Here is a 48,309-nt window from a genome sequence, read left to right as displayed (position 1 = left end):
CCACCCCAGCCGCCGCCCCAGCCACCGCGGCGGCCCCAGTCCTGCCCCATGCCATAGCCGCCGAGCCCGCCCAGGCCGCCGGCGATCACGTCGCGGCCGCGCCGGGTGGTGACGATCTGCGGGCCGCGCCGGCGCAGCATGGCGCTGAGGAAGAAGAACACGATGATCGCCAGCGGCAGCAGCGCCGGCAGCCACTCGCCCAGCGCGGAGGCCTGCTTTACCTTGCGCGCCTGCGGCCCGGGCAGGCCTTCCTTGTCGATGGTGGCCTGGATCGCCGAGATGCCCGCCGCCAGCCCGCCGTAGAAATCGTTCTGGCGGAAATGCGGCGCCATCACATCTTGCAGGATGCGCTTGGACATGGCATCGGTCAGCGATCCCTGCACGCCGCGCCCGACCTCCAGCCGCATCTTGCGCAGCCCGGGCGGGTTGTCCTTGGCGATCAGCACGATCACGCCGTCGTCGATGCCCTTGCGACCGGCGCGCCAGGCGTCGGCCACGCGGATGCTGTAGGCATCGATGGGCTCGGGGTCGGTGGTGGGCAGCATCAGCACGAAGATCTGGCTGCCGCGCTGCCGCTCGTATTCCGCCAGCACGTTCTCCAGCGCGCCGCGCTGCTGCGGCGTCAGCGTGCCGGTCAGGTCGGTGACGCGCTGCGTCAGCGGCGGCACCGCGACGAAGCCGTCGGCCGCCAGCGCGGGGACGCAGCAGACCGCCGCCAGCCACAGCAGGGCAACGGCCAGGCAGCGCGGCGAGCGCGGCCAGAGCGGCCCCATGCGCGATCGCAGGGTTGGGCCCATCCGTATCCGCCTCAGAACTTGACCGCGGGCGGCGTGGAGATGGCCTTCTCGTTATCCACGGTGAACGACGGCTTGACCGGATACTTGAAGATCATCGCCGTCAGGTTGGTCGGGAAGCTGCGCGCCAGGATGTTGAAGTCCTGCACCGCGGCGATATAGCGCTGGCGCGCCACGGTGATGCGGTTCTCGGTGCCTTCGAGCTGCGACTGCAGGTCGCGGAACGAGGCGTCGGCCTTGAGCTGCGGGTAGTTCTCGGACACGGCCAGCAGGCGCGACAGCGCGCCGGACAGCTCGCCCTGCGCCTGCTGGAAGCGCTTGAACGCTTCCGGATCGTTCAGGGTCTCGGGCGAGACCTGGATGCTGGTGGCGGCGGCGCGGGCCTTGGTCACCGCTTCAAGGGTTTCGCGCTCGTGCGAGGCGTAGCCCTTGACGGTGTTGACCAGGTTGGGGATCAGGTCGGCGCGGCGCTGGTACTGGTTGATGACTTCGCTCCAGGCCGCCTTGACCGCCTCGTCCTTGGTCTGGAAGTCGTTATAGCCGCATGCCGACAGCAGGCTGGCCATCGCTGCGAGCAGCAGCCAGCGCAGCACGGATACCGGTGAACGGTTGGACAAGGAAGCCGACAGGGAAGCGCGCATCGGGAAACTCCGCGGGTTGGAGGATATTCATGAATCCCAAGTGTAGCGCACCGCCCATGTGGCTGGCGGCGCACCGGGGCGCCGCCAGGCTGACGCGGATCAGCCCGCCGCGAAGGCCTTGCGCGCGGCGTCGAGCGTGGCGGCCAGGATGGCGTCGTCGTGCTGCGCCGAGACAAAGCCGGCCTCGAACGCCGACGGCGCCAGGTAGACGCCCTGGTCCAGCATGGCGTGGAAGAAACGGTTAAAGCGCGCGGTGTCGCTCTGCGTCACTTCGGCGAAGCTGCCCGGCACGCCATCGCGGAAATAGATGCCGAACATGCCGCCGACCGAATCCGCCGCAAACGGCACACCGGCGGCGCTGGCTGCCTCGGCCAGGCCGTCGGCCAGCTTGCGCGTCTGCGCCGCGAGGCGGTCGTGGAAGCCGGGCGCCTGGATCAGCTTCAGCGTGGTCAGGCCAGCGGCCACCGCCAGCGGGTTGCCCGACAGCGTGCCGGCCTGGTAGACCCCGCCCAGCGGCGCCAGTTTGGCCATGATGTCGCGCCGGCCGCCGAAGGCCGCCGCCGGCATGCCGCCGCCGATCACCTTGCCCAGGCAGGTCAGGTCCGGCCGGATGCCGTAGTGCGCCTGCGCGCCGCCCAGTGCCACGCGGAAGCCGGTCATCACCTCGTCGAAGATCAGCACGGCGCCGTCGCGCGTGCACAGCTCGCGCATGGCCTTGAGGAAGGCGTCGGTGGCGCGCACCAGGTTCATGTTGCCGGCCACCGGCTCGACGATCACCGCGGCGATCTCGCCGGCATGCCGGGCAAAGGCCTGCTCGAGCTGCTCGACGTTGTTGTACTCCAGCACCATGGTGTGGCGCGTCACGTCGGCCGGCACGCCGGCCGAGGAGGGCGCGTTCTGGGTGGTATCGGCAAAGGTCAGCAGGCCGGAGCCGGCCTTGACCAGCAGGCTGTCGGCATGGCCGTGGTAGCAGCCTTCGAACTTGATGATCAGGTCGCGGCCGGTAAAGCCGCGCGCCAGCCGCAGCGCGCTCATGGTGGCCTCGGTGCCGGAGGAGACCAGGCGCACCTGCTCGATCGACGGCACCAGCTTGCAGATTTCCTCGGCCATCACGATCTCGGCCTCGGTGGGGGCGCCGAACGAGAAGCTTTGCGCGGCGGTTTCCTGGACCGCGCGCACCACGTCCGGGTGGGCGTGGCCGACGATCATCGGGCCCCACGAGCCGATGTAGTCGATATAGCGCTGGCCGTCGGCGTCCCACATATAGGCTCCCTCGGCGCGCGTGATAAAGCGCGGCGTGCCGCCTACCGAGCGGAAGGCGCGCACGGGGGAGTTGACGCCGCCGGGAATGGTCTGCTGGGCGCGGTCAAAGAGCTGCTGATTACGGGACATGGCGTTGAGGTGGGGTCAGGAACTGCGGGATCGTGTCCGGCGGGCCGGCGTCCTGCGTTGACATGCGCCAAAATTAGCGGAATGTCGCTGTAGTGGCTGTCAATCGGTAGCTAACACGGCGCCAACAGGCGCGAACACGGCGGAACTGGCACGATTCTGGCGGTCGCCGGCTGGCGTCGGCGTCACGGTTTCGGTACCATCTGCGCTGGATTTTAATGGAGAGTGGCCAGAGCCTGTTATGGAATACAAGACTTGGATGTGCCTGATCTGCGGCTGGATCTACGACGAAGCCGCAGGCGCGCCGGAAGACGGCATCGCCCCGGGGACCCGGTGGGAAGACGTGCCCATCAACTGGACTTGTCCGGAATGCGGCGCGCGCAAAGAAGATTTTGAAATGGTTGCCATCTGAGGCTGCACGCCATCAGGGCTTCATAGAAAGCCCGCAGACTGGCCGCGCGCGTCGCGCCAATGCGACAGAACGCCGGCAGGGGGCCGCCAGACCGGATTGACGGCCCCCCGGCGTCTTGTCACACTCTGTTGCAAAATGACTGGCCGTCTATCCGCCTTTGGTGGGGAGGGACGGCAGGCAGGTGCGGGTTCCACGCACCGCCACTGCCGGGCAAGGGCCCGGCCTTGATGGGAAACGAAAATTTTTCGGGGGTCCGTCGGGGCGCGCATGGGTCGCGTTGCTCCGCACGGGTGTTCTCAAGTGATAGCCGGCACTCCGCCTGGGGCCGCCGGTCGCGGGAACAACAATGCGGGTCGCTCAAACAGAAGAAAACCAGCGGGTCAATGCCGCCGGCGTCCACGCGACGCCTGGCGTTTCCATCTCAGACGGTTCGATGACGGCAGGCACGGCGCCACCGCGCCGCAAGGTCCTGGTCATCGACGATTCCAGCACCATCCGCCGCACGGCGGAGATCTTCCTGTCGCAGGCGGGATACCAGGTGACGCTGGCCGAGGACGGTTTCGAGGCGCTCGCCAAGATTAGCGAGCTGCGCCCGGACCTGGTCTTCTGCGACATCCTGATGCCCCGCCTCGACGGCTACCAGACCTGCTCCCTGATCAAGAAGAGCGCCCGGTTCCACGCCATCCCCGTGATCATGCTGTCCTCGCGCGACGGCGTGTTCGACCGCTCGCGCGGCCGCCTGGTCGGCGCGCACGACCACCTCGCCAAGCCGTTTACCCGTGAAGCCTTGCTGCAAGCTGTGCAGGGCTGCCTGCCATGCCAGGCCGCGGGCGACGTGCTGCCGGCCTGAATGCATTGAAGGAAAACCTCATGACTGCCATCAACAAGATCCTGATCGTCGACGATTCCCCGACCGAAGCCCTGTTCATGTCCGATTTGCTCGGCAAGCGCGGCTTCAAGGTCTCGGTCGCCGGCAACAGCGACCAGGCCTTCGCGCGCCTGGAGGCCGAGAACTTCGACCTGATCCTCATGGACGTGGTGATGCCCGGCCAGAACGGCTACCAGGCCACGCGCGCGATCAAGCGCGACGAGCGCTTCAAGGACATCCCCGTGATCATGTGCACCAGCAAGGGCCTGGACACCGACCGCATCTGGGGCATGCGCCAGGGCGCGTCCGACTACATCGTCAAGCCCGTGGACGGCGACGAGCTGCTCAACAAGATCGCCGCGCTGTCGCACTGAGCTGACGGCGCAGGCCGCAGTTGCCACTGCCATTCGCTTCGATTCGTTCCGGGGACCGCCAGATGAACGCGCCACGCCAAGACCTCCGCGCCCGCCAGACCCGCCTGCAGGACTACCAGGCCATGCTGGCCCGGCGCCTGCGCGAGGCGCGCAGCCTGCCCGCGGCCGACAGCTACCTGGCGCTGCAAGTGGGCCCGCGCAACTGGCTGCTGCCGCTGGCCGATACCGGCGAGGTGCTCGACATGCGCCCGCCCAGCCGCGTGCCGCTGACGCAGCCGTGGTACAGCGGCCTGGTCAATGCGCGCGGCAGCCTGCTGGGCGTGATCGACTTCAGCCTGTTCTGCGGCGGGCCGCCCACGCCGGTGCAGCCGGGCAGCAAGATCGTGGTGCTGTCGCGCCAGGTGGAGCGCGCCTGCGCCATCCTGGCCACGCGCGTGGCGGGTTTGCGCCATGCCGCCGACCTGAGCCTGCCGCATGTCGACGCGCCGCCGCCGTCGGGCGCGGCACCGGACTGGGAGGGACAACGCTTTGCCGACCGCGACGGGCGCGACTGGCAGGTGCTGAACGTGCGCGCGCTGCTGGACGCGCCGGCCTTCCTGCAGGCTGGACGGGGCGCGGGCTGACGCCGCGGGACCCATAACGATCAATAACGATCAATAACGATCAATAGCGATCAATAACGATAAATAACGACGCGCAGGCCACCGCCTGCCGCACCCGGCACGAGCCGCCGGGCACGACAACGAATCAACGGAAGAGGGTGCCATGGGTTTCAAGAAATTCAGCCTGGGCCGGCGCACGCCGGCAGCCGACGCGGCCGCCGGCCTGGTGACGGAGCCGGGCATGCCCTATGCCGGCCCGGCGCCTGCACCCGCGCCGCCCGGCGCCGCCTTGGGGCTGGGTGCCACGCCCGTGGAGCATGTCACGGCCTGGCTCGGACGCATGCCGTTCTCCTCCCAGCAGCGTGTGCTGACGGTGGGCGTGGTGGTGTCGCTGGTGGCGCTGCTGGGCTCGGTGTACCTGGATAACCGCATCGCCAACAACGCCGCGGCGCAGATCGAGATCGCCGGCGACATGCTGATGCACTCGCAGCGCCTGGGCAAGGCGGTGCCGGTGGCGCTGCTGGGCAATGGCCAGGCGTTCACGCAGCTGCGCCAGTCCAGGGATGCGCTGGCGGGCGACCTGAAGGCGCTGCAGGAAGGCAGCGACGCGAAGCGCGTGCGCGCCACCACCGGCGCGGCCGCGCCGCTGCTGGAAACCGCGATGCAGTCGTGGAAGCGCTCCGAGAAGAGCGCCGCCGACGTGCTGGCGCAGCAGGCGGTGCTGACCACCGTGGGCCAGACGCTGCAGATCTTCAACGCGTCCAACCCTGAACTGCTGGAATCCGCCGAGCAGGTGGCCGCGATCAAGCTGCAGTCCGGCGCCAATGCGCGCGAGGTGGCCGCGTCCGCGCAGCTGGTGATGCTGACGCAGCGCCTGGGCAAGAACCTGAACGAGTTCCTGGCCGGCGAAGGCGTCAACCCCGAGACCGCGTTCCTGCTGGGCAAGGACACCAACACCTTCCGCGAGACGCTCGACGGCCTGCTCAACGGCAGCGAGGCGCTGCGCTTGTCCGCGGCCGCCGACGAAGAGACGCGCGGCTACCTGCAGCAGCTTTCGCAGCGCTTCGAGGCGGTGCAGAAGACCACGCAGACCATCCTGCAGAACCTGCCCGGCCTGATCGCCGCCAAACGCGCGCAGCAGCAGATCTTCAACGACAACGAGGCGCTGCGCGCCGAACTGTCCGCGCTGCAGCGCGCCTATGCCGATTCGGCGCGCTTCCGCCCGGTGACGCTGGGCGCGACCGTGGTGTCGGCGCTGCTGACGCTGCTGTGCCTGGTTGGCCTGGCGGCGCTGTACCTGCGCGATTCGCGCATGCGGGCACTGGAGGCGGAGGCGCGCGAACGCGAGGCCGAATCCCGTCGTCTGGAGGAAAAGCGCAATAACGACAACACCCAGAAGGCCATTCTGCAGCTGATGAACGAGCTGCAGGACATCGCTGACGGCGACCTGACGCGCCAGGCCACCGTGACCGAGGACATCACCGGCGCCATCGCCGACTCGGTCAACTACACCGTGGAAGAACTGCGCGAGCTGGTCGGCCGGGTGCAGCAGACCGCCGGCGAGGTGACGCAGGCCTCGGGCCAGGTGCAGTCGACCTCGACCCAACTGGTGTCGACCACCGAGGAGCAGTCGCGCCAGATCCGCCAGACCGGCGAATCGGTAGTGGAGATGGCCGACCGCATCACGCAGGTGTCGCGCGGCGCGGCCGAGTCGGCCAACGTGGCGCGCGCCTCGCTGGCCGCCGCCGAGCAGGGCCAGCATGCGGTGCAGAACGCCATCACCGGCATGAACGACATCCGCGAGCAGATCCAGGAAACCTCCAAGCGGATCAAGCGGCTGGGCGAGTCGTCGCAGGAGATCGGTGAAATCGTCGAGCTGATCTCTGACATTACCGAGCAGACCAACGTGCTGGCACTGAACGCCGCCATCCAGGCGGCGTCGGCCGGTGAAGCCGGGCGCGGCTTCTCGGTGGTGGCCGAGGAAGTGCAGCGGCTGGCCGAACGCTCCGGCGAGGCCACCAAGCAGATCGGCGCGCTGATCCGCACCATCCAGACCGACACCCAGGACGCCGTGCATGCCATGGAGCGCAGCACGCAGGGCGTGGTGGAAGGCGCGCGGCTGTCGGACAACGCCGGCGCGGCGCTGGTGGAGATCGGGCGCGTGTCGCGCCAGCTTGCCGAGCTGATCGAGCAGATTTCGCAATCGACCTCGCATGAGGCCGACCTGGCGACCACCGTGGCCCGCCATATCGAGCGCATCCTGCAGGTCACCGAGCAGACCACCAGCGGCACGCGCCAGACCGCGCAGTCGGTGCGCCAGCTCACGCTGCTGACCGAGGAGCTGCGCAACTCCGTATCGCGATTCAAGATCGCCTGAGTGGCCGGATGACGCCTGCGACCGCTTCCGCGCACGGCGGCACCGTGCCCCACGCCATCAACGAGCCCGCGGCCCGCCGCGGCGAGCCGCAGGCGGCCGCCGTCCAGGCGCTGCAATGGAAGCCGTCATGTCCCTGAATTTCCCTGTCCCGCGCGATGCCGCCGAAGGCGCATCGGCAGAATCCCATGGCGCGCCATCGCCGCAACCGGAGCCGGCGCCGCATCCGCCCGCTGCGGCTGCGCCGGCTGATGCCGCGCCCGACATCATGCACGATGCCATGCCCGACACCGGCGCCGGCCGCGACCTGTCCGGCCTCGCCTGGCTGGCCCCCAGCCTGCGCAGCGCGCTGGAAGACGCCGCCACCGAATTCGGCCACTATGTCGACGAGGTACGCCAGGCGCCCGAGGCGCTGGGCGCGCGCGATACCACCTCGCTGCGGCTGGCGGGCCAGCACCTGCACCAGGCCGCCGGCGCGGTGCATATCGTCGGCCTGCGCGGCACCGATCCCTATGCCCAGGCGCTGCGCCGGCTGCTGGAAGCCATCGACGCGGGCACGGTCGCCCCCGGCCCGGAAGCGCTGGCGGTGTTTCGCGCCGGCGTACAGGCGCTGGCCGAATATGTCGACGACCTGATGGCCGGCGACGACGAAGCGCCGCTGCGGCTGTTCCAGCCCTACGCGGGCGTGCTCGGGCTGCTGCGCGAGGACCGCGTGCATCCGGCCGACCTGTGGCTGGACGAACTGCAGATGCTGCCCGGCATGCTGCTGCCGGCCCGGACCCCGACCGCGGTCACGCGTGCGCGCCAGCACTTCGAAGCGGCGCTGCTCAAGGCGCTGCGCCTGTCCGCGGCATGCCCCGACGCCGCGCTGCTGCGCGAGGCCTGGCTGCCGCTGCACGCGGCGCTGGCCGAGGTGCGCGCCAACGAGCAGGAAGCGCGCCGCGCCGCCGACGATCCCCTGCGCGACGTCTGGCATGTGCTGGGGCTGGTGTTCCGCGCGCTGGCCCACGGCCTGCTGCCGTCCGACCTGCTGGCCAAGCGCTTTGCCGGCCGCGCCAACCTGCTGCTGCGCCAGTACCAGCAGGGGCATGTGCGCGTGCCGCAGGCGCTGCTGAACGATGCCGTGTTCCTGCTGGTCTGCACCGGCCTGGCGGACAGCCGCGCCGACGACGCGGACGTGGCCGCGTTGCGTGCCGATATCGCGCGCACGCTGGCGTCCTTCCGCCTTGATGCCGCGCACGCCGTCGCCCATGCCGATTTCCGCGGTCGCTACTACGGCTGGCTCGATCCGATCGATACGCGCAACCTGCAGCAGGCCGCAGCGGGCCTCGAGCGCGCCGCCGCCGGCGACCACGCGGGCTGGGAGCTCGCGCTGGCCGCGCTGGCCGAGGCCGCGCAGCCGCTGGCGCAGCCCGCCTTGCAGCGCTGCCTGGCGCAGGCCGCTACCCAGGGATGGGAACGCGCGCGCGGCGAGGCGCTCGGCGCCGCCGGCATCGCGCTGTTCCTGTCGCGCGCGCTGGCATTGCCGTGGCGCGCGCACGGCCAGTCCGCGCATCCTGCCGCGGCACGCTTTGCCGCGCAGTGCGAGGCGCTGGCCGATTGCCTGGCCGACCCCGCCGCGAGCGCGCCGGCGTGGCTCGCGCGCATGGTCGACGACGCGCGCGCGCAGGCGCTGCGCGCCGAGGCCGTGGCGCAGTTGCGCGCGCAGCTCGACAGTGGCGAATCCTGGCTCGACAGCTACGACCGCAATGCCGCGCGTGCCGATGGCGCAGGGCACCTGCGCGATGCGCGCCAGGCCTTCGCCGCGCTCGGCGCCACGCTGGCGCAACTGCAAGATTCCGTGGCGCTGCCCGAAGCGCTGGCTGGCGATGCCGCACAGGCCGCCGCGGCGGTGCAGGCCGTCAATGCGCGTGTGGCCGACCCGGGCGATCTCACCGACGCCGGCGCGCGCGCCGCGCTGCTGGGTGCGGTGGCGGCCGAACTCGGCGTGGTCCATGCCTTTGCCGATGCGCTGGAATTCGGCCGCTCACGCCGCGCCGATGCGCTGGCGGAAGCCGGCGATATCGATGAGGCGCAGGCACCGCAGCATCCGCTCGCAGCCGCACGCGCCGCAGCCGACGACGCCCTGCGCGCCGGCGCCATGCCCGATGCGCCGCCGGTACAGCGCTTGCGTGCCGCGCTGCACGCGCTGGCCGACCAGGCCGCCATCGATGACGACGCCGCACTGCGCCGCCAGGCCGCCGACGCAACCACGCAGTTCAATGCCTGGCTGGCCGGCAGCGACGACGCCGGCGCGCGGCTGGTGGTGGCGCTTGCGGCCACATTGCCGGAGCCGGCGCCCGCACCGGCAGGCGCGGCTACGCCAGCCATGCCCGCCGCCGGCGACAGCGCGGCCATCGATGCCGAGCTGCTCGACATCTTCCTGAACGAGGCCGACGAAGTGCTGGGCGGCATTGCCGGCGACCTCGGCTCGGGCCTCGACGCGCTGCGCGAAGCCGATACGCTCAGCCGCCTGCGCCGCGCCTTCCATACGCTCAAGGGGTCGAGCCGCATGGTCGGCCTGCATCGCTATGGCGAAGCCGCGTGGGCGGTGGAGCAGGTGATGAACCTGTGGATCGCCGAAGCGCGCGAGCCGGTGCCGGCGCTGCTGTCGCTGCTGCGACGCGCGCATGCCGAGCTGTCGGCGTGGGTCGCGCAGCTCCATCGCGATGCGGGCACGTGGCATGACATCGCACCGCTGGTGGCCGCTGCCGCGGCGGTGCGCGATCCGGCGGAGCCGCAGGCTGAAGATACGGGGCTGGGCTTGTCTGAATCGGAACTGGCGGAACTGGCGGAACCGGTGGACCCGGCGGTACCGGTGGAAGCTGCGGAGCCTCTTGCCGAGGCGCCTGCGCAGGATGCTGCAGTCGATACGGCGCCTGCCGTGCCGGGCCTTGAGGTCGGCGACGACAACGTGATCCCGTTCCGCCTGTCCGGCGCGCTGTCGAACGACGACGACCACTACAAGGTGATCGGGCCGGTGCGCATCGGCCTGGCGCTGTACAACGTCTACCTGCAGGAGGCCGACGGCCTGCTGCGCCAGTTCGCCACCGACCTGTCCGAATGGCGCCACGAAGGGCATCCGTGCCCGAGCGAGCTGGCGCTGCGCGTCGCGCATACGCTGCAAGGCAGCGCATCGACCGTGGGGCTGGAGCCGGTACGCGAGATCGCCGAGGCGCTGGAGGGGCTGCTGTTGCAGCTCGGCGCCCACCCGGTGGCGATGCATCCGGGCGACTTCCGCTTGCTGGAGCAGGCGGTCGAGCGGCTGCGCGGCATGCTGCACCAGTTTGCCGCGGGCGTGTGGCCGGAAGCCGATGCCGGGCTGCGCCGCGGCCTGGTGGAGTTCGGTCAGCGCGCGCAGCTGCGCCCGCGCGTCGCGCTGCCGGTGCCGCCGGCGGTGGCCGAGCCCGATGGCCCGGTGGCGCAGTTGTTTGGCCAGGCTCCGGTACGGCAGGAAGAACCTGAGCAACCGGCGCCACAGCCGCTCGCCGCACCGGCACCGTCCGCTGCGCCCGACGCCGTGGTGCTCGCGCTGCGCACCTCGCCGCGCGCAAGCGCCGCGCCGGCGCAGGACGAAGGCGCGCCCGATCCGGTACTGGTGCAGATTTTCCTGGAAGAGGCGCAGGGCACGCTGCCCGAGCTTGGCAAGCTGGTGCGCACGTGGGAGGCCGCCCCCGAAGAAGCCAGCCACGGCGGCCTGGTGCTGCGCGCGCTGCATACGCTCAAGGGCAGTGCGCGCATGGCCGGCGCGATGGCGCTGGGGCAGGCCGCGCACGAGATGGAAACGCTGCTTGACGCCAGCCTGCGCGCGCAGGGGGTGGGGCGGAAGCTGTTCGAACGGCTCTATGCCTGGTATGACTGCATCCTGGCGCATGTCGAGGCATTGCAGGCGGGCCGCCTGCTGCCGGCGGACGATCCCGACGTGGTCAACGGGCTGGCCGAGGCGCAGCAGGACGCCGGGCCTGACGCTGCCGCGGTGCAAGCCGAGTCCGTGGGCGAATCCACCGGCGCATCCGCAGCCGACAGCGCCGCCCCCGCCGCCAACCTGCCCGCCGTGCCGGGACCGGCCGACGTGATGGTCTCGCTGCCGACAACGGCGCTGGCTCCCGCCGAACCCCAGCGCGCGCTGGTGCGGGTGCAGGCGCGCGCGCTCGACACGCTGATCAACGAGGCCGGCGAAGTCGGCGCCACGCGTGCGCGGCTCGACAGCGAGCTGGAAGCAATGCGCACTTACCTGGGCGAACTGAACGACAACGTCGCGCGCCTGCGCGGCCAGTTGCGCGAGATCGAGATCCAGGCCGAGTCGCAGATGGCCTCGCGCATCGCGGATGCGCAGCACAAGCAGGAATTCGATCCGCTTGAATTCGACCGCTTCACCCGCTTCCAGGAACTGACGCGGATGATGGCCGAGTCGGTCAATGACGTGGCCACCGTCGAGCAGAACCTGCAGCGCGGCTTCGACCGCGCCGCCGGCGACCTGGCCGCGCAGGCGCGGCTCACGCGCGGGCTGCAGCGCGGCCTGATGCAGGCGCGCATGGTGCAGTTCGACGCGCTGGCCGAGCGGCTCTACCGTGTGGCGCGCCAGGCCGCGGCCGAGACCGGCAAGGAAGTGCGGCTGCTGATCAAGGGCGGCACGGTGGAAATCGACCGCTCGGTGCTGGACCGCATGGCGGGCCCGATCGAACACCTGATCCGCAACGCGGTGGTGCACGGCATCGAATCGGCCGAGCGCCGCCGCGCCGCGGGCAAGCCGGTTACCGGCGCGCTGACGCTGGAGGTGCAGCAGGAAGGCAACGAGGTGGTGCTGCATTTCGTCGACGATGGCGGCGGGCTGGACCTCGCGCGCATCCGCCATCGCGCGGTCGAGCGGCGCCTGCTGGCGGCCGACGACGACGCCAGCGAAGCGCGCCTGACGGAAATGATCTTCACGCCGGGCTTTTCCACGGCCGACGGGGTGTCGGAACTCGCCGGCCGCGGCGTCGGCATGGACGTGGTGCGCGCCGAGACCGTGGCGCTGGGCGGGCGCATCACGCTGGAGTCGAAGGCCGGGCAGGGCACCACGTTCACCGTGCACCTGCCGCTGACCACCGCGATCACGCAGGTGCTGGTGATCTCGCTGGGGGCGCGGCTCTATGCGGTGCCCAGCGGCATGATCGACCAGGTGCAGCAACTGCGCGGTCAGGCGCTGCTGGAGGCTTATAACGCCGGCCGCCTGTCGGTGGCTGGCGTCGAGGTCCCGTTCTTCTACTTCGGCGCGCTGCTGGACGAAGGCAATGCCCTGACAGCGGGGCGCAAGTATTCGCCGGTGGTGGTGGTGCGCAGCGGCGCGGAACGCGTGGCGGTGCATGTGGACGACGTGGTGGGCAACCGCGAAGTGGTGGTCAAGCACATCGGCCCGCACCTGGCGCGGCTCGAAGGCATCGCCGGCGCGACCACGCTGGGCGATGGCGAGATCGTGCTGATCTACAACCCGGTGGTGCTGGCGCAGCGCTTCGTGCGCGAACGCGGCCAGCCGGCGCCCCAGTCCATGCTGGCTGCGCCAGAGCAGCCGCCCGCGCAGCTCGGCGCGGTAGCGGAGCTGGCCCGCGACGGCTCCACCGAGCCGGTGCGCGGCCTCGCCATGCAGCCGACCGTGATGGTGGTGGACGACTCGCTGACCGTGCGCAAGGCCACCCAGCGCCTGCTGAGCCGTGCCGGCTACCAGGTGGTGCTGGCGCGCGACGGCGTCGATGCGCTCAAGCAACTGCAGGACGTGATGCCGGATGCGATGCTGGTCGATATCGAGATGCCGAACATGGACGGCTTCGACCTGACCCGCAACGTCCGTTCCGACTCGCGCACCGCGCATATGCCGCTGGTGATGATCACCTCGCGCACGGCGGACAAGCATCGCCGGTATGCGGAGGAGATCGGCGTCAATGTGTACCTGGGCAAGCCTTATAACGAGGATGAGCTGCTGGGCACGTTGCATCGGCTGATCGGCGAGCGGGCGGTGGGGACGGCGGGGTCGGTGGCGCAGATGTTGGGGGATGCGCCGTCGGCGTGATTGGCTTTATGTCATCGCGAGCGCCTCGGCCGCAGCATGTTTGCTCCCCTCTCCCGCTTGCGGGAAAGTGGCCGGGGGAGAGGGCAGGCGCTGGCATACCGACAGGCATGACTTCGTCGACACGCCCGGCCCTCACCCCAGCCCTCTCCCGCAAGCGGGAGAGGGAGCACACAATGCGCAAGGCGGAGGCACGTGGTTTTTGCTGCCGCCTCCAATACAAAAGGCGCGACATCCTCCGATGCCGCGCCTTCCTCCTCCTCCACTGGCGGCCTTATCGACGCGCCATTCCAAACGCGTTACCAGCGCATCTGCGCATTCTTGCTGTTGGTGCTCACCGTGGCCGTCTTGGTCCGGCCCTGGTAGGTCGCGCGCACGCTATACGTGCCCTGCGGCGCCTTCACCAGGCAGCGCGGGCCGTCGGCGACAAAGCTGGCGACTTCCTTGCTGCCGCGCATCAGCTTGACGTCGACATCGGACAGATACTCGCCACGTGCGCCCTGCGTGAACAGCAGGCTCATGTTGTAGTTGCGCGCCTGCGATTGCAGCGCGACCTGTTCGTCCTCGGCGACACCGCCGCAAATATAGGTCACCGGCCCGGCCGTGCGCTGCACCATCGCGTCACGCGGCGGAGGAGGCGGCGGCACGGTCAGCGGCGGGCTTGGCGGCGACGGTGACGCGGTCGGCGGAGGCGCCGGTACGGTGGGCGGCGTGCCGCCCGGTGCCGGCAACGGTGAGGCCGTGGGCGGTGGGGTGGTCGGCGGCGCCACGGTGCCCGGTGCGGTTATGCCCGGTGCGGGCTGGGGTTGCGCAGTAGGGGGCGGCATGGTCGCACCCGGCGTCGGTACTACGGTCGCACCCGGGGTCGGTGGTACGGTAGCGCCCGGTGTGGGCGGAACGGTTGTAGCCGGGGTGGCCGGCACAGGCGTAGGCGTGGCTTCCACCACGGGTGCCTGCGCATGGCTGGCGGCAGGCACGAAGGCGAGCAGCGCCAATATGCCGGCACTGAGTGCGATCACCAGGCGCTTCACGCGCGTGCGCCGCGCCAGCCGCGCTTCGACGCGCTCCAGCGATCGGGTAGGGGCAAACGGGGGACGTTGCGGCATCGTGGCCTCCTTGGCAAGCTTCGGAATCAGATGCCCCGGAGGACCCCGTCGGGATCACTCCGGGTGTCTCCTTTCCATGCTAGGGCGCAAGGATGGGCGACACTGCCCGGCTTGGTCCTACATCCGCGTCAGCGGACCACGCTTTGTGACGTGCAAGCGGCGCGCGAGAGACTTGCCATGTGCCCGGTGAAAGACCGGCCGCCTACTTGCGGCTCACCACTCGCGCCGGCACCGACAACGTCAGTGCCGCACCCACTACCAGGCATGCCGCCAGCAGGTACATGCCGGAATCGGTGCTGCGCGTCAGGTCCTTCAGCCATCCCACCGCATAGGGGCTCAGGAAGCCGGCGAGGTTGCCCAGCGAATTGATCAGCGCGATGCCAGCGGCCGCGCCGGTGCCCGCCAGGAACGCGGTGGGAAGGCTCCAGAACAGCGGCAGCGTGGTCAGGATACCGATCGTCGCCAGCGTCAGCGCCACCATCGCCAGCATGGTGTCGTTGTGCCAGTGCACCGTCAGCAGCAGCCCCAGCGACCCGAGCAGCGCGGGGATCGCGATATGCCAGCGGCGCTCGCCGCTGCGGTCGGCGCTATAGGCCACCAGCACCATGCCGGCCACCGCGCAGCCATAAGGGATCGCGGTCAGCAGGCCGATATCGAGCGCGCTCTTGACGCCCGTCTGCCTGATGATGGTCGGCAGCCAGAAGCTGACGCCATACAGGCCCATCACGAAACAGAAGTAGATCGCGCTCATCAGCCATACGCGCGGGCTCGACATCACGGTGCGGATCGGCGGGTCCTCCTTGTGCGCGTTTTCGTTGGCGATATTGCGCTCGAGCAGCGCCTTTTCTTCGGCGCTCAGCCACTTGGCGTGCCCGATGCGGTCGTCGAGATAGGCCAGCACCCACAGCCCCACCAGGATCGACGGCAACCCTTCGAGCAGGAACATCCACTGCCAGCCGGCCCAGCCGTTGTGGCCGTCAAACGCCTGCATCACCCAGCCCGACAGCGGCCCGCCGATCACGCCCGACAGCGCGATCGCGGTCATGAAAAAGGTGGTGGTGCGCCCGCGCCGGTTGGCCGGGTACCAGTAGGTCAGGTACAGGATGATGCCGGGGAAGAAGCCGGCTTCGGCGATGCCGAGCAGGAAGCGCAGCACGTAGAACATGGTCGGCGTGGTGACGAACATCATCGCCGCCGAGATCGCGCCCCAGGTGATCATGATGCGCGCGATCCAGACCCGCGCGCCGACCTTGTGCAGGATCACGTTGCTGGGCACTTCGAACAGGAAGTAGCCGATAAAGAAGATGCCCGCGCCGAGGCCGTAGACCGTCTCGCTGAACTGCAGGTCGTTGAGCATCTGCAGCTTGGCGAAGCCCACGTTGACGCGGTCCAGGTAGGCCACCACGTAGCACAGCAAGAGGAAGGGCACCAGGCGCCAGCTCACCTTGCGGTAGGTGGCGTCTTCAAACGCGGCGTCGCTGACGCCGGGGTTTACTGCGGTCGTTGTCATGCTGTCTCCTGAGGATGTTTTGCGCTTCTGCGACGCGGTACCGCTGGCTTACAACAAAAAAGGGGCGCGCCTTACACGCAGCGCCCGCCGTCCACTTCGATGCAGGTGCCGGTGATAAAGGCCGCTTCGTCCGATGCCAGGTACAGGCAGGCGTTGGCCACGTCCTGCGGCGTGGACATGCGGCCCATCGGGATGGTGGCGAGGAATTTCGCGCGGTTCTCGGGCGTGTCAGGCATGCCCATGAATTCTTCGAGCAGCGCGGTCGCGCCGATCACGGGGTTGACGCAGTTGACGCGGATATTGTCCTTGCCGAGTTCGGCCGCCATTGCCTTGCTGGCCGTGATCACCGCGCCCTTGCTGCCGTTGTACCAGACCAGACCGGGACGCGGCCGGATGCCGGCGGTGGAGGCGATATTGACGAACACGCCGCCACCGCGCTGGCGGAAGTGCGGGATAAACGCGCGCGCCGACCAGTAGAGGCTCTTGACGTTGACGGCGTAGACGCGGTCGAACTCGTCCTCGGTGACTTCCAGGATGGGCTTGTTGCGATGGGTGGTGCCGGCGTTGTTGACGACGATATGCACATCGCCGAAGGCGGCCAGCGCGGCCTCGCGCATGGCCTCCATGTCATCGCCGCGCGAGACGTCGGCCCGCACCGCGCGCGCCTGGCCGCCGGCATCGCGGATCGCCGCGGCGACGCGTTCGGCGGCGTCTTCGCGCAGGTCTGCCACCAGCACGCTGGCGCCTTCGCGCGCGAAGGTGTGGGCGATGCCTTCGCCGAAGCCGGAACCGCCGCCGGTGACGATGGCAATCTTGTTGGCCAGTCTCATTGGTTGTCTCCTTGGGTTGTGGTTGTTCTACGACGATCTCATCGCCTGCTTGTTTGCTCCCTCTCCCGCTGGCGGGAGAGGGGACCGTACGCCAGCGGCGGCAGACCCGTTCACGCGCCGTCAGTCACCCGCCGCCCGCATGAATCACTGCGAAAACGGCCCCCGCCCCCGCAGTGCATTCGCCACCATCATCAACGCCAGCAAAAACGGCAGCGCGACATACAGGCACCAATGCACGCGATCGCCGACTACATCGCCCCACTTGCGCTTGAACACCTGCAGCCGCGGCATGCCCGAGGGATTGGTGGCGCGCTTGTTCCGGACATGCCATGCCATCCAGAAAAAGAAAATGGCAAAGGCGACGGACAGGAAATTGATCTTACCCATGTTGAATGGCGATGGTTTTCAGTGTGGTGAATCCGTACAGGGCCTCGAAACCCTTCTCGCGGCCATAGCCGGACTGGCCGGTGCCGCCGAAGGGCAGCTCCACGCCGCCGCCGGCACCGTAGTTGTTGATAAAGACCTGGCCCGCGCGCAGCTTGTGCGCCAGGCGTAGCTGGCGGCCGCCGTCGCGCGTCCAGACGCCGGCGACCAGTCCGTAGGGCGTGCCGTTGGCCAGCGCGATGGCCTCGGCCTCGGTGTCGAACGGCATCGCCGCCAGCAGCGGACCGAACACTTCCTCCTGCGCCAGCCGGTGCGACGGCGGCACGTCACGGAACAGCATCGGCACCTGGTAATAGCCTGACTCGGGCGCCTCGGCCACGATCTGGCCCTGCGCCATCACCGCGACGCCGGCATGCTGCGCATCGGACACGAAGTCCCACACGCGCTGCTGCTGCTTGCGGCTGATCAGCGGCCCGCATTCCAGGTCGAGTTCGGACGGGCCTACGCGCAGCGACTCGAACACCGACGCCAGCCGGTCGAGCAGCGCGTCGTAGACAGGCCGCTCCACCAGCAGGCGGCTGCCGGCCGAGCAGGTCTGGCCGGCGTTCTGCACGATGCCGTTGACCACCACCGGCACCAGCGCGTCGATGTCGGCATCGGCAAAGACGATCTGCGGCGACTTGCCGCCCAGCTCCAGCGTGACCGGCACATGGTTTTCGGCGGCGAGCTGCGACACCTGCTTGCCGGTCTGCGGCGAACCGGTGAACGAAATATGGTTGATGCCCGGGTGGCGCGCCAGCGCGGCGCCGGCTTCATGGCCATAGCCGGTGATGATATTGAGCGCGCCTTCGGGCAGGCCGGCTTCGGCGGCCAGCTCGGCGACGCGCAGCAGCGACAGGCAGGCGTCCTCGGCCGGCTTGACCACGCAGGCATTGCCGGTGGCCAGTGCCGCGCCCACGCTGCGCCCGAAGATCTGCAGCGGGTAGTTCCACGGGATGATGTGGCCGGTCACGCCGTGCGGCTCGCGCACGGTCAGCACGGTGTAGCCGGGGTTGTAGGGGATGGTCTGGCCGTGCAGCTTGTCGACCGCGCCGGCGTAGAACTCGAAGTAGCGTGCCACGGCGCGGGCGTCGGCACGGGCCTGGCGCAGCGGCTTGCCGGTGTCACGGGCCTCGAGCGCGGCCAGTTCCTCTTCATGGGCGATCAGCGCCACCGCGACGCGGTTAAGCAGCCGCACGCGCGCGGCCGGCGCCATCTGGCCCCAGGCGCCTTCGGCGGCGTGCCGCGCCGCGTGAACGGCGACGTTGATATCGGTGGCGTTGCCGCGCGCGATCTCGGCGAACGGCTCGCCATTGGACGGATCGAAAACCTTGATGCGCAGGCCGTTGTCCGGCGCGATCAGGCGGTTGGCGACGAAGTGCTGGGCATGCATGGGTAGGGCTCCGAGGCAGCTAGAGGGGGCTAGAGGGCAGCACGGGGCGCTGCGCTATTCAGTGACGGCTGAAGAATGCGCCATTATCGCCCACGCCGGGCGGCCTGCAATGCAGTGTGGCGGTGCAGGCTGTCAGCCTCCGGTCAGGCATGAGCCGCTATAATGCCCGCCATCCAACAACACAGTGCAGGCATCTGGAGAACCGCATGAGCTTCAACCTCGTATCCCCAGGCAAGGACATCCCCAACGATTTCAACGTCATCATCGAGATCTCGGCCCAGAGCGATCCGGTGAAGTACGAGGCCGACAAGGAAACCGGCCTGCTGTTCGTGGACCGCTTTATCGGTACCGGCATGCGCTATCCGGCCAACTACGGCTATATCCCGCAGACGCTGTCGGGCGATGGCGACCCGGTGGACGTGCTGGTGCTGTCGCCGTTCCCGATCCTGGCCGGCGCCGTGGTGCGCTGCCGTGCACTCGGCATGCTGAAGATGACCGACGAGTCGGGCGTCGACGCCAAGCTGGTCGCCGTGCCGCTGGACAAGCTGTCGCCGGCCACTGCGTACATGAAGGGCCTGTCGGACGTGCCGCAGAACACGCTGGATCAGATCAAGCACTTCTTTGAGAACTACAAGGCACTGGAAGCCGGCAAGTGGGTCAAGGTCGAGGGCTGGGCCGGCATCGAGGAAGCCCACCAGGAAATCACGGACGGCGTGGCGAACTACACGAAGTAAGCGGAACCCCGTCTGAACAACCCCGCTGCGGCGGGGTTTTTTGTTGGCCGTCGCTTGACGGTGGTTACACCGTGGCGAGTGGCCTGCGCTACGCTCGGCCGGTGTTGATCGATAGGAGAGCCCACATGACCCACACCTCCGAGCTCCGGTCGCTGCCCGACGTGTTGCCGCCGTCGCGCCGCTATGGCCGGCTGGCGGTGTTCTTCCACTGGACAGTGTTCGTGCTGATTGCGATGGCGTATGCCGCGGTCGAGCTGAAGGGCAACTTCGCCAGGGGCACGCCGCCGCGCGCGCTGGCGATGGCGGTGCACGAGTGGGCCGGGGTGCTGGTGCTGGGACTGGCGGTGCCGCGGCTGCTATGGCGGCTGGTGCGCGGCGCGCCCGCGCCGGAGCCCGGCCGGCGCCTGATGCAGCTTGCCGGCGAGGCCATGCACTGGGTGCTGTACCTGTTTATCCTGGCGCAGCCGCTGCTGGGGCTGCTGGCGATCAATGCCGGCGGACACCTGCTGGCGCTGCCGCAATTCGGCATCGAGATTCCGGCGCTGGTGGCGGCCGATCCGGCGCTGAAGGACACCGTCAAGGCAATCCACGAGACGTTGGGTACCGCGTTCTACCTGGTGATCGGACTGCATGCGATGGCGGCGCTGTTTCACCACTACATGCTGGGTGACAACACGCTGCGGCGGATGTGGCGCTGAGCTTCGATCCCTCTTACCTTCGCGCCGATCAGCCACGCGCGAACGGATTGCGATCGCCCAGCTCGTCCAGGTAGGCGTCGATGCCCTGGCGCTCGCGCACCAGGAAGCGCTCGACCGCATCGGCAAAATCCGGATGCGCCAGCCAGTGCGCCGAACGCGTCGCCACCGGCAGGAAGCCGCGCGCCATCTTGTGCTCGCCCTGCGCGCCGCCCTCGAAGGTGCGGATGCCGTGGGCGATGCAGAACTCCAGCGGCTGGTAATACGCCGTCTCGAAATGCAGGCACGGGTGGTATTCCAGCGCGCCCCAGTAGCGGCCGTACAGCGTGCTGACCTGCGGCGCATCGTCGTACACCAGCAGCGATGATGCGATCCGCTGGCCGTCGCGCTCGGCCACCACCAGCAGCAGGTGCTGCGGCATTGCCGCGCCGATGCGCCGGAAGAAATCCAGGTTCAGGTAGGGCGTGGAGTGGTGCTCGCGGTAGGTCTGGCGATAGCAGCGGTTGAAGAAGCGCCAGGCCTCGTCATCGATCCCGGCACCGCGCAGGTGGCGGAAGGTGATGCCGGCCTGTGCCACCTGGCGGCGCTCGGCGCGGATATTCTTGCGCTTCTTCTGCGACAGCGTCGCGAGGAAGTCCTCAAAGCTGGCATAGCGCGGGCTGTCGGCACCCGCGCCGTCTCCGCCATTGGTCCAGTGGAACTGCACCCCGTGCCGCATCAGCATGCCGGCCTGCTGCATCAGGTCAGCCTCGGCATCGTCGGGAAACAGGATATGCAGCGACGACATCTTGCTTTCCGCGGCCAGCGCCAGCGCCATCTGCAGCAGCAGCCGGCGCGACGGTTCGTCTTCCGCCAGCAGCCGCGCGCCGCGCACCGGCGTGAACGGGATCGCGGACAGCCACTTGGGGTAGTACTCGATGTCATGGCGCGCATAGGCATCGGCCCAGGCCCAGTCGAACACATACTCGCCATACGAATGCGCCTTGGCATAGAGCGGCATCGCCGCGGCCAGCCGTTTGCCCGCCCATAGTGTCAGGTAGCGCGGATGCCAGCCGGTTTCGGCGCAGGCGCTGCCGCTGGCATGCAGCGCATGCAGGAACGCGTGGCGCAGGAAGGGCGTGGCTTCGGGCTGGCGCGACAGCAGCGCATCCCAGGCGGCCGGGTCGATCTCGGCCAGGTCGGAAACGATCTGCGTGCGATAGCCCGGGGTGTCCGGTTGGCTGGTGTTCTGGCTGTCTGCGGCCGCGGTATTGCCGGAATCCGACTGCATTGGCAAGGGTCCGTGAGCGTGGGTGACGGGGGGTAGCGGGGCCCGGCAGCGCAGGGCGGCGGCCGGCCCGGTCGAGTCTACCGGAAACGGCTCACAGGCGCTGCGCAATGCGGCGGCGGCAGCGCGGGGATTGGCGACGTAGAATGGCGAGTATGCGTCACGCCACAACTGCCTGCTGAATTTCCCGCTGAATCTCCTGTTGCACCGCACCCGGGCGTACCCGCGCCGGTGCCGCACCCCAGGGCCCCGACCATGAAGCCATCCTTCTTCAACCTCTATTCCCACGGTTTTGCGCGCGTGGCGGTCGGCGTGCCGGTCTGCCGCGTTGCCGATCCGGTCTTCAACGCGCGCGAAACGCTGTCGCTGGCCACGCAGGCCGCGCAGCAGGGCGCGGTCCTCGCCGCCTTCCCCGAGCTGGGCCTGTCGGCCTACACCTGCGACGACCTGTTCCACCAGCGCACGTTGCTCGATGCCTGCGAAACGGCGCTGGGCACCATCGTCGAAGCCTCGCGCAAGCTGCCGCTGGCGATGGTGGTGGGCATGCCGCTGCGCGTGCAGCACCAGCTCTTCAACTGCGCCGTGGTGGTGGCCGGTGGGCGCGTGCAGGGCGTGGTGCCCAAGTCCTTCCTGCCAAACTACTGGGAATTCTATGAAGGGCGGCAGTTCAGCGCCGCCGACTGCGCCACCGTCGACAGCGTGCGGTTGCTGGGCCAGGACGTGCCGTTCGGCGCCGCGCTGCTGTTCGATATCGAAGGGCTGCCGAGCTTGCGCTTCCACGTCGAGATCTGCGAGGACGTGTGGGTGCCGGTCCCGCCGTCGTCGTTCGCCGCGCTGGCCGGCGCCACGGTGCTGGTCAACCTGTCGGCCTCGAATATCGTGATCGGCAAATCCGGCTACCGGCACCAGCTCGTATCGCAACAGTCGGCGCGTTGCCTGGCGGCCTACCTGTACACGTCCGCCGGCAAGGGCGAATCGTCGACCGACCTGGCCTGGGACGGCCAGGCATTGATCTGCGAGAACGGCGAGCTGCTGGCCGAGTCCGAGCGCTTCTCCGACGACTCGCACCTGCTGCTGGCCGATGTCGATGTGGAACGTCTGTCGCGCGAGCGCATGCACCAGGTGACCTTCGGCCATTCGGTGCGCCGGCACCAGCAAGAGGCCGCGCGCTTTCGCGTTATCAGCTTCGCGCTCGACCTGCCGCGCGACAAGACCCTGCCGCTGTCGCGCGACGTGGCGCGCTTCCCTTACGTGCCGGCCGATCCGCGCCAGCGCGACGAGCGCTGCATGGAGGTCTACAACATCCAGGTGCAGGCGCTGGTGCAGCGGCTGTCGGCCAGCAAGATCAGCAAGGTGGTGATTGGCGTGTCCGGCGGGCTCGACTCCACGCACGCGCTGCTGGTGTGCGCCAAGGCGATGGACCGGCTGGGCCTGCCGCGCGCCAATATCCTGGCCTACACCATGCCCGGCTTCGCCACCAGCGGCCGCACGCTTCAGCAGGCGCGCCAGCTGATGGAGGTAGTGGGCTGCACCGCCACCGAGATCGATATCCGCCCGAGCTGCATGGCGATGCTGAAGGACCTGGGCCACCCCTATGCCGCGGGCGAGAAGGTCTATGACGTGACCTTCGAGAACGTGCAGGCGGGCGAGCGCACCAACCACCTGTTCCGGCTCGCCAACTTTAACCACGCCATCGTGATCGGCACCGGCGACCTGAGCGAGCTGGCGCTGGGCTGGTGCACCTATGGCGTGGGCGACCACATGTCGCACTACAACGTCAACGCCAGCGTGCCCAAGACGCTGATCTCGCACCTGGTGCGCTGGGTCGCGGAGACGGGGCAGATCGGCGAGGGCGGGTCGGACGTGCTGCTGGCGGTGCTCGATACCGATATCAGCCCCGAGCTGGTGCCGGGCGATACCAACCACGGCCCCGAGCAGAAGACCGAAAGCACCATCGGTCCGTACGAACTGCAGGACTTCAACCTCTACTACACGCTGCGCTTCGGCTTCACGCCGTCGAAGATCGCCTTCCTGGCGCAGCACGCGTGGGGCGACCGCGAACGCGGCAGGTGGCCCTACGGGCCGGAGGTCACACGCAACCAGTACGGGCTGCCGGAGATCAAGCGCAACCTGGCGATCTTCCTCGACCGCTTCTTCCGCACCAGCCAGTTCAAGCGCTCGTGCGTGCCGAACGCGCCCAAGGTAGGGTCGGGCGGGTCGTTGTCGCCGCGGGGGGATTGGCGCGCGCCTAGTGATTCGGAGTCGGCGATCTGGCTGGCGGATCTGGAGAGGGTGCCGGACTGATTGCAATCGCTTGAATCATCGCCTGGATGCTCCCTCTCCCGCTTGCGGGAGAGGGAAACAAACCGGCAGCGTGCGAAATCTGTCAGCAGTGTGGCCCGCATTTGCGGGCCATTTTTCTTGGGGATTTCAGCCTGCCGGCCCCAACACCAGCTTGAGCCCGACCACGCCACTCAGGATCAGCCCGATGCAACCCACGCGCGCCAGCGACACCGGCTCGCCCAGCAAAAGCATCCCCAGCATCGCGGTGCCCGCGGCACCGATGCCAGTCCACACCGCGTACGCCGTGCCCACCGGCAGCACGCGCAGCGCTACCTGGCACCCTGGCCGGAACTGCCTAGACTTGCGGTATCCGGCCAATGCCTCCTGGCGGCGCAGTCGGCAGAGCGCAACGCTATCCGCGAGGTGCAGGGCTGGGTGGTCGAGAACCTCGCCGGCAGCCTGTCGGTGGAGGCGCTGGCGACGCAGGCGGGCATGAGCACGCGCAATTTCTCGCGTATCTTCAAGCAGGAGTGCCAGGTGACGCCCGCGGCGCGGAATTCGTCGAGGGGGCTCGCATCGATGCGGCGCGCCGGCTGCTGGAAGGCTCGCGCCACCCGCTCAAGCGCGTGGCGGCGCTGACCGGTTTCAGCGGTCCGAACAACTTGCGCCGCGCGTTCCTGCGCCGGCTGGGGGTGTCGCCGGCGGACTACCGCCGGCGCTTTCGCAGCGCGGCCTGAACAAAGTGCTGTACACAGCCTGTGCACAGCGTTTGCACAGGTTTTCCGGGGCGATTTCCACAGGGTTGTCCACAGGTGCGTCCGGCATGGCACCAGCCCGGCCATGCGTGCCGTCGCACGCTGCGACCGCGCCCGGCGAGGGGTTGCGGGGAATGTGAGTGGACAATGACTGGTAAAATGCAGGCCGGAGAGCGCCGCCAGGCGTGTGAACAAACGATAAACAGGGGCCAGTCATGAAGCAGATTACCGCCATCATCAAACCGTTCAAGCTCGACGAGGTGCGTGAAGCGCTGGCAGACGTCGGCGTGACCGGGCTGACGGTGACCGAGGTGAAGGGATTTGGCCGCCAGAAAGGGCATACCGAGCTCTATCGCGGCGCCGAGTACGTCGTCGACTTCCTGCCCAAGATCAAGATCGAGGTGGTGGTGGCCGAGAACCAGCTCGACACCGTGCTGGACGCCATCGTCAAGGCCGCCCATACCGGCAAGATCGGTGACGGCAAGATCTTCGTCACCGAGATCGAGCGCGTGATCCGCATCCGCACCGGCGAGCAGGACGAAGCCGCGGTCTGAGCCGCGCGCCTGCCAACAAAAACGCCGCCATCCATGGCGGCGTTTTTGTTGGCGCGCACATCCCTCAGCTCGGCAGCTTCCAGTCGTAGCGCACCGACACCAGCCGCATGGCGATAATCGCCAGCGCCCCCGCCAGCAGCGCCGCCTCCTGCCGCACCTCCAGCCAGGTCAGGCCAAGGTAGAGCCAGCAGCCGATAAACGAGCAGGTGGCGTAGGGCGAGCGGTCGCGCAGGATCATCGGCACTTCATTGCACAGCACGTCGCGCACCACGCCGCCGAAGACGGCGGAGATGATCCCCATCATCACGGCGACGGTAGGCGACATCTGCGCGACCAGCGCCAGCGATGCGCCGGTCACCGAGAACAAGCCCAGCCCGATCGCATCGGCCGCAATCAGGGTGCGCTCCGACGCCACCCGGCTGACCACGCGCAGCACCAGCGGCGCGCCGAACGACATCGCGAAGATCAGCAACACATAGCCTTCGTGCTCGACCCAGTAGAACGGGCGCCGGTCCAGCAGCACGTCGCGCAGGGTGCCGCCGCCAAAGGCGGTGGCAAAGGCCACCACGAAGGTCCCGACCACGTCCAGGCGCTGCTTGCGCGCATCGACCACGCCCGACACCGCGAAGGCGAGCACGCCGATCACCTCCATGATGTGGAGGATCAGGGGCAGCCGCCCCATCAGCAATTCGAGGGGAAGATGCATCCGGTGCGGGGTGCGCCAGTGACGGGGATCAGGTGCGCGGCTGGCGCAGCAGCACCATCAGCGCGCCGGCGCCGCCCTCGGCCTCGCGGGCCTGCACGAAGGCGAGCACTTCTTCCTTCTGCACCAGCCAGCTGCGCACCTTGCCCTTGAGCACCGGCAGCTTGTCGGGCGAGCCCAGGCCCTTGCCGTGGATCACGCGCACGCAGCGCACGCCGTTGCGCACCGAGCGGCGCAGGAACTCGGCTAGCGCCTCGCGCGCCTCGTCGCTGCGCAGCCCGTGCAGGTCGACCTTGTCCTGCGGCACCCATTCGCCGCGGCGCAGCTTGCGGATCACGTCCATGCCGATGCCCGGCCGGCGGAACGACAGGGTCTCGTCGGTTTCCAGCAGGCTTTCGACATCGAATTCGTCGGACAGGGATGCCTCCAGCACCGCCTGGTCGTTGCGGCGCGACTGCACCGGCACCGGCGCGGGCTTGCTGGCGGGCGCGTGGGCGCGGTTGCGGTCGCGTAGCTGGCTGACCTGGCCCACGCTGGAACGGAACACGTCGGCTTCCTCACGGGCGCGCTGGGCCGCCTGTTCGGCGGCCAGGCGCTCGGCTTCGCGGCGCTCGGTGTCGGCCTTGAGGGTGTCGCGCAGCCTGGCCAGGTCATTCAGGCCGAGGCGTTGGGGCGGTCGGTCGGGTTTGCGGGCGCCGTGCGTCATTGAAAATCTCCGGAGGCTCGGCGGGATTATATCGAGCGGGGAGCGAGGGGAGCCGGGGGAGAGGTGTTGCGGGAGAGGACGCGCCGGCGGGCCGTGGCGGCCCGGCCGGCGTTGCAGGGATAGCTTACTTCAGCGCTTCGACAAAGCGCTGCGCATCCAGTGCGGCCATGCAGCCCGTGCCGGCGCTGGTGATGGCCTGGCGGTAGACATGGTCCTGCACGTCGCCGGCAGCGAAAACGCCCGGGATGCTGGTGGCGGTCGCATCGCCCTGCAGGCCCGACTTGGTCACCAGGTAGCCGTTTTGCATGGCGAGCTGGCCTTCGAACAGGTCGGTATTGGGCTTGTGGCCGATGGCGATGAACACGCCCGCGAGCTTCAGCTCCTCGGTCTGGTCGGTCTTGGCATTGCGGATGCGGATGCCGGTCACGCCGGAATCGTCGCCCAGCACCTCGTCCAGCACGTTGTCGTAGCGGATCACGACGCGGCCTTCCTTCTCGCGCTGCAGCAGTCGGTCGACCAGGATCGGCTCGGCGCGGAAGCTGTTGCGGCGGTGGATGACGGTGACCTTGCTGGCGATATGCGACAGGTACAGCGCCTCTTCCACGGCGGTGTTGCCGCCGCCGACCACTGCCACTTCCTGGTTCTTGTAGAAGAAGCCGTCGCAGGTGGCGCAGGCGGACACGCCGCGGCCCATGAAGGACTCTTCCGACGGCAGGCCCAGGTACTGGGCCGAGGCGCCGGTGGCGATGATCAGTGCGTCGCAGGTGTATTCGCCGGCGTCGCCGATCAGGCGGAAGGGGCGGGCCGGCTGGCCGTTCTCATCCACCAGTTTGGCAGTGTGGATGTGATCGAAGATGATTTCGGTCTTGAACTCTTCGGCATGCGCCAGCAGGCGCTGCATCAGGTCCGGACCCTGGACGCCCTTGGCATCGCCCGGCCAGTTCTCGACGTCGGTGGTGGTCATCAGCTGGCCGCCCTGTGCCAGGCCGGTGATCAGCACCGGCTCCAGGTTGGCGCGGGCCGCGTAGACCGCGGCGGTGTAGCCGGCGGGACCGGAACCGAGAATCAGCACTTTTGCGTGTTTTGCCATGATGCGTTCCTGTGGCCGGTGCGGCATCAGGCCCACCGGCATTACTCGAAAGCGACATTATAAGAGGAGCCGCATTTGCTCACTGTTGCAAATTCCAATGGGTGCGATAGTCCCGGGCCACGTTAAAATGGCCGCCACGATGACCGTTAGTCACCTGGTCAGTCAGTACTGACTTTGGCCGGACGCGGCCCAAACGGCATCCGGAATCACTAACACGCGAGTCTTATCCAGGCATGGCCCGAGCTACCACGACGACCACCCGAACCGATCCCTCAGCCTTGCCATCCCGCATCGGCAAACTGCTGGGCGAGGTCCGCTGGTTCCTGCTGCTGGCCGTCACGCTGGGCTTCCTGTGCGTGCTGGCCAGCTACAGCAAGACCGATCCCGGCTGGTCGCATGCCAACCAGGTCGCCGATATCCACAACCTGGGCGGCCGCGTCGGCGCCTGGGTCGCCGATGTGCTGTTCTTTATCTTCGGCTTCTCCGCCTACTGGCTGGCGGTGCTGCTGGTGCGCCGCTGCTGGCGCGGCTGGCGCACGCTGACCGCCGAACTGCCGGAGCATGAGGACCACCGCCAGGGCGTGGCGGTAAGCTGGATCGGCTTTGGGCTGACGCTGTTCTCCAGCATGGGCCTGGAGGCAATCCGCATGTACCCGCTGCGCGCCGCGCTGCCGCGCGCGCCGGGCGGGGTGCTGGGTGACCTGCTTGGCGGCTGGCTGCAGGTGGCGCTGGGCTTTACCGGTGCGACCCTGCTGCTGCTGTTGCTGCTGGCGATCGGCCTGTCGCTGTTCTTCCATTTTTCGTGGCTGACCGTGGCCGAGCAGATCGGCGGCTTTGTCGAGACGCTGTTCCTCGGCTTCAAGGCGCGCCGCGAAAGCAAGCAGGACCGCATCATCGGCGAGGCGGCCAAGGTCGAGCGCAAGGAAACCGTCGAGGTGCAGCGCGTGCGCATCGAGGAAGCGGCGCCGGTACAGATCGTGCGCCCGCAGGCGGTGCCCAAGCACGAGCGCGTGGAGCGCGAGAAGCAGCAGCCGCTGTTTGCCGATATCCAGGACTCGGACCTGCCGCCACTGTCGCTGCTGGACCCGATCCCGCCGCACCAGGAAACCGTCAGCGCCGAGACGCTGGAATTCACCTCGCGCCTGATCGAGAAAAAGCTCAAGGACTTCGGCGTCGAGGTCAAGGTCGTGGCCGCCTACCCGGGCCCGGTCATCACCCGCTACGAGATCGAGCCGGCCACCGGCGTCAAGGGCAGCCAGGTGGTCAACCTGGCGCGCGATCTCGCGCGTTCGCTGTCGCTGGTATCGATCCGCGTGGTCGAGACCATCCCGGGCAAGAACTACATGGGGCTCGAGCTCCCCAACCCCAAGCGCCAGACCGTGCGCCTGTCGGAAATCCTCGGCTCGCAGGTCTACAACGAAAGCGCGTCGAGCCTGACGATGGCGCTGGGCAAGGATATCGCCGGCAAGCCGATGGTGGCCGACCTGGCCAAGATGCCGCACTGCATGGTGGCCGGTACCACCGGCTCGGGCAAGTCGGTGGGCATCAACGCGATGATCCTGTCGCTGCTGTACAAGGCCAAGGCCGAGAGCGTGCGGCTGATCCTGATCGACCCCAAGATGCTCGAAATGAGCGTCTACGAAGGCATCCCGCACCTGTTGTGCCCGGTGGTGACGGATATGCGGCAGGCCGGCAATGCGCTGAACTGGGCGGTCGGCGAGATGGAGCGGCGCTACAAGCTGATGAGCAAGCTGGGCGTGCGCAACCTGGCCGGCTACAACAAGAAGATCGACGAGGCCGCGGCCCGTGAAGAGAAGCTCCCGAATCCGTTCAGCCTGACGCCGGACGCGCCGGAGCCGCTGGAAAAGCTGCCGACCATCGTCATCGTCATCGACGAACTGGCCGACCTGATGATGGTGGTCGGCAAGAAAGTGGAAGAGCTGATCGCCCGCATCGCGCAGAAGGCGCGTGCCGCGGGCCTGCACCTGGTGCTGGCGACGCAGCGGCCGTCGGTGGACGTGATCACCGGACTGATCAAGGCCAACGTGCCGACCCGGATCGCGTTCCAGGTCAGCAGCAAGATCGACTCGCGCACCATCCTCGACCAACAAGGCGCGGAGACGCTGCTGGGCATGGGCGACATGCTCTACCTGGCGCCGGGCACCGGCCTGCCGGTGCGCGTGCATGGCGCCTTTGTGTCGGATGAGGAAGTCCACCGCGTGGTGGAGAAGCTCAAGGAAACGGGTGCGGCCAACTATATCGAAGGCATCCTCGAAGGCGGCCTGACCGATGACGCCGGCGGCGGCGATGGCTTTGGCGGCGGCGCCGGCATCGGTGGTGGTGGCGGAGAGGCTGACCCGCTGTATGACCAGGCCGTCGAAGTGGTGCTGAAGAACCGGCGTGCTTCGATTTCGCTGGTGCAGCGGCATCTGCGTATCGGTTATAACCGGGCCGCGCGGCTGCTGGAGGATATGGAAAAGGCTGGGCTGGTGTCGGCGATGTCGGGCAATGGTAATCGCGACATCCTGGCGCAGGGTGGCGGCGGCAGCGGCGATGATTGATGCTACGGACGGAGGGGCGGCACAGGTGCCTCCCCCTCCTGTAGCGGACGGAAGACTGCCGTGCCTGCGAAGCGTCCTAGCGCCGCTTGAGCAGTAGATTGAGCTTTGTGTCGATGGATTCGAATTGTCTATCGACGGCATCGAAGCGTGCATCGACGGCATCGAAGCGGGTATCGAACCGGTCCAGGCGCGACTCGATACGTGACAGGCGTTCTTCCACCTTGTCGACGCGGCCCTCCAGGCGCTCCATGCGCTTGTCCGCAACATCGAAGCGGTCCGTGACCCGCTTGTCAATCTCGATAAGCCGGGCGGAGACTGGCCCGGTCGCCTTGTCGACCTTGTCTTGGGTGGAGTCATTCAGCAACGTCATCACGGAAAAAGCGAACGCTATGCCGGCCAGGATCCCTGTGCCGACCATTGCGGGTGTGAGAGTCTTCGTATCGGCCATTTTTTTCGCATGTGCTTCCAGTTCAATCCTGACCCGGCGCCTCGCGATCTTGTCGATCTCTTCCCGGTCTAAGCGCCTGACGCGCTGGTGCAGCGGCCAGTGGTCCGCGGCGGCCTTATCCTGATACGCGTTGGATGCGGTCGTGGTCATATTCCATCCATCTGTTCGAGTGCGTCGCTTGACAGAAGCTCAAGCGGTGCAACGTGCGCGACGCAACGTGGAGCTTGCGCTACGTGCGTTGCATTGTGCTCCACGCTCGATCAGGAAGTGTGTCGTCGGGATACCGGACGCAGCAGCACGAGGCATTTGAATTCGATTCAGCAAATTCTCCGACAACCAGGCGCAGTTCCCGCAGTATCTGCCGTAATATCCGGTTACCCGGAAGCACGGACCGTGTGGAATCCTCCGGCTGCCGCCTGCTCTAACCAGACGAGTTGCCCGTGCAGCGGCCTACGGCGTTGAGTCCTGTACACGCGACAACCACCCTATAACAACCAGGACCCGAACCATGCGCAATCGCATCCTCGTCTCGGCCTGCGCCGCGCTGGCGATGTTCGCCATGCAGGCGCCGGCCCATGCCGCAGCCACCGACCAGTTGCAGAGCTTCGTCACCGGCGTGAAGAGCGCGCGCGGCGAATTCACGCAGCGCCAGGTCAAGGGTCAGGGCGACAACGTCAAGGTGACCGGCACTTCGAGCGGCACCTTCGTGTTCTCGCGTCCGGGCAAGTTCACCTGGCGCTATACCAAGCCCTATGAGCAACTGCTGCAGGCCGACGGCCAGACCCTGTATATCTACGACAAGGACCTGAACCAGGTCACCGAGCGCAAGCTCGACGGCGCGCTTGGCTCCAGCCCCGCCGCGATCCTGTTCGGCAGCAATGACCTGGAGAAGAATTTCGTCGTCAAGAACGGCCCGACGCGCGACGGCGTGGAATGGCTGGAACTGACGCCCAAGGCCAAGGACACACAGTTCGAGCGGATCGGCATCGGCTTCAAGGGCGGCAACCTCCAGGCGATGGAGCTGCGCGACGCGTTCGGCAACACCACGCTGCTGACCTTCTCGGGCATGCAGAAAAACCCGCCCCTGGCAGCCGATGCATTCCGGTTCACGGCACCCAAGGGCGCCGACGTGATGAAGCAATGAGGGCCGCCATGAATGATTCGCAGGAAGGTTCAGCAAACTCCGGAAGTACGTATCGCAGCATTGGCGCAGCGTTGCTGGCCGGCGCCGGTGCCCTCGCGCTGGGGGCATGCGCCAGCAGCGGCGGGGGGGCCAGCAAGTTCGATGTCGATTCCTTCCTGCGCGCACCGGACAGCGCCTTGCCCGAAGTGCTGGGCAATCCGGCCTTCCTCCAGGCCACGCGCGTGTCCGCCAACGAATGCGCGGTGATGCTGCAATCGGCCAACACCGGCGTGCTGGAAGGGCTGCCGCCCAGCAGCAATGCACGTGGCCCGGCATGGCTGCTGCATCCGAAGGGCACGCCAGAGCAGGTGTGGCTGGTGGTTTCTGAATCCGGTGGCGAGCGCACCTGCCATGGGCCGTTGCCGGCGGATGCGATGAAGACGTTGGCGGATCGGGCGAAGGGGTAAGTCAAGGGCAGGCACTGCAGACGACGGGCCTGACTTCGTGGATACGCCGGGCCCTCACCCCAACCCTCTCGCAAGCGGGAGAGGGAGCACACAAGCGGTCAGCGCCAGCGCCGCTTCCCTTCAATGCGGGTTGATCGCAATCTTCAACACACCGTCACGCTGGTTCGCAAACAAGTCGTAAGCCGCGACGATGTCATCCAGCTTGTACTGGTGCGTCACCAGCGCACCCAGGTCGACCCGTCCTGACTCGATCACATTGATCAGCCGGCGCATCCGTTCCTTGCCGCCCGGGCACAGCGCGGTATTGATCTTGTGGTCGCCCAGCCCGGCGGCAAAGGCCGACAGCGGAATGGTCAGGTCGCTCGAATAAACCCCCAGACTCGACAGCGTGCCGCCCGGCTTGAGCACGCGCAGTGACGACTCAAAGGTCGATTGCAATCCCAGCGCTTCGATCGAGGCATCGACACCGCGCCCGCCGGTCAGCTTCATGATCTCGTCCACCACGTCGCAGTTACGGAAATTCAGCACCACGTCCGCTCCCATCTTGCGCGCGATCTCCAGACGGTGGTCGTTGCCGTCGATGGCGATGATGGTGGTGGCGCCGCACAGCCGCGCGCCGGCGGTCGCGCACAGCCCGATCGGTCCCTGCGCAAACACGGCCACGGTGTCGCCGATGCGGATATTGGCGTTCTCGGCGCCCTTGAAGCCGGTAGACATGATGTCCGGGCACATCAGCACCTGCCCGTCGGTCAGCCCGTCGGGGATCGGCGCGAGGTTGGCCTGGGCATCAGGCACCAGCACGTATTCCGCCTGCGTGCCGTCGATCATATTGCCGAAGCGCCAGCCCGCGGTGGCCTTGTAGCCGTGGCAACCGCACAGCCCCTGCTGCGCGAGGTAGCTGCCGTCCTGCGAGGCGACGCCGTCCTGCGCGGCGTAGGAATTGAAGCTGGGGCAGATCGCCCCGGCAATGACACGCTGGCCTTCGCGGTAGCCGGCCACCGCGCTGCCCAGCTTCTCGATCACGCCGACCGGTTCGTGGCCGACCGTCAGCCCTTTGGCGACCGGGTATTCACCCTTGAGGATATGCACATCGGTGCCACAGATCGTGGTGGTGGTGATGCGCACCAGCGCATCGTTGGGGCCGACGTCGGGGATGGGCTTGTCTGCCAGTTCGATCCGGCCGGGCTCGACAAAGATGGCGGCTTTCATCATTGCGGTCATGCGTTTCTCCCAGTGTGTGCGGGTGATGGGAATGGCTCGGGCCGTAGCCGGGCCTGCATGATTCCTTGATAGCACGCATGGGCGACAGGCCGGTTTATCCAGGTCAAGCCGGGGCCAGACAGCGAAAGCGCCGCCCCGGTGGCAATCCGGCAGAAGTTTCAGATCTGCATGAAAAGAAACTGAACGCCACGGCGCGCCATGTGTCCCAGAATCCTCATACTCGCCAACCCTGACAGGAGAACGCCATGATCGCGACACGAACCATGATCCGTAGCCGGACGCATCAACTGCTGTGGCTCGCCGTGGGCGGCGCCTTGCTCGCGGGTTGCGCGGCCCAGCCGGCAGAGCCGGCGGCGCCGGCACCGATGCCCGGCCCGCAGGGTTCGCGCGGCACGCCGGCGGGCTGTGCCGCCGACAAAATGGCCGACGAAGCGCTGGTCGGAAAGAGCGAGGCCGAAGCCATCGGCCTGCTGCAGGGTTGCGCCTGGCGCCTGGGCGAGCGCGACGGCGAACAGTTTCCCGGCACGATGGACTACAACCCGCAGCGCCGCACGCTCGGGATCAAGGCTGGCAAGGTGGTTTGGGTGCGCCGCGGCTGAGGCGTCTGGCAAAGCCGCGTTCGGAACCCTTCCTTGACGTGGCGCAATCAGCGCCTAACATGACAGAAATGTAATTTGACCGACTGAACAAGAATCAATATTGTTTGCCGCAGTCCGAAAATCCATAAACCGGGCGGCCCTGCGTGGCGGAGGCTGCCCAATCCATGCTGGGGAGCCATCCGCGTGAAGAACACTATCCGAACCCTGTTGCCGCGCGCCGCGGCGCTGGCCCTGCTGACGCTGCCGCTTGCCGCGGCGGCGCAGGAAAAGGTGCTCAACCTCTATACCGCGCGGCATTACCAGACGGACGAGGCGCTGTACGCCAACTTCACCAAGCAGACCGGCATCAAGATCAACCGCATCGAAGGCCAGGAAGACCCGCTGCTGGAGCGCATCCGTAATGAAGGCGCCAACAGCCCGGCGGACGTGTTCATCACGGTCGATATCGGCCGCCTGTGGCGCGCCCAGCAGGCGGGCGTGTTCGCGCCGGTCAAGTCGAAGGTGCTGGAGTCGCGTATCCCCGCCAACTACCGCGATCCCAATGGCGAGTGGTTCGGCTTCTCGGCGCGCGGCCGCGTGATCGCCTACAACAAGGCGGCGGTCAAGGCCGGCGATATCGCCAGCTATGAAGACCTGGCCGACCCGAAGTGGAAGGGCAAGGTCTGCACGCGTTCCAGCGGCCATGTCTACAACCTGTCGCTGGTGTCGAGCCTGATCGCCCATGACGGCGAAGCGCGCACCGAGCAGTGGGCGCGCGGCGTCGCCGCAAACCTGGCGCGCGTGCCCAAGGGCGGCGATACGGACCAGCTGAAGGCCGTGGCCGCCGGCGAATGCGACGTGGCCATCGCCAACACCTACTACATCGCGCGGCTGCTGAAGTCGACCAAGCCGGAAGACAAGGCCGTGGCCGACAAGCTGGGCGTGCTGTGGCCGAACCAGTCGAGCCAGGGCGTGCATATGAACGTGTCCGGCGGCGGCATGCTCAAGCACGCACCGAACAAGGAAGCGGCGGTCAAGTTCCTGGAGTACCTGGCCAGCGACGAAGCGCAGCGCTACTTTGCCGACGGCAACAACGAATGGCCGGTGGTGCAGGGCGTGAAGGTCAGCAACCCCGCGCTGGAAGCGCTGGGCTCGTTCAAGGCCGACAGCATCAACGTGGCCGAGCTGGGCAAGTTCCAGCCGCAGGCGCAGAAGCTGGTGGACCGCGCCGGCTACAAGTAAGCCGCGTGGCCTGCAGTCATGCGGTTCCTGCTACAGCAGGAACCGCTTGTTCCCCGTCACCTCGGCCGGCTTGACCTTGCGGAACGTCAGTTTCACGCTGCTGTTGAGCCGCCGCCCCGCCTGGCGCCGCACCAGCGCCCGGTGCATCAGGCTCTTGTGGCCGACCGTGCCTTCCGCATAGGGCTGGCCCGAAGCCACGCCCAATGCCATTGCCGCCAGCGCCTGGTTGCGCTCGGCCGCACTCTTTTCCAGCAGCTTGTCCAGCGCCATGCGCGCGCGCACCTGCGCGGCCAGCGCGGTGTCGCCGGGGTTGGCGCGGGCGCGCTCGGCGTCCCACGGCAGTTGCACCTTGCCGGCGAGGCGGCGCAGCGCGGCACGCAGTTCGGCGCCATCCATCCGGGTTTCCTGCACGATCCATACCGCTTCATGGCGTACCGCTGCTTCGGCATCGGCCATGCGGCGTACCAGCGCGGGTTGAAGCGTTGGGGACGAGAACTGGCGCGCGCGCCGGATCGCATTCAGCGCGATGCGGCGCACCTGCGGGTTGGCGTGATCCGACAGGTCGGCAGCGACGCGCGCGGCGGCATCGGCGGAGTCGATCATCTCGGCCAGCTGCCCGGCCAGCGAGATTTCTTCCACGCCGCTCAGCTTGTTGCGGCTGACCAGCCGGTTCATCTTGAACAGCAGGATGTGGTATCGCAGCATAGGCCCCCGTCGTGCGTTCTGGCGCGGCAGGCGTGCCGCGGTCTTGTCCCCGGGCGAGCGCCGGGCCATGAAACGCTATCGGCGGGGGGCGGCCGAACTTTAGGGCGAGGCGGGCAGGGGCCCGCGATAGCGGGCGATCAGCGTTGCGCCTCGCGCCGGATGGTGCGCGACAGCAGGATCACCGGCAACAGGCCGACCGCCACGATCACCAGCGAGGCGGTGGCGGCCTCGGTCAGGCGCTCGTCGGCGGCGAGGTTGTAGGCCTGCACCGCCAGCGTGTCGAAGTTGAACGGCCGCATCACGAAGGTGGCGGGCAGTTCCTTCATCACGTCGACAAAGACGATCAGCGCGGCGGTCAGCAGGCTGCCGCGCAGCATCGGGAAATGCACGCGACGCAGCGTGGCGCCTGGGCCGTGGCCCAGGCTGCGCGCGGCGGCGTCCATGCTGGGCGTGATCTTGCCCAGCCCGGCGTTGACGGTCTGCAGCGCCACGCCGAGAAAGCGCACCAGCAGCGCATAGACCAGCGCCGCGATGCCGCCGGTCAGCAGCAGCCCCACCGACAGCCCGAAGGTCTGCTGCAGCCAGGCCGACAGCGTATTGTCCAGCCGCGCCACCGGCACCAGCACGCCCACCGCGATCACCGAACCCGGCAGCGCATAGCCCATGCCGCACAGCCGCGTCAGCCCGCGCATCAGCCAGCCGCGCCGGCCGTTGACGGCGCGCGCCGCGTAGCCTACCGCCAGCGCCACCACCACCGCGGCCAGCGCGGTGGTGGTGGCCAGCAGGAAGCTGTTGCGCACCAGCCCGACAAAACGCGGGCCGAACTGGGCATCGCCCTCGGTAAAGGCCATCCGGAACAGCATCAGCGCCGGGATCATGAAGCCCAGCAGCACCGGCACCGCGCACACCGCCAGCGCCAGCCAGCCCGCCGCGCCGTCAAGCGTCCAGGCCGCGGCGCGGCGCTGGTTGCCGTAGACCTGCGCCCGGCCGCGGCTGGCGCGCTCCATCACGAGGATGGCGGCAACGAACAGCAGCATGCAGGCCGACAGCTGCGCCGCGGCGTTCTTGTCGCCGAGCGAGAACCAGGCGCGGTAGATGCCGGTGGAGAAGGTGGGGATGGCGAAATAGGCAACCGTGCCGAAGTCGGCCAGCGTCTCCATCATCGCCAGCGCGGTGCCGGCGACGATGCCGGGGCGCGCCAGCGGCAGCACCACGCGCCACAGCCGGCTCCAGGCGCCATGGCCGAGCAGGCGCGCCGCTTCGAGCGTGTTCTGGGTTTGCTGCAGGAAGGCCGCGCGCGCGGTCAGATAGACGTACGGGTACAGCACCAGCGAGAACAGCGCGATCGCGCCGCCCAGCGAGCGGATCTCGGGGAACCAGTATTCGCGCGCCTTCCAGCCGGTCAGCTCGCGCAGCCAGCCCTGCACCGGACCGGCGAACTGCAGGGCGTCGGTGTAGGCGTAGGCGATCACGTAGGCCGGCATCGCCATCGGCAGCACCAGCGCCCATTCCATCACCGCGTGTCCCGGGAAACGGTAAGTCGACACCAGCCACGCCGTGGTCACGCCCAGCAGCAGCACGCCCACGGCCACGCCGCACAGCAGCAGGATGGTGTTGCTGACGTATTCCGCCAGCACCGTGTCGATCAGGTGGCGCCAGGTGTCGCCGGCGGGCAGCAGCACGGCCGAGGCGATCACCAGCACCGGCACGGCGATCAGCAGCGCGATTGCGATCGTGGCCAGGGTCAGGGGATGGAAGCGGCGGCGGCTGGAAAGGAGCATCGGTTGATAAGGGAGCGGAATGCCGGGGAGCGGCGTGCGTGGCGCCAACGTGGCATGGCACTGCCGGCTGCCGCATTCTAGCAACGCGGAGAGGGCCCGGGCCGATGAACGGTCCCCGTGAGCGCCCGCCGCCTCCCTATAATGCGCACATGCGAACCGATTCCTATTCCCGATTACCCTCGGCCCAGGCGCGCACCCGGCCCGCCACCCGCGCCAGCGACGCCGATACTGCGGCTACTGCGGCCGTCATCGAGGTGGACCGTATCCGCCACGCCTTCGGCCGCCATGCGGTGGTCAAGGGCCTGTCGTTCGCGGTGCCGCGCGGCAATATCGCCTGCCTGCTCGGCCCCAGCGGCTGCGGCAAGACCACAGTGCTGCGCGCCATCGCCGGCTTCGAGCCGCTGCAGGACGGCCGCATTGTGCTGGACGGGCAGACCGTGTCGTCGTCCGGCTCGATGCTGGCGCCGGAGCAGCGCCGCATCGGCATGGTGTTCCAGGACTATGCGCTGTTCCCGCACCTGGACGTGGCGGCCAATGTGGGGTTCGGACTGGCGAAGGCGCGCCGCGCCGAACGCGCGGCGCGCGTGGACGAGGTGCTGGAGCTGGTCGGCCTGGCCGGCGCGGGCAGCAACTATCCGCATGAGCTCTCCGGCGGCCAGCAGCAGCGCGTGGCGCTGGCGCGCGCGCTGGCGCCGCGGCCGGAACTGCTGCTGCTCGACGAGCCGTTCTCCAACCTCGACGTCGACCTGCGCGAGCGCCTGAGCCTGGAGGTGCGCGCGATCCTGAAGGCGCAGGGCACCACTGCCATCCTGGTCACGCACGACCAGCACGAGGCCTTCGCCATGGCCGACGAGATCGGCGTGATGCATGACGGCGTGATCGAGCAGTGGGGCAGCGCGCACGACCTGTACCACCGCCCGGCGTCGCGCTTTGTCGCGGGCTTTATCGGGCAGGGCGTGCTGATGCCGGGGCACCTGCGCGGCGGCTCCGAGATCGACCTCGAACTGGGCCTGCTGCGCCCGGCCGCACCGCTGGCGCTGCCCGCCGGCGCCGCGGTCGACGTGCTGGTGCGCCCCGACGATATCGTCCACGACGACGCCAGCCCGATGCGCGCAGAGGTGGTTCACAAGGCCTTCCGCGGCGCGGAGATCCTGTACACGCTGCGGCTCGCCAGCGGCGGCCGGGTGCTGGCGCTGGTGCCGTCGCACCACAACCATGCGGTGGGCGAGCTGATCGGCATCCGCGTCGAGATCGAGGACGTGGTGGCGTTTGCCGCGTAGCAGGCACGGGAGCCCCGGGCGCCGATGGTCTACACTGTGGCGTTCTGTGTAATCAAGGCTTGATGACCGTGGCGGACACGCTGTTCGACGATACCCCCGACCGTTCCCGGCAACCGCTGGCAGAGCGCCTGCGCCCGCGCACCATCGACGAGGTGATCGGGCAGCAGCATCTGCTTGGGCCGGGCAAGCCGCTGCGCGTGGCATTCGAGTCGGGCGAACCGCATTCGATGATCCTGTGGGGCCCGCCGGGCGTGGGCAAGACCACGCTGGCGCGGCTGATGGCCGATGCCTTCGACGCCGAGTTCATCGCGCTGTCGGCGGTGCTGTCGGGCGTCAAGGACATCCGCGAGGCGGTCGAGCGCGCCGAGCAGTTCCGCGCGCATGGCCGGCCCACGCTGGTGTTCGTCGACGAGGTCCACCGCTTCAACAAGAGCCAGCAGGACGCCTTCCTGCCGCATGTGGAAAGCGGCCTCTTCACCTTTATCGGCGCCACCACCGAGAACCCTTCGTTCGAGGTCAATGGCGCCTTGCTGTCGCGCGCGGCGGTCTATGTGCTGAAGAGCCTGGACGATGCCGAGCTGACCCAGCTCGCCATGCGTGCGAGCGAGGAACTGGGCGGCGTGAGCTGGCAGGACGAGGCGCTGCAACTGATCGTCGCCTCCGCCGACGGCGACGGCCGCAAGCTGCTGAACAATATCGAGATCGTCGCGCGCGCCGCCCGCACCGCCGGTGCCGGCCAGATCGATACCGCGTTGCTGGGCAGCGCGCTGTCGGAAAACCTGCGCCGCTTCGACAAGGGCGGCGATGCCTTCTACGACCAGATCAGCGCGCTGCACAAGTCGGTGCGCGGCTCCGACCCCGATGCCGCGCTGTACTGGTTCTGCCGCATGATCGATGGCGGCGCCGATGCGCGCTACCTGGCGCGCCGCATCGTGCGCATGGCATGGGAAGACATCGGCCTGGCCGATCCCCGTGCGGCCCGCATCACGCTCGACGCGGCCGAGACCTACGAGCGCCTGGGCTCGCCCGAAGGCGAACTGGCGCTGGCGCAGGCGCTGATCTACCTGGCGGTGGCGCCCAAGTCCAACGCCGGCTACAACGCCTACAACGCGGCCCGCGCCTTCGTCGGCAAGGACAAGTCGCGCGCGGTGCCGGTGCACCTGCGCAACGCGCCGACCAGGCTGATGAAGGAGCTCGGCTACGGCCATGCCTACCGCTATGCGCATGACGAGCCCGAGGCCTACGCCGCCGGCGAGCACTACTTCCCCGACGACCTGAAGGCGCAGGGCTGGTACCAGCCGGTGCCGCGCGGGCTGGAAGGCAAGATCGCCGAGAAGCTGCGCCACCTGCGCGAGCTGGACGATGCCTGGCATCGCGAGCAGCGCGCCGCCAAGGCGAAGGATGGGGGCAAGGGCGGCAAATCCAGAGAGTAGGCGCGAGCAGCGACGCCATCCGCGCGCAGTTCGCTCGTGCCGGGCCATGCGGGTGCAGTAAAATGGCGGGTCCGCCGGCATGTCGCTGGCCCTGCACTTCACCAAAGCAACATGCTCGACATCCAGCTGTTCCGCAAAGACATCGACGCCGTGGCGCAACGCCTTGCCACGCGCGGCTATCAACTCGACGTGGCGGCGTTCCAGGCACTCGAGGCCGAACGCAAGCAACTGCAGACCCAGACCGAGGAACTGCAGGCGCGCCGCAACAGCCTGTCCAAGCAGATCGGCATGCTCAAGGGCAAGGGCGAGGACGCCTCGGCCGTGATGGCGGAAGTCGGCGGCATCGGCGACACGCTCAAGGCCTCGGCAGCGCGGCTCGACGAGATCCAGGCACACCTCTCGGAACTGATGCTGTCGATCCCCAACCTGCCGCACGAAAGCGTGCCGGTGGGCGATGACGAGACCCAGAACGTCGAGGTGCGCCGCGTGGGCGAGCCGCGCCAGTTCGACTTCGCCGTGCGCGACCACGTCGACGTGGGCGAGAAGCTGGGCCTGGACTTCGACACCGCGGTCAAGGTCACCGGTTCGCGCTTCTCGATGCTGCGCGGCGGCCTGGCGCGCATGAACCGCGCGCTGGTCCAGCTGATGCTCGACACCCATACGCAGGAGCACGGCTACACCGAGATGTACGTGCCGTACATGGTCAATGCCGCGTCGATGCGCGGCACCGGCCAGCTGCCCAAGTTCGAGGAAGACCTGTTCAAGGTGCCGCGCAAGGTCGGCAGCGAAGAGGGCGAGCGCATCGAGAATTTCTACCTGATCCCGACCGCCGAGGTGCCGCTGACCAATATCGTGCGCGACGCCATCGTTGCCGGCGAGAAGCTGCCGCTGCGCTTTGTCGCGCATACGCCGTGCTTCCGCTCGGAAGCGGGCTCGTACGGCAAGGACACGCGCGGCATGATCCGCCAGCACCAGTTCGACAAGGTGGAGCTGGTGCAGGTGGTGCCGGCCGCGCAGTCGTTCGAGGCGCTGGAACAACTGACCGGGCACGCCGAGGCGATCCTGAAGAAGCTGGAGCTGCCGTTCCGCACCATCGTGCTGTGCACCGGCGACATGGGCTTCGGCAGCACCAAGACCTATGACCTGGAAGTGTGGATCCCCGCGCAGAACACCTACCGCGAGATCAGCTCGTGCTCGAACATGGGCGACTTCCAGGCGCGCCGCATGCAGGCGCGCATGCGCGCGGGGCAGGGCAAGCCGGAGCTGCTGCACACGCTCAACGGCTCGGGCCTGGCGGTGGGCCGCACGCTGGTGGCGATCCTGGAGAACTACCAGAACGCCGACGGCTCGGTCACGGTGCCGGCCGCGCTGCAGCCGTATATGGGCGGCATCACGCGCCTGGAGCCCGAGGCATAAAAAATCCGTGGCCGGCCTCTTGCATCGGCCGGCAGGACATGGCTATAATCTCGGTTTCGCCACAAGGCAACAAGTTACCGGAGAGGTGGCAGAGTGGTCGAATGTACCTGACTCGAAATCAGGCGTACCGGCGACGGTACCGTGGGTTCGAATCCCACCCTCTCCGCCATTTATAAGAAGCTGTCCGGTTCGCCGGGCAAGCAACAACCTGTAGTTACACTCGGACCGACGTACTGTGAAAGCAGCCGTCGGTTTTGTTTTTTCCGCGGCCGGTTGCTGGTGCTGGCTGGCACTGCGCCGCGCTCAGTGCCAGCCGCTGGCGCGACGCAAGATGCCGGTGCACTATCATGGCGATCCGAAACGCAGGATGCCGCACCATGACACAGCCGCCCGCCAGCCACCCTCCCACCCAGGTCTTCCACGGCGATCCCGCCGAGCTGCCGGCCGATCCCGACCTGATCGCCGGCATGCCGTACCGCCACTACAAGGGCGGCGCGTATGCGGTGGTGGGCGTCGGCCGCTTCGAGGCCGACCTGGCGCCGGTGGTGGTCTACCGCGCGCTGCGCGATCCGTCATTGCTGTGGGTGCGCCGCGCCGATGTGTTCACCGAACCGGTCGCCACGCCGCAAGGCGAGATGCCGCGCTTCGCGCCCGACTGGCCCGCCGCGCTGGCCTGCCTCGATTTCCTGCCGCGCCAGACCGTGCTGGATGTGCTGGCGCTGCATGACACGCCGTACCGGCACTACCACGATCGCCGCCATATCCTCGAGATGTTCGATGCGGCCCATGCCCGCGGCATCGCGCTGGATCCGGCGCAAGCGCTGGCGGTGCTGTGCCATGACGCGGTTTACGTGGCAGGGTGCGAGCACAACGAGGCGGCGTCGGCCGCGTTGATCGAGACCGTGGCGCCCGACGTTGACCGCGCCGTGCGCGCACGTGCCGCGCAGATCGTGCTCGACACGCGCACGCATACCGCCAGCGTCGCCGGCGCCGACACCGTACTCGACCTGGACCTGCTCAGGCTCGCCGCCGCGCCCGACGTGTTCGATGTCCATAGCCGCGATGTTTTCGAAGAGAACCGCGCGTTGCTCGCAGCGCGCACCGGCCTGCAAGGCGACGCACTGCGCGCCGAATTCCTGCGCCGCCGCGCCGCCTTCCTCGGCAAGCTGGCGCAGCGCCAGCCACTGTTCCTGACGCCTCTCTTCGCCGATTGCGAAGCGCCGGCACGCGCCAATATCGCCCGCATCGTCAGCGCGGCAGGGGGTGCGCATGGTTGACGTGCCGGCGCGCGCCAGCGCCTTTGCCGAGGCATGGCTGACGCCGGGAACGGCGCTGGGGCTGCTGGCGCTGTTTGCGCTGGTCACGGTGTTGCTGCTGAGCCTGGTGCCGCTGCTGATGGCGATGCTGCGCCCCGTGGTGCGCTGGCTCGACCGGTGGCGCGTGTGGGGCGCCGGCGCCCTGTCGGCGCGCGTGGCCGCGCGGCAGCGGCGCGGCCGGCTGACCACGCTGACGCTGCGCGTGCTGGAGCGCGAGATCGCCGAGCTGTTGCTGGTGGTGCTGGCCGGCACCGTGCTGCTCGCGTGCGGTGGCGCGTTGTTCTGGCTCGCCGGTGCCGTGGCCGAAGGCGAGGAAGTGGTGCATATCGACCAGATGGTGTTCGCGCAGCTGCGCGCATGGCGCACCGACTGGCTCGATATCGCGATGGTCGCCGTGACCGAGCTCGGCGGTGCGCGCATCTCGGTGGCCGTCGGCGTGGCGGTCTTTGCCTGGCTATGGTGGCGGCGCGCCTGGACCGCGGCGCTGTACTGGGGGGCCGCGCTGCTGGGGGCGCGTGCCTGCGTGATGGCGCTGAAGCTGGGCATGGCGCGCGTGCGGCCGGCCAGCATCTACACCGGGCTGGAGTCGTATTCCTTCCCCAGCGGCCACGCCACCAGCAGCATGGTCACCTTTGGCTTCCTGGCGTTCCTGATGTGCCTGCGCCAGCCGTGGCGGGTGCGCATCCCGGTGCTGGCGCTGACCGTGGTGGCGGTGGCGGCGATCGGCGTGTCGCGCTTGTACCTGGGTATGCACTGGCTGTCGGATGTGGCCGCCGGCTATGCGCTGGGGCTGGCGTGGATCGCGCTGCTTGGCACGGCATACCGCACGCTGCATGCGCCGGCGTCGGCGAAGGTGGTGGCGCCGTGGCGGCTCGGGATGGTGGCCGCGGCCGCGGTGGCGATCTCGGGCAGCTATGTCGCGTGGTTCCGGATGCCGGATACGCTCGAACGTTACCGCCAGGCGCAGCCTGCTACGCCAGCGGCGCTGGCGCTGCGGCTTCCGTCGTCTCCGGCAGGCGCGACACCAGCAACTGGTCGATCTTGTGATGGTCGATGTCCAGCACTTCGAAGCGATAGCCCGCCACGGTGATCGACTCGGATTTCTTGGGGATGCGCTTAAGCGCATAGATCACCAGCCCGCCCGCGGTATCGACATAGTCTTCGCCCGGCAGGTTATCGAGTTCCAGCGCCTTCTTCAGGTCCACCAGCGGCGTCAGGCCGTCGACCAGCCATGAGCTGTCGTCGCGCCGCACGATCTGCTCGTCCTCGCTGGAATAGAGGATGTCTCCCATCAGCGCGCCGACGATATCGTCCAGCGTGACGATGCCCACCACCAGCCCGTACTCGTTCATCACCACCGCAAAGTTCTGGTGCATCTCGCGAAAGCGCGTCAGCGCCTCGGACAGGGTCAGCGTGTCGGGGATCACCAGCACGTTCTTGTCGTGGTGCTGGCCGATATTGTTGATCACGGTGGCGCTCTCGTCGGCCAGCAACCGCTGCAGGATGTCCTTGGAATCGATATAGCCCTGCACGTCGTCCAGGTCGTGCCCGCACACCGGATATTGCGCGTGCGGCTGGTTGACCAGCTTGCGGCGCACACTGTCGGCGGGCTCGTCCAGGCTCAGGTAGACCACGTCGTCGCGCGGCGTCATGATCGCGGTGATGCCCTTGAAATCGAGTTCGAACACGTTCTCGATCAGGTGCAGCTCATGCTTGTGCAGCACCCCGGCTTCGGCGCCGGCATCGACCATCGCGGCGATATCCTCGGTGGTGATCTGGTCAACCGGCTTGGTCGGCAGGCGCAGCAGCCTCAGCGTGGCATCGGCGGCGGCGTTGAAGATCCACACCAGCGGCTTGAGCACGCGCAGCAGCGTCAGCATCGGGTCGATCACCGCCAGCGCGCATCGCTCAGGGAACGTCATGGCGATGCGCTTGGGAATCAGGTCGGCAAACTGGATAAACAGCAGCGTGACGATCAGGAACGAGCCGATATTGGCGGTGCGCTGCGCGTAGGCCACCTGCATATACGGCGACAGCGTTTCCACCAGCAGGTCCGACACGTGCTTCTCGCCCAGGATACCGGCCAGGATGGCCACGCTGTTGACGCCGATCTGCACGATGGTGAAGAAATTCCCTGGCTCTTCCTTGAGCAGCAGCACGCGCGCGGCGCGGCCGTCGCCGCGTTCGGACAGCACTTGCAGCTTGGTGCGGCGTGCGGCGGTCAGCGCGATCTCGGAGATCGAGAAGAAGGCGCTGACAAGTACGAGAGCGATCAGGGTCAGGACGAACATAGGCGGATTGGCGCTTGCAGCCAGCGTGTGCAGGCGGTTTGATGATGGTGCACCGCGCGCCGGGCTGTCAAATTGGCGGTCAGGGCGGCTGTCGGATTGGCTGTCAGGCGGGCTGCGATGTGCGGCTCCTGGTGGCGTCGAAGCTGGCCACAGGCACTTCCAGCCGCTGCGGCAGCGTCGCGGCGAGCTCCTGCGCGGCCAGTGCGAACTGCTCGCGCAGATCGTCGGCCAGCGTGGAACCGGCGCGGTGGCTGGCGCGCAAGAGCTGGATCTCGAACGGCAGCACCGGCGCCACATCGTGCAGCGCCACGCGTTCCGGGCTGGCGCTGAGCGCGGTGTACTGGTCCAGCAGCGTCATGCCGAGCCCCGCATCGACCAGGGCCAGCGCCAGCGAGTAGGTCTGCACCTCCAGCGTCGAGCGCGGTTCCAGCGCATGCCGGGCCAGGGTCTGGCGCACCAGCAGGCCGAGCGAGCTGTTGTCGTCATAGCCGATAAACGGGCGCTCCATCAGCCGCTGCATCGGCACCAGGCGGCGCCGGCCGGCAGCCGGAAGCGGCTGGCCGCGCGGCACCGCCAGCAGCATGCGGCCGCTGGCGACGGGCTCGCTGGAAATCGCCTCATGGCGCGGCGGGGAAAAGGCGAAGCCCAGGTCGATCTGATTGGCCAGCAGCGCACCGACGATCTCGTCGGTATGGTGGGTCAGCACCTGCACCTGGGTATCGGGGTGGCGCGCGCAGAAGCGCCGCACCGCCGGCACCAGCAGCGGGTTGGCCAGGCTGGGCGTGGCCGCTACGCGCAGCCGCCCGGCGCCCTTGTGGCGCAGGCTTTCGGAGACGCGGCGCACGCGCTCGATCTCGCCATATAGCCTTTCGACATCGCCATACAGCGCAGTGGCTTCCGGCGTGGCCTGCAGCCGGCCGCGCACGCGTTCGAACAGCCGGAAGCCGAGCGAGGCCTCGGCATGCTGCAGCACGCGCGTGACCACCGGCTGGGACACGTGCAGCAGGCGCGCGGCCTCGCTGACGGTGCCGGTCAGCATCACGGCACGGAAGACTTCGATCTGGCGCAAGCGCATGGGTTAGCGGTGTCGAAAAAGGCGATCCATAGCCTGATGACATATTCTGGCACGTATTCGCATTAGGCAAGCCGGCGCCGCTGTTCTACGCTCTGGCCCATCGGATTCAATGCACAGGGATGGCAATGCGGGTAGTGATCGTGGGCGCCGGGGTGGTCGGCATGACGACGGCGTGGCGCCTGGCTGAGGACGGCCACCACGTGACGGTGCTGGAGCGTCACAACGGGCCGGGGGAGGAGACCAGCTTTGCCAACGGCGGGCAGCTCAGCTACAGCTATGTGGCGCCGCTGGCCGGGCCGGGGGTGATGTCCAAGGTGCCGGGCTGGCTGCTGCGGCGCGATTCGCCGATGCGCTTCCGGCCCGCGGCCGACCCGGCGCAGTGGCGCTGGCTGATGGCCTTCATGGGTGCCTGCAACGCCGCCACCAGCGAGGCCACCACGCGCAAGCTGCTGCGGCTGGGGTTCTATTCGCGCGACCTGATGCAGGCCTTTGTCGAACAGCATCATCATGACAACGGCGGCGCCGGCTTTGATTTTGCGCGGCGCGGCAAGCTGGTGGTGCACCGCGATGCCGAAGCGTTTGCCTCGGCGTGCCGGCTGCTCGATTATCAGGCCAGCCTCGGCTGCGAGCAGCAGGCGCTGGACCGCGACGCCTGCGTAGCGCTGGAGCCGGCGCTGGCCGGCATCCGCAATGAGATAGCCGGCGCGATCCATACGCCGAGCGAGGAGGTCGGCGACTGCCATCGCTTCTGCGTATCACTGGCACGGTTGCTGCAAGACGATGTGCGGCGGCCGGGCGTATCGATGCGCTTCGGCACCGTCGTGCAGGGGCTGGTGCAGCAGGGCGGCCGCGTCACCGGCGTGCGCACCGCCACCGGCGTGGTGCCGGCCGACGTGGTGGTGGTGGCGGGCGGCATCGGCAGCGTACCGCTGCTGCGGCCGCTGGGCGTGCGGCCGATGCTGTGGCCGCTGAAGGGCTACAGCATCACCGTCCCGATCGCCAGCGGCGCGCGCGCGCCGCATGTCAGCGTGACCGATTTCGCCAACAAGATCGTCTATGCCCGCATCGGCAACACACTGCGCGTGGCGGGCATGGCCGACCTGGTGCGCGGCGGCACCCGCATCGATCCGGAGCGGGTCGGCACACTGGTGGCGCAGACGCGTGCGCTGTTCGACGGCATCGTGCCGGACCTGCCGCTGTCGCAACTGCAGCCGTGGGCCGGCCTGCGCCCGGCCACGCCGGACGGCGTGCCGTTGATCGGGCCGTCGCGCGTGTCCGGGCTGTGGCTGAACCTTGGCCACGGTGCGCTGGGCTTTACGCTGGCGATGGGCAGCGCAGGATTGCTTGCCGACCGGCTCGCAGGGCGGCGCCCGGCCATCGACGCCAGGGATTTCGACGCCGAGCAGGCCTAGCGCGGCCGGCATGCTTTAAATGCAATGGTTTAAGCAGTACCCGTGAGTTCGCAATACCCGTAGCAGTCCACGAAACGAGCCTCAATGACCAAGCCCCACTACAAGGAGCGCGACATGAAATCACTGCCCACCCGCCGATCCGCCCCCCGGCCGCGGGGGGGGCCCCCCCCCCGGGGGGGGGGGGGCGGGGGGGGGGGGGCCCGCCCCCCCCCCCCCCCGCGGGGGGGGGGGGGGGGGGGGGCCGGCGGCGGGGGGGGGGGGGGGGGGGGGGGGGGGCCCGCCCCCCCGGGGGGGGGGGGGGGGGGGGGCGGGGGGGGGGGGGGGGGGGGGGGGGGGGGGGGGGGGGGGGGGGGGGGGGGGGCGGGGGGGGGGCGG

41 protein-coding genes, 1 tRNA gene and 1 pseudogene are annotated in these 48,309 nt (G+C 68.3%); 24 read left to right on the top strand and 19 right to left on the bottom strand.

All coding sequences use genetic code 11. The features are described from left to right. The 3 genes from AB1I47_RS24090 to hemL all read right to left on the bottom strand — a co-directional run. Positions 1-797, bottom strand: a 797-nt coding sequence (locus AB1I47_RS24090) for a TPM domain-containing protein (protein WP_407935900.1), incomplete at its 3' end; no start/stop codon positions are given. Positions 798-808: 11 nt separating this feature from the next. After that, positions 809-1,435: a LemA family protein gene (locus AB1I47_RS24085; RefSeq protein WP_354686229.1), complete on the bottom strand. Its 627-nt coding sequence runs from the start codon at positions 1,433-1,435 to the stop codon at positions 809-811. A gap of 99 nt (positions 1,436-1,534) precedes the next feature. Beyond that, positions 1,535-2,827, bottom strand: coding sequence for a glutamate-1-semialdehyde 2,1-aminomutase (gene hemL / locus AB1I47_RS24080; protein WP_354686228.1), 1,293 nt, complete (start codon positions 2,825-2,827; stop codon positions 1,535-1,537). A gap of 238 nt (positions 2,828-3,065) precedes the next feature. Between hemL and AB1I47_RS24075 the strand changes: the two genes are divergently transcribed. The 7 genes from AB1I47_RS24075 (at position 3,066) to AB1I47_RS24045 (ending at position 13,539) form a co-directional block, all read left to right on the top strand. Beyond that, the gene (locus AB1I47_RS24075) at positions 3,066-3,236 is read left to right on the top strand and encodes a rubredoxin (protein ID WP_010813017.1); all 171 of its coding nucleotides are present in this window, start codon (positions 3,066-3,068) and stop codon (positions 3,234-3,236) included. A gap of 346 nt (positions 3,237-3,582) precedes the next feature. Continuing rightward, positions 3,583-4,086, top strand: a complete 504-nt coding sequence (locus AB1I47_RS24070) for a response regulator (protein ID WP_354686227.1) — start codon at positions 3,583-3,585, stop codon at positions 4,084-4,086. Positions 4,087-4,106: 20 nt separating this feature from the next. Further along, a complete protein-coding gene (locus tag AB1I47_RS24065) occupies positions 4,107-4,478 on the top strand; it encodes a response regulator (protein ID WP_354686226.1) in 372 nt (123 codons plus the stop codon). A gap of 62 nt (positions 4,479-4,540) precedes the next feature. Next, complete coding sequence (locus AB1I47_RS24060; RefSeq protein ID WP_354686225.1) at positions 4,541-5,101, top strand: chemotaxis protein CheW; 561 nt, start codon at positions 4,541-4,543, stop codon at positions 5,099-5,101. 142 nt (positions 5,102-5,243) lie between these two features. Beyond that, positions 5,244-7,457: a methyl-accepting chemotaxis protein gene (locus AB1I47_RS24055; RefSeq protein WP_354686224.1), complete on the top strand. Its 2,214-nt coding sequence runs from the start codon at positions 5,244-5,246 to the stop codon at positions 7,455-7,457. 8 nt (positions 7,458-7,465) lie between these two features. Then, a complete protein-coding gene (locus AB1I47_RS24050) occupies positions 7,466-7,594 on the top strand; it encodes a hypothetical protein (RefSeq protein ID WP_354686223.1) in 129 nt (42 codons plus the stop codon). Further along, a complete protein-coding gene (locus tag AB1I47_RS24045; protein WP_354686222.1) occupies positions 7,585-13,539 on the top strand; it encodes an Hpt domain-containing protein in 5,955 nt (1,984 codons plus the stop codon). Before AB1I47_RS24050 ends, AB1I47_RS24045 begins: the two co-directional genes overlap by 10 nt. A 296-nt stretch (positions 13,540-13,835) precedes the next feature. Here the strand turns inward: AB1I47_RS24045 and AB1I47_RS24040 are convergent, their stop codons facing one another. The 5 genes from AB1I47_RS24040 to AB1I47_RS24020 all read right to left on the bottom strand — a co-directional run bounded on the left by AB1I47_RS24040 (position 13,836) and on the right by AB1I47_RS24020 (position 18,798). Further along, positions 13,836-14,642: a hypothetical protein gene (locus tag AB1I47_RS24040; RefSeq protein WP_354686221.1), complete on the bottom strand. Its 807-nt coding sequence runs from the start codon at positions 14,640-14,642 to the stop codon at positions 13,836-13,838. A gap of 202 nt (positions 14,643-14,844) precedes the next feature. Beyond that, a complete protein-coding gene (locus AB1I47_RS24035) occupies positions 14,845-16,152 on the bottom strand; it encodes an MFS transporter (protein ID WP_354686220.1) in 1,308 nt (435 codons plus the stop codon). Between the two features lie 71 nt (positions 16,153-16,223). Then, on the bottom strand, positions 16,224-16,982 hold the full coding sequence (locus tag AB1I47_RS24030; RefSeq protein ID WP_354686219.1) for an SDR family oxidoreductase: 759 nt from the start codon (positions 16,980-16,982) through the stop codon (positions 16,224-16,226). Positions 16,983-17,126: 144 nt separating this feature from the next. Further along, the gene (locus tag AB1I47_RS24025) at positions 17,127-17,369 is read right to left on the bottom strand and encodes a hypothetical protein (RefSeq protein WP_354686218.1); all 243 of its coding nucleotides are present in this window, start codon (positions 17,367-17,369) and stop codon (positions 17,127-17,129) included. Further along, complete coding sequence (locus tag AB1I47_RS24020) at positions 17,362-18,798, bottom strand: aldehyde dehydrogenase family protein (RefSeq protein ID WP_354686217.1); 1,437 nt, start codon at positions 18,796-18,798, stop codon at positions 17,362-17,364. Before AB1I47_RS24020 ends, AB1I47_RS24025 begins: the two co-directional genes overlap by 8 nt. Positions 18,799-19,004: 206 nt before the next feature. On the opposite strand from AB1I47_RS24020, the gene ppa reads away from it, so the two are divergent. Together ppa and AB1I47_RS24010 are read left to right on the top strand one after the other, a co-directional pair. Further along, positions 19,005-19,532 (top strand): inorganic diphosphatase, encoded by a 528-nt coding sequence (ppa, locus tag AB1I47_RS24015; RefSeq protein ID WP_354686216.1) that lies wholly within the window; start codon positions 19,005-19,007, stop codon positions 19,530-19,532. Positions 19,533-19,657: 125 nt separating this feature from the next. Further along, the gene (locus tag AB1I47_RS24010; RefSeq protein WP_354686215.1) at positions 19,658-20,230 is read left to right on the top strand and encodes a cytochrome b; all 573 of its coding nucleotides are present in this window, start codon (positions 19,658-19,660) and stop codon (positions 20,228-20,230) included. A gap of 28 nt (positions 20,231-20,258) precedes the next feature. On the opposite strand, the gene AB1I47_RS24005 is transcribed toward AB1I47_RS24010, so the two are convergent. Further along, entirely contained in the window at positions 20,259-21,497 is a 1,239-nt protein-coding gene (locus AB1I47_RS24005; protein WP_354686214.1) for a GNAT family N-acetyltransferase, read from the bottom strand. 252 nt (positions 21,498-21,749) lie between these two features. On the opposite strand from AB1I47_RS24005, the gene AB1I47_RS24000 reads away from it, so the two are divergent. Then, positions 21,750-23,798 (top strand): NAD(+) synthase, encoded by a 2,049-nt coding sequence (locus tag AB1I47_RS24000; RefSeq protein ID WP_354686213.1) that lies wholly within the window; start codon positions 21,750-21,752, stop codon positions 23,796-23,798. Between the two features lie 126 nt (positions 23,799-23,924). Here AB1I47_RS24000 and AB1I47_RS23995 read toward each other — a convergent pair. Beyond that, positions 23,925-24,110, bottom strand: a pseudogene (locus AB1I47_RS23995) (DMT family transporter); the annotation flags it as partial. A gap of 197 nt (positions 24,111-24,307) precedes the next feature. Between AB1I47_RS23995 and AB1I47_RS23990 the strand changes: the two are divergent. Both AB1I47_RS23990 and glnK read left to right on the top strand, forming a co-directional pair. Then, positions 24,308-24,514 carry a helix-turn-helix domain-containing protein gene (locus AB1I47_RS23990; RefSeq protein WP_354686212.1) on the top strand — a complete coding sequence of 69 codons (207 nt, stop codon included), beginning with the start codon at positions 24,308-24,310 and terminating at the stop codon, positions 24,512-24,514. 233 nt (positions 24,515-24,747) lie between these two features. After that, positions 24,748-25,086: a P-II family nitrogen regulator gene (glnK, locus tag AB1I47_RS23985; RefSeq protein WP_006162803.1), complete on the top strand. Its 339-nt coding sequence runs from the start codon at positions 24,748-24,750 to the stop codon at positions 25,084-25,086. A 64-nt stretch (positions 25,087-25,150) separates the two neighbouring features. Here the strand turns inward: glnK and AB1I47_RS23980 are convergent, their stop codons facing one another. The 3 genes from AB1I47_RS23980 to trxB all read right to left on the bottom strand — a co-directional run bounded on the left by AB1I47_RS23980 (position 25,151) and on the right by trxB (position 27,585). After that, positions 25,151-25,792: a trimeric intracellular cation channel family protein gene (locus AB1I47_RS23980; RefSeq protein ID WP_354686211.1), complete on the bottom strand. Its 642-nt coding sequence runs from the start codon at positions 25,790-25,792 to the stop codon at positions 25,151-25,153. Positions 25,793-25,820: 28 nt separating this feature from the next. Continuing rightward, complete coding sequence (locus tag AB1I47_RS23975; protein ID WP_354686210.1) at positions 25,821-26,495, bottom strand: Smr/MutS family protein; 675 nt, start codon at positions 26,493-26,495, stop codon at positions 25,821-25,823. 124 nt (positions 26,496-26,619) lie between these two features. After that, on the bottom strand, positions 26,620-27,585 hold the full coding sequence (trxB, locus tag AB1I47_RS23970) for a thioredoxin-disulfide reductase (protein WP_354686209.1): 966 nt from the start codon (positions 27,583-27,585) through the stop codon (positions 26,620-26,622). 233 nt (positions 27,586-27,818) lie between these two features. Here trxB and AB1I47_RS23965 point away from each other — a divergent pair, with 233 nt between their 5' ends. Continuing rightward, positions 27,819-30,146, top strand: coding sequence for a DNA translocase FtsK (locus tag AB1I47_RS23965; RefSeq protein ID WP_354686208.1), 2,328 nt, complete (start codon positions 27,819-27,821; stop codon positions 30,144-30,146). Positions 30,147-30,222: 76 nt separating this feature from the next. On the opposite strand, the gene AB1I47_RS23960 is transcribed toward AB1I47_RS23965, so the two are convergent. Then, positions 30,223-30,744 (bottom strand): hypothetical protein, encoded by a 522-nt coding sequence (locus AB1I47_RS23960; RefSeq protein WP_354686207.1) that lies wholly within the window; start codon positions 30,742-30,744, stop codon positions 30,223-30,225. 358 nt (positions 30,745-31,102) lie between these two features. Between AB1I47_RS23960 and lolA the strand changes: the two genes are divergently transcribed. Together lolA and AB1I47_RS23950 are read left to right on the top strand one after the other, a co-directional pair. Next, the gene (lolA, locus tag AB1I47_RS23955; RefSeq protein WP_354686206.1) at positions 31,103-31,738 is read left to right on the top strand and encodes an outer membrane lipoprotein chaperone LolA; all 636 of its coding nucleotides are present in this window, start codon (positions 31,103-31,105) and stop codon (positions 31,736-31,738) included. An 8-nt stretch (positions 31,739-31,746) separates the two neighbouring features. Continuing rightward, complete coding sequence (locus tag AB1I47_RS23950; protein ID WP_354686205.1) at positions 31,747-32,184, top strand: hypothetical protein; 438 nt, start codon at positions 31,747-31,749, stop codon at positions 32,182-32,184. A gap of 120 nt (positions 32,185-32,304) precedes the next feature. Here AB1I47_RS23950 and AB1I47_RS23945 read toward each other — a convergent pair whose 3' ends face one another. After that, the gene (locus AB1I47_RS23945; RefSeq protein WP_354686204.1) at positions 32,305-33,405 is read right to left on the bottom strand and encodes an NAD(P)-dependent alcohol dehydrogenase; all 1,101 of its coding nucleotides are present in this window, start codon (positions 33,403-33,405) and stop codon (positions 32,305-32,307) included. A gap of 245 nt (positions 33,406-33,650) precedes the next feature. Between AB1I47_RS23945 and AB1I47_RS23940 the strand changes: the two genes are divergently transcribed. Next, the gene (locus tag AB1I47_RS23940) at positions 33,651-34,004 is read left to right on the top strand and encodes a hypothetical protein (protein ID WP_354686203.1); all 354 of its coding nucleotides are present in this window, start codon (positions 33,651-33,653) and stop codon (positions 34,002-34,004) included. Between the two features lie 183 nt (positions 34,005-34,187). After that, a complete protein-coding gene (locus AB1I47_RS23935; RefSeq protein ID WP_354686202.1) occupies positions 34,188-35,225 on the top strand; it encodes a Fe(3+) ABC transporter substrate-binding protein in 1,038 nt (345 codons plus the stop codon). Positions 35,226-35,255: 30 nt separating this feature from the next. Here AB1I47_RS23935 and AB1I47_RS23930 read toward each other — a convergent pair whose 3' ends face one another. Together AB1I47_RS23930 and AB1I47_RS23925 are read right to left on the bottom strand one after the other, a co-directional pair. Continuing rightward, complete coding sequence (locus AB1I47_RS23930; RefSeq protein ID WP_354686201.1) at positions 35,256-35,930, bottom strand: hypothetical protein; 675 nt, start codon at positions 35,928-35,930, stop codon at positions 35,256-35,258. 137 nt (positions 35,931-36,067) lie between these two features. Beyond that, a complete protein-coding gene (locus tag AB1I47_RS23925; protein ID WP_354686200.1) occupies positions 36,068-37,711 on the bottom strand; it encodes an ABC transporter permease in 1,644 nt (547 codons plus the stop codon). 149 nt (positions 37,712-37,860) lie between these two features. Here AB1I47_RS23925 and AB1I47_RS23920 point away from each other — a divergent pair, with 149 nt between their 5' ends. The 6 genes from AB1I47_RS23920 (at position 37,861) to AB1I47_RS23895 (ending at position 44,246) form a co-directional block, all read left to right on the top strand. Then, positions 37,861-38,991: an ABC transporter ATP-binding protein gene (locus AB1I47_RS23920; protein ID WP_354686199.1), complete on the top strand. Its 1,131-nt coding sequence runs from the start codon at positions 37,861-37,863 to the stop codon at positions 38,989-38,991. A gap of 68 nt (positions 38,992-39,059) precedes the next feature. After that, positions 39,060-40,424, top strand: a complete 1,365-nt coding sequence (locus tag AB1I47_RS23915) for a replication-associated recombination protein A (protein WP_354686231.1) — start codon at positions 39,060-39,062, stop codon at positions 40,422-40,424. A 111-nt stretch (positions 40,425-40,535) separates the two neighbouring features. Further along, positions 40,536-41,840, top strand: a complete 1,305-nt coding sequence (serS, locus tag AB1I47_RS23910) for a serine--tRNA ligase (protein ID WP_354686198.1) — start codon at positions 40,536-40,538, stop codon at positions 41,838-41,840. 79 nt (positions 41,841-41,919) lie between these two features. Further along, positions 41,920-42,009: transfer RNA gene (locus AB1I47_RS23905), tRNA-Ser, on the top strand. Between the two features lie 178 nt (positions 42,010-42,187). Continuing rightward, positions 42,188-43,117, top strand: a complete 930-nt coding sequence (locus AB1I47_RS23900; RefSeq protein WP_354686197.1) for a DUF1653 domain-containing protein — start codon at positions 42,188-42,190, stop codon at positions 43,115-43,117. Continuing rightward, positions 43,110-44,246 (top strand): phosphatase PAP2 family protein, encoded by a 1,137-nt coding sequence (locus tag AB1I47_RS23895; RefSeq protein ID WP_354686196.1) that lies wholly within the window; start codon positions 43,110-43,112, stop codon positions 44,244-44,246. The genes AB1I47_RS23900 and AB1I47_RS23895 overlap by 8 nt, the downstream gene beginning before the upstream one ends. Here AB1I47_RS23895 and paeA read toward each other — a convergent pair. Beyond that, positions 44,128-45,447 carry a polyamine export protein PaeA gene (paeA, locus tag AB1I47_RS23890; protein ID WP_354686195.1) on the bottom strand — a complete coding sequence of 440 codons (1,320 nt, stop codon included), beginning with the start codon at positions 45,445-45,447 and terminating at the stop codon, positions 44,128-44,130. The two genes, AB1I47_RS23895 and paeA, sit on opposite strands and share 119 nt — an antisense overlap. A gap of 103 nt (positions 45,448-45,550) precedes the next feature. Then, the gene (locus AB1I47_RS23885; RefSeq protein WP_354686194.1) at positions 45,551-46,522 is read right to left on the bottom strand and encodes a LysR family transcriptional regulator; all 972 of its coding nucleotides are present in this window, start codon (positions 46,520-46,522) and stop codon (positions 45,551-45,553) included. Positions 46,523-46,647: 125 nt separating this feature from the next. On the opposite strand from AB1I47_RS23885, the gene AB1I47_RS23880 reads away from it, so the two are divergent. Continuing rightward, entirely contained in the window at positions 46,648-47,934 is a 1,287-nt protein-coding gene (locus tag AB1I47_RS23880) for a D-amino acid dehydrogenase (RefSeq protein WP_354686193.1), read from the top strand. Positions 47,935-48,309: the final 375 nt, after the last annotated feature.

The sequence above is a fragment of the Cupriavidus necator genome, from assembly GCF_040578825.1.
Taxonomy (GTDB): Bacteria; Pseudomonadota; Gammaproteobacteria; order Burkholderiales; family Burkholderiaceae; genus Cupriavidus; species Cupriavidus necator_E.
This window is presented reverse-complemented; position numbering and strand designations above follow the sequence as displayed.

Bases quoted from the DNA above. Each gene is read 5' to 3' on its own strand.
- AB1I47_RS24085 (WP_354686229.1), bottom strand. From the start codon at position 1,435: ATGCGCGCTTCCCTGTCGGCTTCCTTGTCCAACCGTTCACCGGTATCC.
- hemL (WP_354686228.1), bottom strand. From the start codon at position 2,827: ATGTCCCGTAATCAGCAGCTCTTTGACCGCGCCCAGCAGACCATTCCC.
- AB1I47_RS24075 (WP_010813017.1), top strand. From the start codon at position 3,066: ATGGAATACAAGACTTGGATGTGCCTGATCTGCGGCTGGATCTACGAC.
- AB1I47_RS24070 (WP_354686227.1), top strand. From the start codon at position 3,583: ATGCGGGTCGCTCAAACAGAAGAAAACCAGCGGGTCAATGCCGCCGGC.
- AB1I47_RS24065 (WP_354686226.1), top strand. From the start codon at position 4,107: ATGACTGCCATCAACAAGATCCTGATCGTCGACGATTCCCCGACCGAA.
- AB1I47_RS24060 (WP_354686225.1), top strand. From the start codon at position 4,541: ATGAACGCGCCACGCCAAGACCTCCGCGCCCGCCAGACCCGCCTGCAG.
- AB1I47_RS24055 (WP_354686224.1), top strand. From the start codon at position 5,244: ATGGGTTTCAAGAAATTCAGCCTGGGCCGGCGCACGCCGGCAGCCGAC.
- AB1I47_RS24050 (WP_354686223.1), top strand. From the start codon at position 7,466: ATGACGCCTGCGACCGCTTCCGCGCACGGCGGCACCGTGCCCCACGCC.
- AB1I47_RS24045 (WP_354686222.1), top strand. From the start codon at position 7,585: ATGTCCCTGAATTTCCCTGTCCCGCGCGATGCCGCCGAAGGCGCATCG.
- AB1I47_RS24040 (WP_354686221.1), bottom strand. From the start codon at position 14,642: ATGCCGCAACGTCCCCCGTTTGCCCCTACCCGATCGCTGGAGCGCGTC.
- AB1I47_RS24035 (WP_354686220.1), bottom strand. From the start codon at position 16,152: ATGACAACGACCGCAGTAAACCCCGGCGTCAGCGACGCCGCGTTTGAA.
- AB1I47_RS24030 (WP_354686219.1), bottom strand. From the start codon at position 16,982: ATGAGACTGGCCAACAAGATTGCCATCGTCACCGGCGGCGGTTCCGGC.
- AB1I47_RS24025 (WP_354686218.1), bottom strand. From the start codon at position 17,369: ATGGGTAAGATCAATTTCCTGTCCGTCGCCTTTGCCATTTTCTTTTTC.
- AB1I47_RS24020 (WP_354686217.1), bottom strand. From the start codon at position 18,798: ATGCATGCCCAGCACTTCGTCGCCAACCGCCTGATCGCGCCGGACAAC.
- ppa (WP_354686216.1), top strand. From the start codon at position 19,005: ATGAGCTTCAACCTCGTATCCCCAGGCAAGGACATCCCCAACGATTTC.
- AB1I47_RS24010 (WP_354686215.1), top strand. From the start codon at position 19,658: ATGACCCACACCTCCGAGCTCCGGTCGCTGCCCGACGTGTTGCCGCCG.
- AB1I47_RS24005 (WP_354686214.1), bottom strand. From the start codon at position 21,497: ATGCAGTCGGATTCCGGCAATACCGCGGCCGCAGACAGCCAGAACACC.
- AB1I47_RS24000 (WP_354686213.1), top strand. From the start codon at position 21,750: ATGAAGCCATCCTTCTTCAACCTCTATTCCCACGGTTTTGCGCGCGTG.
- glnK (WP_006162803.1), top strand. From the start codon at position 24,748: ATGAAGCAGATTACCGCCATCATCAAACCGTTCAAGCTCGACGAGGTG.
- AB1I47_RS23980 (WP_354686211.1), bottom strand. From the start codon at position 25,792: ATGCATCTTCCCCTCGAATTGCTGATGGGGCGGCTGCCCCTGATCCTC.
- AB1I47_RS23975 (WP_354686210.1), bottom strand. From the start codon at position 26,495: ATGACGCACGGCGCCCGCAAACCCGACCGACCGCCCCAACGCCTCGGC.
- trxB (WP_354686209.1), bottom strand. From the start codon at position 27,585: ATGGCAAAACACGCAAAAGTGCTGATTCTCGGTTCCGGTCCCGCCGGC.
- AB1I47_RS23965 (WP_354686208.1), top strand. From the start codon at position 27,819: ATGGCCCGAGCTACCACGACGACCACCCGAACCGATCCCTCAGCCTTG.
- AB1I47_RS23960 (WP_354686207.1), bottom strand. From the start codon at position 30,744: ATGACCACGACCGCATCCAACGCGTATCAGGATAAGGCCGCCGCGGAC.
- lolA (WP_354686206.1), top strand. From the start codon at position 31,103: ATGCGCAATCGCATCCTCGTCTCGGCCTGCGCCGCGCTGGCGATGTTC.
- AB1I47_RS23950 (WP_354686205.1), top strand. From the start codon at position 31,747: ATGAATGATTCGCAGGAAGGTTCAGCAAACTCCGGAAGTACGTATCGC.
- AB1I47_RS23945 (WP_354686204.1), bottom strand. From the start codon at position 33,405: ATGACCGCAATGATGAAAGCCGCCATCTTTGTCGAGCCCGGCCGGATC.
- AB1I47_RS23940 (WP_354686203.1), top strand. From the start codon at position 33,651: ATGATCGCGACACGAACCATGATCCGTAGCCGGACGCATCAACTGCTG.
- AB1I47_RS23930 (WP_354686201.1), bottom strand. From the start codon at position 35,930: ATGCTGCGATACCACATCCTGCTGTTCAAGATGAACCGGCTGGTCAGC.
- AB1I47_RS23925 (WP_354686200.1), bottom strand. From the start codon at position 37,711: ATGCTCCTTTCCAGCCGCCGCCGCTTCCATCCCCTGACCCTGGCCACG.
- AB1I47_RS23920 (WP_354686199.1), top strand. From the start codon at position 37,861: ATGCGAACCGATTCCTATTCCCGATTACCCTCGGCCCAGGCGCGCACC.
- serS (WP_354686198.1), top strand. From the start codon at position 40,536: ATGCTCGACATCCAGCTGTTCCGCAAAGACATCGACGCCGTGGCGCAA.
- AB1I47_RS23900 (WP_354686197.1), top strand. From the start codon at position 42,188: ATGGCGATCCGAAACGCAGGATGCCGCACCATGACACAGCCGCCCGCC.
- AB1I47_RS23895 (WP_354686196.1), top strand. From the start codon at position 43,110: ATGGTTGACGTGCCGGCGCGCGCCAGCGCCTTTGCCGAGGCATGGCTG.
- paeA (WP_354686195.1), bottom strand. From the start codon at position 45,447: ATGTTCGTCCTGACCCTGATCGCTCTCGTACTTGTCAGCGCCTTCTTC.
- AB1I47_RS23885 (WP_354686194.1), bottom strand. From the start codon at position 46,522: ATGCGCTTGCGCCAGATCGAAGTCTTCCGTGCCGTGATGCTGACCGGC.
- AB1I47_RS23880 (WP_354686193.1), top strand. From the start codon at position 46,648: ATGCGGGTAGTGATCGTGGGCGCCGGGGTGGTCGGCATGACGACGGCG.